At 33.5% G+C, this 57671-nt stretch carries 57 protein-coding genes and 2 tRNA genes (1 of these 59 only partly in view); 34 read left to right on the plus strand and 25 right to left on the minus strand.

All coding sequences use genetic code 11. The features are described 5' to 3' along the window. Positions 1-283 precede the first annotated feature (283 nt). On the plus strand, positions 284-1444 hold the full coding sequence (locus tag CIT01_07135; protein AXV37987.1) for an aspartate aminotransferase: 1161 nt from the start codon (positions 284-286) through the stop codon (positions 1442-1444). Positions 1445-1664: 220 nt separating this feature from the next. Here CIT01_07135 and CIT01_07140 read toward each other — a convergent pair whose 3' ends face one another. Further along, positions 1665-2450 carry a hypothetical protein gene (locus CIT01_07140; protein AXV37988.1) on the minus strand — a complete coding sequence of 262 codons (786 nt, stop codon included), beginning with the start codon at positions 2448-2450 and terminating at the stop codon, positions 1665-1667. A gap of 646 nt (positions 2451-3096) precedes the next feature. Between CIT01_07140 and CIT01_07145 the strand changes: the two genes are divergently transcribed. The 3 genes from CIT01_07145 (at position 3097) to CIT01_07155 (ending at position 8672) form a co-directional block, all read left to right on the plus strand. Continuing rightward, positions 3097-3300 (plus strand): hypothetical protein, encoded by a 204-nt coding sequence (locus tag CIT01_07145; protein ID AXV37989.1) that lies wholly within the window; start codon positions 3097-3099, stop codon positions 3298-3300. Positions 3301-3620: 320 nt separating this feature from the next. Further along, complete coding sequence (locus CIT01_07150; protein ID AXV37990.1) at positions 3621-4622, plus strand: hypothetical protein; 1002 nt, start codon at positions 3621-3623, stop codon at positions 4620-4622. A gap of 270 nt (positions 4623-4892) precedes the next feature. Further along, a complete protein-coding gene (locus tag CIT01_07155; protein AXV37991.1) occupies positions 4893-8672 on the plus strand; it encodes a hypothetical protein in 3780 nt (1259 codons plus the stop codon). A gap of 227 nt (positions 8673-8899) precedes the next feature. Here the strand turns inward: CIT01_07155 and CIT01_07160 are convergent, their stop codons facing one another. Then, entirely contained in the window at positions 8900-10678 is a 1779-nt protein-coding gene (locus CIT01_07160) for a ribosome biogenesis/translation initiation ATPase RLI (protein AXV37992.1), read from the minus strand. Between the two features lie 279 nt (positions 10679-10957). Continuing rightward, on the minus strand, positions 10958-11164 hold the full coding sequence (locus CIT01_07165) for a histone (protein AXV37993.1): 207 nt from the start codon (positions 11162-11164) through the stop codon (positions 10958-10960). Positions 11165-11427: 263 nt separating this feature from the next. On the opposite strand from CIT01_07165, the gene pth2 reads away from it, so the two are divergent. The 7 genes from pth2 to CIT01_07200 all read left to right on the plus strand — a co-directional run bounded on the left by pth2 (position 11428) and on the right by CIT01_07200 (position 16098). After that, positions 11428-11769 carry an aminoacyl-tRNA hydrolase gene (gene pth2 / locus CIT01_07170; protein ID AXV37994.1) on the plus strand — a complete coding sequence of 114 codons (342 nt, stop codon included), beginning with the start codon at positions 11428-11430 and terminating at the stop codon, positions 11767-11769. 95 nt (positions 11770-11864) lie between these two features. Beyond that, positions 11865-12530, plus strand: coding sequence for a delta 1-pyrroline-5-carboxylate synthetase (locus CIT01_07175; GenBank protein AXV37995.1), 666 nt, complete (start codon positions 11865-11867; stop codon positions 12528-12530). Beyond that, positions 12531-12692 carry an RNA-binding protein gene (locus CIT01_07180; protein ID AXV37996.1) on the plus strand — a complete coding sequence of 54 codons (162 nt, stop codon included), beginning with the start codon at positions 12531-12533 and terminating at the stop codon, positions 12690-12692. 130 nt (positions 12693-12822) lie between these two features. Further along, positions 12823-13092 carry an elongation factor 1-beta gene (locus tag CIT01_07185; GenBank protein AXV37997.1) on the plus strand — a complete coding sequence of 90 codons (270 nt, stop codon included), beginning with the start codon at positions 12823-12825 and terminating at the stop codon, positions 13090-13092. A gap of 157 nt (positions 13093-13249) precedes the next feature. Further along, complete coding sequence (locus CIT01_07190) at positions 13250-14101, plus strand: geranylgeranylglycerol-phosphate geranylgeranyltransferase (GenBank protein AXV37998.1); 852 nt, start codon at positions 13250-13252, stop codon at positions 14099-14101. Between the two features lie 212 nt (positions 14102-14313). Continuing rightward, on the plus strand, positions 14314-15033 hold the full coding sequence (locus CIT01_07195) for an iron-binding protein (protein ID AXV37999.1): 720 nt from the start codon (positions 14314-14316) through the stop codon (positions 15031-15033). A 162-nt stretch (positions 15034-15195) separates the two neighbouring features. After that, the gene (locus tag CIT01_07200) at positions 15196-16098 is read left to right on the plus strand and encodes an EamA family transporter (GenBank protein ID AXV38000.1); all 903 of its coding nucleotides are present in this window, start codon (positions 15196-15198) and stop codon (positions 16096-16098) included. A 10-nt stretch (positions 16099-16108) separates the two neighbouring features. On the opposite strand, the gene CIT01_07205 is transcribed toward CIT01_07200, so the two are convergent. The 4 genes from CIT01_07205 to CIT01_07220 form a co-directional block, all read right to left on the minus strand. After that, positions 16109-17401 carry an ATP-dependent RNA helicase gene (locus CIT01_07205; GenBank protein ID AXV38001.1) on the minus strand — a complete coding sequence of 431 codons (1293 nt, stop codon included), beginning with the start codon at positions 17399-17401 and terminating at the stop codon, positions 16109-16111. Between the two features lie 205 nt (positions 17402-17606). Beyond that, the gene (locus tag CIT01_07210; GenBank protein AXV38756.1) at positions 17607-18383 is read right to left on the minus strand and encodes a metallophosphoesterase; all 777 of its coding nucleotides are present in this window, start codon (positions 18381-18383) and stop codon (positions 17607-17609) included. Between the two features lie 46 nt (positions 18384-18429). Then, positions 18430-18984: a thymidylate kinase gene (locus CIT01_07215; protein ID AXV38002.1), complete on the minus strand. Its 555-nt coding sequence runs from the start codon at positions 18982-18984 to the stop codon at positions 18430-18432. A 32-nt stretch (positions 18985-19016) separates the two neighbouring features. Then, complete coding sequence (locus tag CIT01_07220; protein AXV38003.1) at positions 19017-19670, minus strand: phosphatidate cytidylyltransferase; 654 nt, start codon at positions 19668-19670, stop codon at positions 19017-19019. Between the two features lie 139 nt (positions 19671-19809). Between CIT01_07220 and CIT01_07225 the strand changes: the two genes are divergently transcribed. After that, positions 19810-20685 carry a hypothetical protein gene (locus CIT01_07225; GenBank protein AXV38004.1) on the plus strand — a complete coding sequence of 292 codons (876 nt, stop codon included), beginning with the start codon at positions 19810-19812 and terminating at the stop codon, positions 20683-20685. 92 nt (positions 20686-20777) lie between these two features. Next, positions 20778-22022 carry a hypothetical protein gene (locus tag CIT01_07230; protein ID AXV38005.1) on the plus strand — a complete coding sequence of 415 codons (1245 nt, stop codon included), beginning with the start codon at positions 20778-20780 and terminating at the stop codon, positions 22020-22022. A 45-nt stretch (positions 22023-22067) separates the two neighbouring features. Here CIT01_07230 and CIT01_07235 read toward each other — a convergent pair whose 3' ends face one another. Further along, on the minus strand, positions 22068-23075 hold the full coding sequence (locus tag CIT01_07235) for a methyltransferase (GenBank protein AXV38006.1): 1008 nt from the start codon (positions 23073-23075) through the stop codon (positions 22068-22070). A 254-nt stretch (positions 23076-23329) separates the two neighbouring features. Here CIT01_07235 and CIT01_07240 point away from each other — a divergent pair, with 254 nt between their 5' ends. Together CIT01_07240 and CIT01_07245 are read left to right on the plus strand one after the other, a co-directional pair. Next, positions 23330-24742: a secretion protein gene (locus CIT01_07240; protein ID AXV38757.1), complete on the plus strand. Its 1413-nt coding sequence runs from the start codon at positions 23330-23332 to the stop codon at positions 24740-24742. A 15-nt stretch (positions 24743-24757) separates the two neighbouring features. After that, the gene (locus tag CIT01_07245; GenBank protein ID AXV38007.1) at positions 24758-25771 is read left to right on the plus strand and encodes a type II secretion protein F; all 1014 of its coding nucleotides are present in this window, start codon (positions 24758-24760) and stop codon (positions 25769-25771) included. 97 nt (positions 25772-25868) lie between these two features. On the opposite strand, the gene CIT01_07250 is transcribed toward CIT01_07245, so the two are convergent. From CIT01_07250 to CIT01_07265, 4 genes are all read right to left on the minus strand, one after another. After that, positions 25869-26837 (minus strand): ATP-binding protein, encoded by a 969-nt coding sequence (locus CIT01_07250; protein ID AXV38008.1) that lies wholly within the window; start codon positions 26835-26837, stop codon positions 25869-25871. Between the two features lie 27 nt (positions 26838-26864). Next, positions 26865-27653, minus strand: a complete 789-nt coding sequence (gene cbiQ / locus CIT01_07255) for a cobalt ECF transporter T component CbiQ (GenBank protein AXV38009.1) — start codon at positions 27651-27653, stop codon at positions 26865-26867. A gap of 95 nt (positions 27654-27748) precedes the next feature. Then, positions 27749-28051, minus strand: a complete 303-nt coding sequence (locus CIT01_07260; protein ID AXV38010.1) for a cobalamin biosynthesis protein CbiN — start codon at positions 28049-28051, stop codon at positions 27749-27751. Continuing rightward, positions 28048-28695, minus strand: coding sequence for a cobalamin biosynthesis protein CbiM (locus tag CIT01_07265; GenBank protein ID AXV38011.1), 648 nt, complete (start codon positions 28693-28695; stop codon positions 28048-28050). The genes CIT01_07260 and CIT01_07265 overlap by 4 nt, the downstream gene beginning before the upstream one ends. Before the next feature lie 352 nt (positions 28696-29047). Here CIT01_07265 and cdhA point away from each other — a divergent pair, with 352 nt between their 5' ends. The 7 genes from cdhA (at position 29048) to CIT01_07300 (ending at position 37208) form a co-directional block, all read left to right on the plus strand. Beyond that, on the plus strand, positions 29048-31411 hold the full coding sequence (cdhA, locus tag CIT01_07270; GenBank protein AXV38012.1) for a CO dehydrogenase/acetyl-CoA synthase complex subunit epsilon: 2364 nt from the start codon (positions 29048-29050) through the stop codon (positions 31409-31411). After that, complete coding sequence (locus tag CIT01_07275; GenBank protein AXV38013.1) at positions 31412-31927, plus strand: CO dehydrogenase/acetyl-CoA synthase complex subunit epsilon; 516 nt, start codon at positions 31412-31414, stop codon at positions 31925-31927. It begins immediately after the preceding gene. Positions 31928-31942: 15 nt separating this feature from the next. Then, positions 31943-33343, plus strand: coding sequence for a CO dehydrogenase/CO-methylating acetyl-CoA synthase complex subunit beta (cdhC, locus tag CIT01_07280; protein ID AXV38014.1), 1401 nt, complete (start codon positions 31943-31945; stop codon positions 33341-33343). A gap of 64 nt (positions 33344-33407) precedes the next feature. After that, positions 33408-34166: an ATP-binding protein gene (locus CIT01_07285; protein AXV38015.1), complete on the plus strand. Its 759-nt coding sequence runs from the start codon at positions 33408-33410 to the stop codon at positions 34164-34166. 12 nt (positions 34167-34178) lie between these two features. Next, positions 34179-35339, plus strand: a complete 1161-nt coding sequence (gene cdhD, locus CIT01_07290; GenBank protein AXV38016.1) for a CO dehydrogenase/acetyl-CoA synthase subunit delta — start codon at positions 34179-34181, stop codon at positions 35337-35339. 20 nt (positions 35340-35359) lie between these two features. Continuing rightward, on the plus strand, positions 35360-36727 hold the full coding sequence (locus CIT01_07295) for an acetyl-CoA synthase subunit gamma (GenBank protein ID AXV38017.1): 1368 nt from the start codon (positions 35360-35362) through the stop codon (positions 36725-36727). 13 nt (positions 36728-36740) lie between these two features. Beyond that, positions 36741-37208 (plus strand): ferredoxin, encoded by a 468-nt coding sequence (locus CIT01_07300; protein ID AXV38018.1) that lies wholly within the window; start codon positions 36741-36743, stop codon positions 37206-37208. A 192-nt stretch (positions 37209-37400) separates the two neighbouring features. Here the strand turns inward: CIT01_07300 and CIT01_07305 are convergent, their stop codons facing one another. The 5 genes from CIT01_07305 to CIT01_07325 form a co-directional block, all read right to left on the minus strand. Continuing rightward, a complete protein-coding gene (locus tag CIT01_07305; protein ID AXV38019.1) occupies positions 37401-38768 on the minus strand; it encodes a hypothetical protein in 1368 nt (455 codons plus the stop codon). 191 nt (positions 38769-38959) lie between these two features. Then, positions 38960-40234, minus strand: coding sequence for an oligosaccharide repeat unit polymerase (locus tag CIT01_07310; protein ID AXV38020.1), 1275 nt, complete (start codon positions 40232-40234; stop codon positions 38960-38962). A gap of 27 nt (positions 40235-40261) precedes the next feature. Then, positions 40262-41017: a hypothetical protein gene (locus CIT01_07315; GenBank protein AXV38021.1), complete on the minus strand. Its 756-nt coding sequence runs from the start codon at positions 41015-41017 to the stop codon at positions 40262-40264. 199 nt (positions 41018-41216) lie between these two features. After that, the gene (locus CIT01_07320) at positions 41217-42365 is read right to left on the minus strand and encodes a digeranylgeranylglycerophospholipid reductase (GenBank protein ID AXV38022.1); all 1149 of its coding nucleotides are present in this window, start codon (positions 42363-42365) and stop codon (positions 41217-41219) included. 12 nt (positions 42366-42377) lie between these two features. Then, positions 42378-42539, minus strand: a complete 162-nt coding sequence (locus CIT01_07325) for a 4Fe-4S ferredoxin (protein AXV38023.1) — start codon at positions 42537-42539, stop codon at positions 42378-42380. A gap of 252 nt (positions 42540-42791) precedes the next feature. On the opposite strand from CIT01_07325, the gene CIT01_07330 reads away from it, so the two are divergent. From CIT01_07330 to CIT01_07345, 4 genes are all read left to right on the plus strand, one after another. Further along, positions 42792-42875, plus strand: a tRNA-Leu gene (locus CIT01_07330). Positions 42876-42957: 82 nt separating this feature from the next. Continuing rightward, positions 42958-43030, plus strand: a tRNA-Thr gene (locus tag CIT01_07335). A 170-nt stretch (positions 43031-43200) separates the two neighbouring features. After that, positions 43201-43824, plus strand: coding sequence for a hypothetical protein (locus tag CIT01_07340; protein ID AXV38024.1), 624 nt, complete (start codon positions 43201-43203; stop codon positions 43822-43824). Beyond that, a complete protein-coding gene (locus CIT01_07345) occupies positions 43808-44722 on the plus strand; it encodes a PhoU family transcriptional regulator (protein ID AXV38025.1) in 915 nt (304 codons plus the stop codon). Before CIT01_07340 ends, CIT01_07345 begins: the two co-directional genes overlap by 17 nt. A 198-nt stretch (positions 44723-44920) precedes the next feature. Here the strand turns inward: CIT01_07345 and CIT01_07350 are convergent, their stop codons facing one another. The 3 genes from CIT01_07350 to CIT01_07360 all read right to left on the minus strand — a co-directional run bounded on the left by CIT01_07350 (position 44921) and on the right by CIT01_07360 (position 47372). Then, on the minus strand, positions 44921-45196 hold the full coding sequence (locus CIT01_07350) for a histidine kinase (protein ID AXV38026.1): 276 nt from the start codon (positions 45194-45196) through the stop codon (positions 44921-44923). An 87-nt stretch (positions 45197-45283) separates the two neighbouring features. Then, the gene (locus CIT01_07355) at positions 45284-46297 is read right to left on the minus strand and encodes a hypothetical protein (protein AXV38027.1); all 1014 of its coding nucleotides are present in this window, start codon (positions 46295-46297) and stop codon (positions 45284-45286) included. 268 nt (positions 46298-46565) lie between these two features. Then, complete coding sequence (locus tag CIT01_07360) at positions 46566-47372, minus strand: citryl-CoA lyase (GenBank protein AXV38028.1); 807 nt, start codon at positions 47370-47372, stop codon at positions 46566-46568. A 186-nt stretch (positions 47373-47558) separates the two neighbouring features. On the opposite strand from CIT01_07360, the gene CIT01_07365 reads away from it, so the two are divergent. From CIT01_07365 to phoU, 8 genes are all read left to right on the plus strand, one after another. Continuing rightward, positions 47559-48380, plus strand: a complete 822-nt coding sequence (locus CIT01_07365) for a phosphate-binding protein (protein AXV38029.1) — start codon at positions 47559-47561, stop codon at positions 48378-48380. Positions 48381-48587: 207 nt separating this feature from the next. After that, positions 48588-49400 (plus strand): phosphate-binding protein, encoded by an 813-nt coding sequence (locus tag CIT01_07370; protein ID AXV38030.1) that lies wholly within the window; start codon positions 48588-48590, stop codon positions 49398-49400. 131 nt (positions 49401-49531) lie between these two features. After that, complete coding sequence (locus tag CIT01_07375; GenBank protein ID AXV38031.1) at positions 49532-50407, plus strand: phosphate ABC transporter permease subunit PstC; 876 nt, start codon at positions 49532-49534, stop codon at positions 50405-50407. Between the two features lie 87 nt (positions 50408-50494). Then, positions 50495-51304 (plus strand): phosphate ABC transporter, permease protein PstA, encoded by an 810-nt coding sequence (gene pstA / locus CIT01_07380; protein ID AXV38758.1) that lies wholly within the window; start codon positions 50495-50497, stop codon positions 51302-51304. 1 nt (position 51305) lies between these two features. Continuing rightward, a complete protein-coding gene (locus CIT01_07385) occupies positions 51306-52061 on the plus strand; it encodes a phosphate ABC transporter ATP-binding protein (GenBank protein ID AXV38032.1) in 756 nt (251 codons plus the stop codon). Positions 52062-52080: 19 nt separating this feature from the next. After that, on the plus strand, positions 52081-52749 hold the full coding sequence (locus tag CIT01_07390; protein AXV38033.1) for a hypothetical protein: 669 nt from the start codon (positions 52081-52083) through the stop codon (positions 52747-52749). A 9-nt stretch (positions 52750-52758) separates the two neighbouring features. Further along, on the plus strand, positions 52759-53211 hold the full coding sequence (locus CIT01_07395) for a hypothetical protein (protein AXV38034.1): 453 nt from the start codon (positions 52759-52761) through the stop codon (positions 53209-53211). Then, positions 53208-53864, plus strand: coding sequence for a phosphate transport system regulatory protein PhoU (phoU, locus tag CIT01_07400; protein ID AXV38035.1), 657 nt, complete (start codon positions 53208-53210; stop codon positions 53862-53864). Before CIT01_07395 ends, phoU begins: the two co-directional genes overlap by 4 nt. A gap of 169 nt (positions 53865-54033) precedes the next feature. Here the strand turns inward: phoU and CIT01_07405 are convergent, their stop codons facing one another. The 5 genes in view from CIT01_07405 to porA are tightly spaced (at most 43 nt apart) and all read right to left on the minus strand, a layout consistent with a single transcriptional unit that may run on beyond the window. Beyond that, on the minus strand, positions 54034-54873 hold the full coding sequence (locus CIT01_07405) for a fumarate hydratase (GenBank protein ID AXV38036.1): 840 nt from the start codon (positions 54871-54873) through the stop codon (positions 54034-54036). 43 nt (positions 54874-54916) lie between these two features. Beyond that, positions 54917-55348 (minus strand): formate hydrogenlyase, encoded by a 432-nt coding sequence (locus CIT01_07410; GenBank protein AXV38037.1) that lies wholly within the window; start codon positions 55346-55348, stop codon positions 54917-54919. After that, on the minus strand, positions 55345-55857 hold the full coding sequence (locus CIT01_07415; protein ID AXV38038.1) for a ferredoxin: 513 nt from the start codon (positions 55855-55857) through the stop codon (positions 55345-55347). The genes CIT01_07410 and CIT01_07415 overlap by 4 nt, the downstream gene beginning before the upstream one ends. Before the next feature lie 12 nt (positions 55858-55869). Next, positions 55870-56736 (minus strand): 2-ketoisovalerate ferredoxin oxidoreductase, encoded by an 867-nt coding sequence (locus tag CIT01_07420; protein ID AXV38039.1) that lies wholly within the window; start codon positions 56734-56736, stop codon positions 55870-55872. After that, a protein-coding gene (gene porA, locus CIT01_07425) for a pyruvate ferredoxin oxidoreductase (protein AXV38040.1) crosses the window boundary here: on the minus strand, positions 56737-57671 show its 3' portion. Its footprint extends 214 nt past the window's final position; the window shows 935 of its 1149 coding nt (coding positions 215-1149); its start codon lies off the right edge, out of view; its stop codon occupies positions 56737-56739. It lies immediately after the preceding gene.

The following is a 57671-nucleotide window of genomic DNA, read 5'->3' on the forward strand; positions in this document are numbered from 1 at the left end:
AAAAATGATACAAGTATCTCTTGAAGCTTTTAATGGTTCATGAAATGGAACTATTTTAAATTTGATTCTGTTAAATTTATTAATAAGAGTAAATAATACTGTTATAATCATAATTGAATTGTAATTTTTTAACAATTTAATTAACTTTTAAAAAAATAAAATAATATAAAGTGAATTTAGTCACTATAAAAATTCTAAGTAACTTCTAATCGTATAAAAAAAATTAGATTAGGACTTAAAATAATAAACACGCATTAAATAATGATCTAATGGTCGTGATATGATGATTTCGCCAAAAAAATATGCAAGAGCTGCAAAAATATTACCTAAAGGTTTTAAAACAGCAAATGAATTTTTCAATTATATCTACCAAGAAAAAGACATGATCTGGATGGGTCAAAACACCAATCATTTACATAAAAACAAAGATATAATGGACGCCATGATTGGATGCATTGAAAATCGAGATTACTCTAAATATCCTCCACCAGAAGGATTTCCTGAGTTAAAAGATTTAATTAGAAAAGATTTAGGTTTAGGTAATGAATTCGATGTTTTAGTTACAGCGGGCGGTACTGAATCTCTTTATCTAAGTATTAATGATATTATGGATCCTACAGATAATATCTTAACCTGTGATCCTGGTTACCTTATTATAGATAACTTTGCAACTAGATTTGGTGAAAGGGTAATTTCAGTTCCTATATACAATCCAGAATGTAACTACAAATTAACACCTCAACTAGTTAGAGAATACATGAATGAGAAAACCAAGTTAGTCTCACTTGTAGATCCTCTAAATCCCCTGGGGTCCTGTTACAATAAAGAGGAATTAAAAGAATTTGCAGAGATTGCCAGAGAAAATGATTTATATTTACTGCATGATATCACTTACAGGGATTTTGCCCGGAAACATAATTTGATGGCAAAATACGCACCGGAACATACTATAACTGTATTCAGTTTCTCTAAAATATTTGGGATGGCTGGGCTGCGTATAGGTGCTATAGTAGGGATTTGCGATGTAGTTGATTCAGTAAAAAGTATTGTTATAAATGATTTAGGAACAAATGTAGTTTCTCAGCATGGTGCAATGGCAGCATTAAAATCAAAAAGTAGCTGGCTGGATCATATTACTGGCACCACCCGGAAAAATCAGAAAATTATCAAAAACGCGGTTGATGAAGTAGAAGGAGCTTTTATACCAGTTTATCCATCTGATGGTAATATGCTGGCTATAGATATGTATGAAACTGGAATAAAACCAGCCGATGTTTCTGAATTACTCCTCGATAGAAAAATTTTTGTTAGAGAAGGATCCTACACCAGCAGATTATTTGGGCACAGATATTTAAGGGTGAGCTTCTCTATACCTAAAGTACAAGTGGAAACATTCGCCACCAACTTTTTAGAGGTAATGGATTCTTTAAAACCTTCAAAATAAATTCAATTGAAGGATATCCTTAAAACAAATTTATTGGAGTTTTTATGGATTCCTTCTACAATCTTTTTTTAATACAATGATTACAACTTATGTTATTACGTTATAGCCTTAATATTAATATTTACTATTTTAGTGAGCAAAAAAAGTAAAAATATCTAACCCCGTGACGGGGGTATAGTAGGGTTAAAGATATAAAATAATACTAATTGTTTTGTTCTTTTTAATTGGGTATTTGTGGATCTGATTTTTTGGTGTGGTGAAATGTGTAGTACCAAAATATTATTAAAAACAATACATTAATTCCTAGACCCAAAAATCCTCTTTCGGGATCGAAAATTGTGATTGGTGTTATTCCTAATACCCCTACTGCAGTTCCAAATCCAAATAATATATAATTTACACTATTCCATATTGTGTGTGACAGGGAACTTACTATAATAGATCCTGAACGATATCGTATAATAGCCATAATAGCCCCGCCAGTGAATACAGTGCTTAAATATAATGGTATTAAATTATAAGCTCCTCCTAATCCCCCACCTAAAAAAAACAGGGGTATATGCCATATAGTAAATGCTAAAGAGGTTAAAACTATTATCAATTTGGGAGTGTAATCATATTTTTCCATTATCCCAAATAGCCACCCTCTGAAAAATCCTTCCTCGGTAGTAACAGTTAAAATGAGTGTAGAGAAAAAAAGTACTAAAAACGCAGTTAAAGTTGCAAAAGTTATGTTTATTTGGCCTAAATTACCAGTTATAGTAGCTAAACTGATAACTATTAATGCGCTTATTAATGGATACGCCATAGCGATAAAATACTCTTTTCTTTTACTAAATATTAATCCAAGATCTTTAGCATTCATTTTTGTATAATAAGCAAAAATTAAGATTATTGGGAATAATAGTGTTGCCTGAAGGTTTTCTTTTCCCGTTAAAAACGGTGCTAAAGCGGTTATAACCAATGCAATTATAAATCCTAGTAATGGAATATACTTTTTATTCATTTTTTTAACCTCTTTTTATTCTTAACCTCTTTTATTATATGTTTCATTCTAATTTTTTGTAGTATTTATATCGTCAACCCCTGACAAGTGTGTGTAAAGTTCATAATATAGATACTTATCTACTAATTTGTAATTTCAGAACCATAACACAATAAACCACATATTAATTTGAATTATAACTGTGAAAACTTTTTCAGCAAATTATGGGGTAATAATTTTTGATCATACCATTGTGGTTTAATTTCATTAAATAATGATAAATATTAATAAGTGTTTAAAAGAATGAAATGCTGTTGTTGAGTTTTTTTCTCAGGGTAAATAGACAATATTAATTAGGAAATATCAAACCAATTTTAAAGATTTTCTTCTTTATCTTAGTTACATTTATGCTAATAAATAAAAAATAATTAGATAGTTTTCAAAAAAAAATTAATCTTTCGTAGAAAAAAATAAACTGCCAAAGTTAGATGAAGATAAAATAGGGATTAAATATTATGTCAGTGTAGAGAAAAATTATTGAAAAGACCCCAAACAGAATTGATAGTTTAAAAAAACAATTTATTTGGGCTATTGGGCATTTTAGATTTTATTTGAATGGAAAAAATGCTAGTTTGTGGGTTTTAAGAGTATATAAACTAAGAAAACAGTGCTGGTTAAAAAAGTTACTATCCCTATTTTACATGTAAATTTAAAAGAAGATATTTCATGGGATGGAATTGAATTAGTAATTAGTCATTCAAAGTTTTCAAAAATAGTGAATAGAATAAAAATTATCAAAATGATGATAAATAACAGTGCATTGGAATTAATTCTATTATGTGGTTTCTTAATATCGGGTATGATGACTTAATGATTTGATAGTACTTGAATGATAGTTGTGGGTTATTTTCCATGGTCAAGTAGTTTACTGTTTTTTAATTTTATTTTGAATAGTAAGATTGAACATATATCCGGAAATATTAATTTTCATTAATTTTTGTTCAATTACATTAAAATGACATTTTAGCTCATATTGATTTTTGATTCAAAATAAATCCTGAAAACATTTATTGTTTTAAATCCAAGGTATTCATTCAATATTCATCTCACGATGTGCTTAATATTATATCAAATTTAATAACATTTAACAAATAAATTAGATTTATATTTAGGTTTTAATGGTTTGATTTGATGAGTAAAAGTAAAAAGCATCATTATGTCCCTCAATTACATCTGAAACATTTCGCAAATGCTAAAACTTCCCGTGGAAAGAAAAATTATTCTGTTTATTTTTATGATAAAAAAGATGATATCAAGGGTAAAGTTAATATAAAGAAAGCAGCTATGGAGAATTATTTCCATGGTAAAGGGGAATCAGGGCAAATAATTGAAGATACTATGGGAAGATTTGAAACCAAAGTAGCTCCTGTTTATCGAGACTTAATTTCATATAAAGACCATCAAATTCTAGAAAATATTAAATCTAGGGTTATTATATCTGCATTTATTACAATTCAACATATTAGAACTTTAAAAAGTAGGGAAGAGATCAGATCTACATTTAAAATGGCTAAAGAGGAATTATTTGAACAATTTGATGATGATCGATCCAGGGAAGTTATCGAAAAATATTACCCAGAAGAAGAAGTTGAAGAAGTGCATTTAAGTTTAATTAATCAGAAAGTCCTATCTGATCTTACGAAGATACTATATGACAAAAAATGGATTCTCTTAGAAAATAATACGGATTTTCCATTTTGGACGTCTGATAATCCGGTAGCTAGATATAATCCTCTGGATCTCAGTCCTTACGGGAATTTAGGTGTCGCATCTTGGGGAATTCAAATATACTTCCCATTAAACACTAAACTTTGTTTATGCTTATTAGATCCTGAAAGATATAGGACATATAATAACTTAGAGAAAGTCAAATTTAAAGATATAAATCAGAATATTAAAAATGCTGAGAAATCTATAATTGAAGATATAGATGAAATAGAGTTTATTAACGGTTTACAAATTATAGAATCCTATCGACAAATTTTTTCCAAATTTGATAACTTTTCATTAGCCAAAAAGATGATTAAAGAGAATCCAAACATGAAAAATTTGGAAAATGAAATAGAAGTTAATTTTCAAAAAGAATTCCGACCAGGGTCCGGTTTAATACATACTAGAAATATAAGGAAATAAATTTTTCCCAAAGATCATTCCAACTATCCAATTATAAATTTATAAATGTAATCGTTATTCGATCATTTTGTTCGTCATGTTGCAGTAGGACAAGTAATGATTTTAGTGCCAAATGGATAATCAGTTTATGTGTTGGTTTTTCGCATTAAATAATCGTCTTAATTTTAAATTTTTGACTGATTAAGAGATCTTGAGATAAAGTTTACGTAACCGGAAGAAAATAATATTTATTATATTATTATGAAAGTGTAAATTGAATGGGGTGAAACGATGGAACCAATACTGTGGATTGATAGTACAGATTTAAAAAACTGGGCTAAGCGCCGAGAGTGTCATGGATATCTTCCACTTTTAATGCGCCGTCTTATTAGAGCCACTGCTAAAAATATTTCGCACATTTTTTTTCCAGCAGGAGATAGTGTTTCTAGTCCGGGTTGGGATGGCTTTCTTGAAGTTTCTGAAGGTACTGAATTTATTCCTGAAGGAGTTTCTGTATGGGAAATGGGATGCAATCGAGACGTAAAGGTCAAAGCAGATAATGATTATGAAAAACGGAAGGAAAATATTTCAGGAATAAATCCATCTGAAACAACGTATATATTTGTATCTCCTAGAGCTTGGACTAAAAATAAAAAATGGTGTGAAGAAAAGAAAGCAGATGGATTTTGGAAAGATGTGAAGGCATATAATGCTGCAACACTAGAAGAATGGATTGAACAAGCGCCGGCTGTTGGGATATGGTTAGGTCAACTTATAGGAAAGTATCCTGAAGGAGTAAAAGCACTTGTAGATTGGTGGGATGAATGGAATAAGAGTACTAGTCCACCCCTTACAACAGAACTTGTTTTGGCAGGTAGGGATAAACAAGTTAAAAAACTTCACAAAGAGTTGGAATCTTCATCTTCTCAAATCACTGTTCAATCAGCTACTATTGATGAATCAATAGCTTTTTTGGCTGCTGTAATAAATTCATTGCCTGAAGAAGAGCGAGAGTATTATTTGTCAAGGAGTATTGTTATAAACGATTCTGAAGCTTTTGAACATGTTTCCATAACTATACGCAGTGAATTATTGCTTGTACCTGAATTTAAGGAGATTAAGGGATTTGCATTGGCTACACAAAAAGGTCATGGAGTATATATTCCAGTTGGTTCAGATAACACTGTTGCTAACCCAAACATTGTTCTTCCAAGACTAGGCAGAGATGCATTCATTTCAGCACTTGAAGAAATGGGATTATCAAATGAAAATTCCCAAAAATACGCAAGGAATACTGGAAGAAGTCTTACAGTTTTAAGAAGGCAATTAATGGGTTATACCAATCAGCCAGAATGGGCTAAATCAGATTCTGCTAGTGATATTATTCCTGCATTATTAGTTGGGTGTTGGGTGGAATCAAATAATGCAGATAAAGAAATTATAGGAAAGATAGCTGGTGAATCATATAAAACTTATTCTCAGAAATTATATTCCTGGCGAAATCAGCAAGATTCTCCTATATTGAAAATTGGAGAATTTTGGCGATTAGTTTCAGCTATGGATGCCTTTTTTGCACTCGCTCCTTTTATTACTCAAATTAATCTTGAACATTTTAAGGATATAGTTTTAACAGTTTTTAGGAGCTTAGATCCAGCACTTGAACTTGAACCAGAGGAACGTTGGATGGCTACTGTGCATGGTAAAGTCCCATTATATTCAAATCATATAAGGAATGGCATTATTCAAGTGCTTATTCTTATTGGAGTTTTTGGGGATGATGCAAAGGTATCTTTATCAACTTCAGCTCAAACTTGGGTTGATAGTATAATCCGGGAATTATTGCAAGATGCAGAATGTAATCTTTGGATGTCACTTGATGATGTCTTGCCACTAATTGCTGAAGCATCCCCTAAATCATTTATGGATGCTGTAGATTTTTCTTTATATGGGGATGAAAAACCGATTATGTGCTTATTTGAAGAGACACAAGGTATTATGGGGCCATCAGCTAATCATTCTAGTTTGATCTGGGCTTTAGAACATTTATCTTGGAGTCCTGAATTATTACCTAGAGTTGCTCTTATTTTGGGGAAATTAGCAAAGTATGATCCCGATTCTGAAAGTAGAGTGATCAATCGACCAAAGAATAGCTTACGTGATATTTTTCTCTTGTGGAATTTTCAAACTTATGCATCTTTTGAGAAACGTTTAGAGGTTTTAGATTTATTAATAGATAAATATCCTGAAGTTGGGTGGAATCTTTTAGTGGATTTGATGCCTAAAGATCATGATACTGTTTATGTAAAATCTCAAACGATTTGGAGGCAATTCTCGGAAACTCCAAAACCTGAAGTTACTATGGCGGAGTATTATGCGAACACCATAGAAATAATCAATCGATTGTTAAGTTATGTTGGATCCAATGGGCAACGTTGGGTTAACGTCATGGATAATTTCGCTTCACTTCCAGTGGATGAAAGAAATAGAATTATTGAAAAACTTTCTTCTGATGTGGATAGAATTTTAGTTGGTCGTTATGAATTGTGGAATAAACTTCGAGAAATAATTTCCCGTCATCGTTCATATCCTGATTCTGATTGGTCCCTTCCAGAAGAAGAATTACAATATCTTGAAGGAATTTATCTGTCTTTAGAACCAGATGATGCAATTGATCGGGTTTGTTGGCTTTTTGATGGTTTGCCTGATTTATTAGAAGGGGTTAGAATCGAAGATCATCATGAAAATGATGAACATTTTATTCAACTTCGGATAGGGGCTTTAAATGTGATTAAGGATGAACATGGCTTTGAAGGTTTAATAAAATTAGCAAAAAGAATTAAAAATTCCCAGTATATAGGCACAGCATTAGCTGAAGATGATTTAGATTCTATTGAAGAAGAAAAACTTTATTCTTTGCTTGAAGATGAAGATGAAACTAAAATGATTTTTGTTAAAGCATATATTTTCCACAAATCATTTAGTGATGAAGAATGGATTTCAAATCTAGTTCAAAAAGTTAAAACCGAAAATTGGCAAGATAAAAAGATCATAAATTGTTTCACTGCTTTTCCATCGAGAATGTTTGTATGGGACCTATTAAATTCTTTTGATAAAAACATACAAGAATCATATTGGAAGAAATGTGGATTTGGAGGAATAAGGGGAGCAACTGAAGATAAAATTTATTATTTAAAACAAATAGTTCAAGTAAAAAGATATTATACAGCTTTGTATATTGCCTCTTTATATGCTGAAGAGATTCCTCCGGCATTAATTGCAAAGATATTGGAAAAAGCAGCTATAGACAAAAGTGAAGAGGAAGTCCGCATTGATCAATATAGGGTTGAAAGACTTTTTGAAGAATTATATAAATCTGAATATCCCGAAAGCGAAATTGCAAAGTTGGAGTGGTATTATTTATCTTTCTTAGCAGGTGTAGATCGTGAGAGGCAATCCCCTAGACTGTTACATAATGAATTATCCAGCAATCCTGAATTTTTTGTTGAGATTATGAAATATATTTACAAAAGAAAAGATGATAAAAAAGATGATAATAAAGAAAAACTCTCTGAAGAGCTATTAAAACAGCGAGCGACACTTTCATGGAGATTATTTCGTAGTTGGAAAAAAATACCAGGCACGAGCGATAATAATGAGATTGATTATGTGGCATTGAACTCATGGATCGAGAGGTCAAGAGAATTGTGTAAAGAAGCTGATCGAATAAAAGTGTGTGACATTCAAATTGGAAAATTATTAGCAAATGTGGAACCAGAGAATGATGTATGGCCTCCTGAATCCATGAGTAAAATAATTGAAAGTGTAAAAAGTGAAGATCTTCACAGAGGGTTTATAATTGGAACTAAAAATAAAAGAGGAAGTTATACCAAGGCAATAGATGAAGGTGGGAAACAAGAGCTAGCATTAGCTGAAAAATTCCGAAAATATGCTAATAATTTGAATACTCGTTTCCCCAAAACCGCATCATTATTAGGTGAAATTGCAGAAAGTTATGAAAATCAAGCCAAAAAAGAAGATGACGAAGCAGAAATTCGTGATTTAGATGATTAGACAAATAATTTTTAAATTAGGATGGTGATGATTATTAATGTCACATCTCCTTAATTTAAGCAATTACTCTTGCTATTAAAACCTGATTTGAAGATATTTCTTCATTCTTTACCAGTATCTGTTTCAATTCACTATAGAAAATCATTTTCGACTCGATATGCCAGAAAAATTATTTAGGATAACTAAATGAGTTTTTTAATATTATGTGAATAATACTTCATCACCAATTAGTTATCTTTGAGATAATAATATTCGCCCTGCTCTTTTTGGGTTCGATCAAGATAACTCCCAAATTTATTAACCCGTGGTCTCTTTGTTTCTTTGTCTCTTCGGAAAGTTATACCCACATCTGAAAGGAACTTGTTCATGGAAGATCTAAGATCAGTTGGTGCAGTGGCATGACCCTCTAATCCAGGTTTACCATAAAAGACCATGGCCCGATCAGATATGTAATCAATAAATACAATATCGTGATCTATTATTATAGATGCACAGTGGCGGTTTTCAATAATTTTTCTTATGGCCCTGGCTGCTACAAGTCTTTGTTCCACATCCAAAAATGCTGTAGGCTCGTCGAAAAGATAAATATCAGCATCTTTCGATAAGGTAGTGGCAATGGCCAGTCTTTGAAGTTCTCCTCCACTTAAATCTTTTACTTCCTTATCCATAATATCATCTAATGAAAAAGGTTTTACAATCTCACTTTTGAATATATTTGTACCATAACTTGGTGCAGTTGTTATTAAAAGTTCTTGTACAGTTCCTTCAAATTTAGTAGATAAATATTGGGGTTTATAAGCTATAGAAACCTTTTTATTTATTTTTCCTTCATCGGGCTTGATTACATCTGCCAGTATCTTGGCAAAAGTGGTTTTTCCTATTCCATTAGGACCAAATGCTGTTACAATCTCGTTAAAATGCACCTCTCCTTCCTGAGCATCAAATTTGAAACCATCATATGATTTTTTTATGGAAGAATAATCAGCAATAGCTTCTGCTTCTACTCCTTCTGAAGGAGGTTTAACTTCAAATAGTATGGCGTTCTTTCTAAACCTTACATTTTCTTCTCTCAAAAATCCGCTGATATAAGCGTTTATTCCAACCCTAACTCCCCTCATATGGGATACTACGCCGTAAGCTCCGGGATGCCCATACAATACATGGACGTAATCAGATATAGCATCTAATGCGGCCAGGTCGTGTTCAATTACCATTACAGATTTTCCTTCTTCTGCAAGAGATCTTATTACTTTCACTGCATTCAATCTCTGCCTCACATCTAACCAGGATGTGGGTTCGTCAAAATAATAAAAATCAGCATCTTTCAGGACTGCTGCTGCTATAGCAACCCTTTGAAGCTCTCCACCACCTAACTTGGATATGTCCCGGTTTAATATTGGTCCAATCTCCAAAGTTTCCATTACTTCATTTAACTGGCCTCTTTCATCAACTTTCTCTAAAAGTAAGCTTACTTCCCCTTTAACAAATTTAGGCAGCAAATCCACCATCTGGGGTTTATGGGCAGTTTTTAAATTGCCTTTGGAAAGTTTTTGGAAGTATGATTGCAGCTGGGAGCCTTTGAAGTAAGATATTATTTCATCCCAGCCCACTTCTTTTTCATAGAATCCCAAGTTTGGTTTAAGTTCTCCGGATAAAATTCTTATAATTGTTGATTTTCCTATTCCATTAGGTCCTAAAATCCCTACAACTGATCCTTCTTTAATATTGGGCAGGCCAAATAATTCAAACATGTTTTGACCATAACGGTGGATGGGATCTTCTAATGCTTCAGGGAGATTGATAATCGCAATAGCTTCAAATGGGCATCGATTAGTACATATTCCACATCCGGAACATAGTTCTTCGGATATTATTGGTTTTTTGGTTTTTTCGTCTATGGTTATGGTGTCTTCTTCCATCCTAACTCCTGGACAGTATTCTATGCATGTGTAATTACATTTTTTGGGTTGGCACCGATCATGATCCAGTATAGCAATTCTTGTCAATTATATCACCATATTATAAGATTAAAATTAGTAAAATTCAGGATTTATAAAATATTCCTTTTAAATTAGTAGTATGAATTAGTTTATTCTTTATGTGCTATAACCTTTTGATGTTAGTGTAAGATATATGCTGCATATTTTTAAATGTATGGGAAAATAGGAGTTTTAATCTAATGTTTGTAATGTGTAATTAGTTCAAAATCTGATAAAAAAAGATAGAATACGTGTTATTTTTTTAAATATTTAAAAAATAAAAATTAAATAAAAAAAAGAAAGGGTTTATGCTGATTTAACAGCCATTTCTATGTCTGATGCTTTTACTGTTTTTCTTCCAGCGTGTTTAGCAAGTTTTACAGCTTGTAAAGCGATTTCTTCACCTTTTTCTTCTAAAGCTTTTGCTAATTCTTCTCTTGCATCATCACTTATTCTTTGAGCACCGGCGTTTTTTATGATCCTTCCGACTGGTGCTATTGGTAATTCAGCCATAATATCACCTCAATTTTAACTGGGTGTCCATACTATTTAAACTTATCGTTTTTTTGTACATTTTTTTGACCAAATTCTTAATTGTGTCATAGATAAAATAGGTTATAGGACATGTGTCATGACGAAGTTCTAAATCTTGATGATCATTTACATAATATTTTAGTGTCCATGATCTACGCCGGATGTGATTTTAACTTATAAATTAATATGTGATAAACATCAAAAATTACAAACATGAATTTTTAAGTTTTACTGGTGAAAAAATGAAACAAGTTATTGTCATAAGAAGTGATCTCAATATGAGCACAGGTAAGATTGCAGCTCAAGCATGCCATGCCAGTTTAGGTAGTTACAAAAAGGCCAGTGATCAGTCCATAAAAAAATGGGAATTAGAGGGAGAAAAAAAGGTCGTGGTCAAGGTTAAGGATTTAGAAGAACTTTTTAACATAAGGGAGTTACTTAAAAGTACTGATATCCCATTTTACATGGTAAGAGACGCCGGTCGCACAGAACTTCCCAAGTCTACCATAACTTGTCTGGGTATAGGGCCTGATGAGGATGGCAAGATAGATAAAATTACTCAAGATCTTAAGCTCTTAAAATAATGAAATACTTATCATAATAAAGAAAGATTTTAACATATCCCATAATTTAATAAACTCTACTTTTTATAATAACAAAGGAACTGGGCAGTGATTTTATGGAATGGGTAGTAAAAGTTGGTGGAAGTTTATTCCCAGAAAATGCCATCAAACTAGTTGAAAGTTTGGTAGGTAAGAATGTTCTGATTGTTTGTGGTGGTGGTTCTTTTGCAGATCAAGTCAGGGAATATGATGATATTATAGGATTTTCTGAAACTGCAAACCATAAAAGTGCAATTAAATGCATGGATATAATAGGAATTCTTCTTGCAGATAAAATTGACCATGCAAAAGCTGTTTATTCCATGGAAGAAGCTAAAAATGCTATTTCCAACTCAAAACTTCCTATTTTATTACCTTCCCTTCTACTTGATTTTTTTGATCCATTGGAACATTCATGGAAGGTAACCTCTGATTCCCTATCATTTTATATATCACATCTACTAGAAACTAAACTGATAATTGCAACTGATGTAGATGGTATATATACTGACCAACCATCTTCCAGTGATGCAAAACTTATAAGAAATATAAGTGCTAAAAAACTACTATCTTTTGGTGAAACATCAATTGATGAAGCATTACCACAACTTTTGCTAAAATATAAATCAAACTGCCATATTGTTAATGGTAAGTACCCAAAAAGAGCTATTTCTATAATTGATGGTAAAAGTAAAGGTAAAAACAGAAATACATTAAAATACACATTCATTAGAGGTGATTAGATGGATAAAATAGAATGCACATCCTGTAAACAAGAGATACCTATGGTGGAAACCTACGTTAAATTCACATGCCCCATGTGCGAAGAAACCATATACAGATGCCAAAAATGCAGAACCTTCGGACACATATACACATGTAAATGCGGATTCAAAGGCCCTTAAGTATTAATATAAAATTAACCACTAGTTTTAAAATTATATAATGGAATAATTCAAATATTATTCTAAATTTCATTTCAAAATTAATATTTTGATAAATGGAAATCATTGAGAGTTTACTGGAGGTAAAAATATGGGAGAAGTAGTAGCAACAATTAAATTAATGCCGGAAAATCCTGATGTTGATTTAAACAAGATCAAAACAGAAATTGAGAATTCAATTCCAGAATCTACAGAATTACATAAAATAGATGAAGAACCAGTAGCTTTTGGATTAGTTGCTTTGATAGTTACTGTAATAGTTGGAGATGCAGAAGGCGGAACAGAAGAAGTTGAAGCAAATCTGGCTAAACTAGAAGATATTGGTAACATAGAAGTCACTGATATTCGAAGACTTATGTAAATTACCAGATAAAGTAATTAATAATAACTTTTTTTAAGATAAGGTTTCTATCCTTAACAGTGGAAAAATCCACTTAACTTTTCTTTTTTAGAATAATCATACAATTCTTTCAATAAATATAAGTAAAAAGAAATTAATTCTACATTTAGTGTTAAATATGAATGCATATCTAGAAATATTAAGGCCATGGAATGCTTTAATGGCAGTCATTGCAGTCATTTTAGTGGCTATTATCAGCGGAAATTTCACTCTGGACGTATTATTAGCTTGTGTGGTTGTTTTCATTGTAACTGGTGCGGGAAATTCCATTAACGATTATTTTGACCATAAAATAGATGCAATAAACAAACCAGAAAGGCCAATCCCCTCTGGAAGAATTACCTTAAAAACAGCAGGGATTTATTCAATTTCATTATTTATAATTGGGATAATAATTGCATTTACCATTAACTTGTTACTGGGAATGATAGCACTTTTAAGCACTTTGTTGATGGTTTACTATGCATACGATCTTAAAGGAAGATGTATTATCGGTAATTTAAGTATATCATTTTTAACTGGATTGTGTTTTGTATTTGGAGGTGTAGCGGCCGGGGAAATAATTACTTCAATCTATTTAGGATTTTACGCATTTTTGATGACTATGGCCAGGGAAATTGTTAAAGACATGGAAGATGTGGAAGGAGATAAAGAAGAGGGGGCCACCACTTTTCCTATAATATACGGCAACAAAAAAGCATCAATTTTAGCTGCTTTTTTCATGATTATATCAAGTTTAACAAGCCCAATACTTTATTATCTTGGGATTTTCAATATAGTTTATCTTATAATACTTTTAATAGCCATTATAGTATTTTTGATAAGTGTGGTGTCTTTACTAAAAGATTACTCCATACTAAATGCAAAAAAAATATCTAAACAGATTAAAATAGGTATGGGGGTCGTGTTTTTGGCATTTGCCTTAGGGTCTCCCTATATTGCGAATTTTTTTTCAAAATTAATTTTATAAAAGTTAATTTAATTATAAACCATTTTTTAACTTTTCAGGGAAAATATGGATTATAATAGATTAGCGCAGGGAAAAGATTAAACTAAAATAGAAAAAGTTAATATAAATACTATTATTGATTAAATTCATAAAATTGCATTTAAAACATTTAAAGTCATCATGAAGACTTGTGAATATTATAATTATCAGGTTTTTTAATCGAGGGGCAGATTATGTCTAGAAATGATGATATGAAAATAAAAATATTAAAAAACGGTCCTTATATTGTTTTTGGCGCGGTACCTTTAAGTGAAAAGATCATAATAACTGATGATGAGGGCCACACCCGTGAATGGCATGAAGGTAAAGAATACCCTTTAAAAGATACTTATAGTTTATGTAGATGTGGTAAATCTGAAAACAAACCCTTTTGTGACGGTACCCATGTAAAAATTGATTTTGATGGTACTGAAACTGCCAGTCGCAAGCCCTACCAGGACCGGGCTGATGTATTTGAAGGTAAAAATTTAAAATTGACGGACGTGTGGGAATATTGTGATCATTCCCGTTTCTGTTTAAGGGCTGGAGGCATAAGGAACCTTATTCAATCTGATGATCCAGAAGATGAGAAGACGGCCATTGAAGAAGCTACAATCTGTCCATCTGGCAGGCTGGTTTTATGGGATAAAAAAACAGGCAAACTAATGGAACCTAGATTCGAACCTTCAATAGTTTTAATCCACGATCCTCAAAAAAACTGCAAAGGCCCTATATGGGTCAGAGGTTGCATTCCTGTTGAATCATCTGATGGGGATGTTTATGAAGTTCGTAATAGAATGACACTTTGTAGATGTGGTAAATCAGATAATAAACCATTTTGTGATGGTAGTCACTGGATGACCCCTGAGGAAAAGGAAAAATTCAGGAAGAAATGGTATAGAAAAGATAAATGATCAGAACCATTACTTATTAATTTAAAATAATAGAGATTCAAATTTTAAAAATGAACATAACTAAATGATTTCTTATACTATCAACAATCCTTTCAACTTGCATATTATCAAAAATCTTTTCTAAAATAATATTAATCTTTATAATAATGTTAATGGTGGAATATGAATCGTTTTTGGGGATATTTCAGTGCATTGATGGTGGCATTATTATTTGGAGTATGGTTTTCTTTAGATAAAATATTATTAAATTATTTGAATCCCTTTGCTCTAGCGGCATTAACATATGTTATTGCATCTATATTTTTGTTTTTCATTTGTTTTTCTCCTTTAAATCAAAGGATATTAAATGTAATGCATCAGAATGCTGAGGTTGAAAAATATATTAACCGAAAAGACTATTCTATATTATTTTTGACTGCGATTTTTGGCTCGGTATTGGCTCCGGCCATTTATTTAAATGGTCTTAATCAGATAAGTGCAGTAAATGCTGCTCTTCTGGCGAACGTAGAGATTTTGTTTATTATTATTGTGGGAGTTTTCTTTTTAAAAGAAAAAGTAACTTCGAAAGATATTTTAGGTTTTTTATTTATTCTGATTGGGGCTATCTTTTTAAGTACGAATAATTTACAAGAACTAGCACTTGATCCTACGTTATATGGAAGTTTATTTGTTATAGTTGCAGCATTTTTCTGGAGTTTGGATACTAGTTTAAGTAAATTTTTAAGCAAAAAAGAAAATATAATTTTTGTAACAGCCGTAAAATGCGCAATCGGTGGGTTTATTCTACTAATTTCATCGTTAGTGATGGGATTGAATTTGACACTACCTCTGGAAGTAATTCCTCTTTTACTATTTATTAGCATGGTATGTGTTAGCTTTTCACTGGTTTTAATATATTTTGCCATACGAGAAATAGGATCAACACGAACTGGATCAATATTTGCTCTCAGTTCACTATTTGGAGCTATAATCGCATTTTTTGTCCTTGGCGAACCTTTAGCTTTAACCCAATTACTGTTCGGTATTCTGATGTTGGCTGGGGTTTTAATATTATATAAAAAGTAAAAAAATTAATTTATTCTTCCTTCATAACCCTTTTTAAAAGAGCTGCAGATATCTCAACAGAATTATATCCAATTTCAATTAATCCTTCCACCATATGAACATATTTATTAAGATCTTCTTCTTCAATACTGTTTTTAATTTTCTCCAGTAGCAGGTTCTTCTTGATTTTTTCTATATCTTTAATTGAGGGTATCTTTTCCTGTTTAATCTTGGTTTTAGTATATCTCTGGATATCCCTTAATTTATATATCTCTTTACCGGAAACAAATGTGAAGGCATTTCCTTTTTTCCCGGCCCGGCCGGTTCTTCCGATTCTGTGCACGTAATATTCATCATCATTGGGAACATCATAGTTAAAAACAGCTTCCACGTCAGGTACGTCTATTCCACGGGCTGCTACGTCAGTTGCGACCAAAATATCAATTTTTCCATTTCTAAATTTGGACATAACCGAGTCTCTTTGTCGCTGACTTAAATCACCATGAATACCACCCACCAGATAACCACGGGTTTCCAGATCTCTTACCAGTCGGTCGACTCTCCTTTTAGTGTTACAAAATACCAGAGCCAGGTTAATGTCATGGATATCCAGAAGTCGGGACAAAACCTCTAACTTCATTTTATCTTTAACTTCATAGTAGGTCTGATTGATTTTAGGCACGGTGAGTTTGTGATGGGCTACTTTTAATAATTCGGGATTACTTTGATATTTTTTGGTTAACCGTAAAATAACCTTGGACATGGTGGCTGAAAAAAGGAGAGTCTGTCTTCGGTGCGGTATTTCTTTTAATATAAATTCTATATCATCTCTAAAACCCATGTCTAACATTTCATCTGCTTCATCTAAAACTACTCTTTCAACTCCAGTCAAATCCAGGGTACCTCTTTGCATATGATCCATGACTCTGCCAGGGGTTCCTATAATTAGATGGACTCCTTTTTTTAGGGATTTTATTTGACGGTTTATAGGTTGGCCACCATAGATAGGCAGTATTCTGATTTTTTTCATATGTTTTGAAAGTTTTCTAAGCTCTTCTGCTACTTGTATTGCCAGTTCACGAGTAGGACATAAGATTATGGCTTGTGGCGATTTATCTTCCGGGTAAATCTCTTCTAATATAGGTATTCCAAAAGCTGCTGTCTTTCCAGTACCGGTCTGTGCCTGTCCAATAATATCCTTACCTTCCAATGCTTTTGGAATGGCAAGAGATTGTATTGGACTTGGTTCTTCATATCCTAAATCTTCAATTGCTTGTTTAATTTCAAAAGAAATATTCATATCTTTAAATTGTATTTTATCCATTTTATCTTCCTTATCTATAAATTAAGATTCTTATAATCAATTATTTAGCACCGATTTTTTAAAAGAAATTAAAAATTAGCTGAAAATAATTAAAAATAGACTTTTTATGATATTATGGTATTTATTACATTTAAAATCTACTATTAAAATCAAATTTTAGTATAAAAATATTAGAACTTGGATTTTTAAATTTAATTAAAGTGCATTAATTCAAATATTTAACCATCTTCATAATATCCCTGGCATTTGTTATAGTTCTCTCTAAATCAAGTTTAACGTAGGCTTTTTTCCCCCTGCTGAAACTTGAAGATACTATTAATTGATTTTTACCAATTAATTTAGCCCCATCTACTGGAGTATGCCCCACTATCATGGCCCTACACCCAACATTTTTCAAGAAGGTTTCAATCTCTTTTTTATCATAATCACCATATCTATTCCATAAAAGTTCTTCCAACATAGGATTATTAGAATAACCTGCATCAGTTATCCTAATTATATCTTTAACATTATGAACGTAATTTGTAGGTCCTGCATGGCTTATGAAGACTTTGTTTTTAGTTTTAACTGCTAAGGGAAGCTTTTTAAAAAAATTTACATATTCATCTAATTTTTCTCTGCATCTGTTTCCATAGTGCCCTTTTAGTAAGATCTCAAAATTTGAACTTTGATTTTCACAGGCCTTATAAACAGGCACATTTGTTATAGCTGCCCATTCATGATTACCTAAAAGAACATGAAAGTTTTTATAATTCTCAAAATTGAATTTCACAGATTCTAATACTTCAATTGATTTATCATTTTTACGGCCCAAACTGTGGATGAAATCACCAGTTATAACTAAATGGTTTTGATTTTCATTTAAATTATCCCAAATATCCATTAATTGATTAAAATCAGCAAGATTACCATGAATATCAGTTATTATAATGGCTAAACCTTTTTTGGGTAACTCTATTAAGTCTCCATTATTGTTATGCATAACGATTATAGTGTTATATTGTTCATATGTTGTAAATTTTTTGGGGTTATTTATCATCTAAAATTGAATTTATCTTATTTTGAACCTCATCAATACTACCAGACGTATTTATTACATGCCATTTTTTTGTTAATTGAAGAGCTTTTTTTCTCACTTTAATTAGATCTTCCAGATTTTCAAATATTTCTTCGTTTTCACGCTTTTTTAATCGCTGTAGTGCTTCTTTAGGGTTAATTTCTAGGAAAAACATATAATCTGAGCTAGGTAAAAATGTGACGAAAATGTTATAGAATAATTTAGCCAATGGAAGTGGCAGATAGGCTACACCCATAAGATATCTAACAAATATAACTGTGTCAGCTTTACCATAATATAAACGAACTGATCTTATAACGTCTAGAGCGTAATAAAATGATGTTTTTAATTTATTTACTTTTCCTCTTCCTAAAAGAGCATGCTTGGCTTTAACACCATAAGAATTATCATTGGAAGGGTGGCTTCTGAGGATTACACTGCCCTTTTTTTCGTATTTTTCTTTGAGTAGTTGGGCATGAGTGTCTTTACCTGCACCATCAAGTCCATCAATAACTATAAATCGCATAATACTACCTTTAATCCATTATTTCTATATAATCAGATCAGTGTTAATATCAAATAAGTTCCCACTGCAGAAAAACAAGCAGTTAAATTATCCAATCCTTTTGGAGTTATTCCTTCGAAGATAGTTGCAACCAAAGCCACTACCATTAATACGAAAGGATTAATTGGAATAGTATAATAGGTTAATACTATGCCTAATGTTATTAAAAGGACTAAAAACATTGTTAGAGATCCTTCAAAGCTTTTTTCATCTCCAAATATATTATATTTTCTTTTTCCGTAATGTTCGCCTATGAGTGATGCTACTCCATCACCGTAAGACATGGCAGCAATACCAACTGCAATTATCCAGGGCTGGTCAAAAAAGAAAAATGCCAGAATAGTCCATGAAATCGCGTAATATACAAGTCCCAATCCATGCCCAGAACTAGAAATCTTATCTTTTAAATTCAAAGGACTGTGGGGACTCATTAAATAAGTAAGAATGATGAAAGGTGCTGCAGCCAGAAAGGTCATAACCCACCAAGTGTCAAAGAGTGGAAGAATGAATAAAACATTCCCCACCATGATATGTAGAAACTTCCTGCTGAATTTGGGATATTTATTAAGTACCTTTTCAGATATAATGATCAAGATCAATACATATAAGTATACAAATGCAAGTCCCATTACATCATTGATTGTCATAAAATTTTGTAGTTTTCTTATAGTATAAGATAATTATGATTTATTTCTTCTAAGTGAAAATTGATTTATTAAATTCAATTTTATAGTTTAAAGGATAGATTATCACATATATCAATATAATATTAATAGTGTTGATAAAATGAAGGAAGAATCAAAAATTGGCTTATCCAATAAAATCTTGATGTTAACCCTATTTTTATTCATTTTATTCGCTGTGGATTATACTGGATTTTCCTTAAATATTCAAATCATGAACTACCCGGGGATGTTCATGATCATGGCTTTTTTGGATACTTTAATTTTATCTTATGTAATTTTAAATTCAAAAGAGTATGGTTTCGGACTTATTTTACGGATTTTTTTAGTATTTTATACTTTAAAGACACTTTTAGTTGGAATGGAAGCATTATATCTTACCCATATATTGTCTTGGACAGTTACTCAGAAATTATTAATAAACGGAGCAATAACTGCTTTTATTTATAGCGGGGCTGCTGTAGTTGTTCTAAGTAAAACAGAAAAATCAGACAATTCAAAAGCCGAAAAGTCTAAAGATGATATCAAAAAATCTTTAAAAGACTTTATAAATTTTACGGGCATTGTAACTACATTTGGAAAGATTATATTGGCTGGTGGAGTCTGGACTTTATTATATATCATTTTTGGAGCTTTTCTTTTTAAAGATATTGCTCTATTAATAAATGCAACTACGACCCTTCAGTATCTTAACGAATTTGGGCAAATATTACCACTATCTCTGATTTTCCAGTTTTTAAGGGGAATTGTATGGGTTATTTTATCTCTTCCCATAATTTATACTATTAAAGGGGGCTTAGCTAAAAGGGCAGCTATCACTGGATTGGTTTTTTCTATTTTAATGGCAACTACTCTTCTAATACCAACTCAACTACCATTTTTCATACAAACCGCATATTTTATAGAACTATTCTTTGCTGATTTCCTATTTGGAGTTATTGTAGTTATTATTTTCTTTTTTAAACGAAAAAAAAGTTAAAAACGATTTTTTTGTTATTTATAAAACTGGACATCAAATATAAATAATACTTTTTATAGAATAGTTAATATTAAGGAATGGATGGGATTTGATTGTTGGATCTTCTTATAGCGTGTTTATTAGGTGTTTTGTGCGGTACTTTGACTGGTCTAATTCCAGGTATTCATGTAAATACTGCGGGGGCCTTTATATTTGCATCATCACCTTTTTTATTAAATTCATTGTCCCCTGAATTTTTATGCGTTTTACTCTTTTCCATGTCTATAGCCCACGCTCTTTTAGAATTCATACCTTCAACTTTTCTGGGCGTTCCTGAGGAAGGAACAGTTTTATCAATTTTACCCGGCCATGCTCTTTTATTAGAGGGAAGAGGAAAAGAGTTAATACGATTGGTATCCTTGGGTGGATTTGGAGCTATCATTGTTACTATTTTGCTCTCACCCCTTTTTGTAATATTCATTCCACCAATTTACACATTTCTCAAACCCTACATATGGATATTGTTAATAATCGTTGTTAGCTCCATGATGATTCGAATGAATAAGAATTTCAGTTCTTTTTTCTGGTCTACTTTTTTATTTTTAATATCTGGAATTTTAGGATGGGTTATGTTGAATTCACCTGTATCATCCAATGTATCGCTACTGTGTATTTTCACCGGCCTTTTTGGTACAAGCACATTACTTTATAGTCTAAACGAGAGATCAGTTCTTCCATCACAAGATAAATATTATGATCTCATGATAAACAGCTCTATTTTAAGAGGAATCTTCGCTGGAGGAATTGCAGGAACTATAATGGGCTTTTTACCGGGACTTGGGCCGGCTCAAGGTAGTCTAATAGCTCAGGAGTTAAGCGGAGGAGGAGATGTATCAACTAATAAAGAAAGCTTTTTGGTTGCCATGAGTGGTGTTAACACCGCCGATGCACTATTTTCCATGATAGCGATCTATATGATTGGAAATCCAAGAAGTGGGATAGCAGTTTACATCTCTAAGATACTTTTAGACTTTAATTTATCTTATCTAATTCTCTTTATTTTTGTCTCAATCACTGCTGTTTCTATTTCCCTTTTTCTATGTCTAAAATTAGGAGATATTGTAAGTGAATATATCCAAAAATTAAATTATAAAAAATTATGCTGGACTACCATTATCTTCATGAGTTCATTAGTGGTCCTTTTTTCCATTATAGAACAAGTTAACATACTATTTATGGTACTGGTTTATATAACTTCAATTTCAATTGGCATACTTCCAAATGTTCTTGGAGTTAATAAATCCAATCTTATGGGAGTTTTAATTGTCCCTGCAGTAGTAGTGTATTTTTACATGTAAAATACTATTTACAATAAGTTTTCTAATTCTGCACCACCTATTAAATCAAATTATTATGATCTCTTGGCACAAAGTAGACAGAGATTTGACAAACTCCTGATTTTCAACTCCGGGAAAAGTATCTACTATCCCAATGTCAAATTTTTCATTTAAATCATTTACAAGGTCTCGAATATCCATACAATAAACTTCAAATTTATCCCCCGAAGCAATCAGACCATCTAATTGTCCCTTTGGATTAGTATTATTCATATTCACTAATCTTTCAACTGGGAATCCATTGACTTCCAGATTAATTAGTGTCATTTCAACTGCAGGGGGCCATATATCATTAAAAACAACTTTTTGGGCGTCGGATTTTAATGAAGCAATTCCTAGTGTCCCTGGACCGCAGGTACTGTCCAAAATTTTAGGAGAATCATATTTACTTTGAATTCTTAATATTTTTTCAATTTTAGGAGAATTTGAACGTGAAAACTCGATATGGATTTCTTTTTGATTTTTGTAAATACATATATTTCCAGAGGGTGATGGTACGATATCGCATCGCATATCACATCCTGATAGTAACTCATAAACATAAGAATCTGATCTGGAATCTTTTAAACCAACTGTTTTTTTAGGATCTCCTTTAAGAACACCTTTTACTTCTGGTACTTCTCTTAAAATTCTTTCAGCACATCCTTTTCCCATTTCATCGACAACAATTACTAATGATTTTTCTGGAAGATAGGGAATATATGGAGTAGGGTATCCTGGGGTAATAAGTGGTGTGCCTACCATTCTTAAAGTGGATTTGATTGATTTTAATCCTTCATCAATCATTATTTTAAGGATTTGGACCATTACGACGTCCATATGACGTTTTCCACAACCACATCTGCCTAAATTACTGTCAATTTTTTTAAGATCCATCTGGTCTTTCAATGGTTTAAATTTTTTGAGTTTAAAATCCTCACATTCAGCACAAGGTTGATAGAAGGAGGATATATTTTCAAGAACATCAGAGGCAATTTTGATGCAATTATTTCCACATTTACAACTTAATACCATATGCTTAAATATTTGTTATTTTATATAAATATATGAGCAATATGAAAGAAAAGCGAAAAGAAATACTTAAGGACCTTTTAGGGGAGTTCGGGTCTTCAGAAGAATCTGATGAAGATAGGGGAGAAGAATTGAATGATGAATTCGAACCTGAAAGGGAAAAGATGGAAGATATTCTATTCGGCGGTGAAGAAGAAGATACAGATATTGAAAAAGTAGTTAAGAAATCTTCTAGGCCTAAAAAGCGCATCAAGAAAATGACTGAAGATGTGAAAGCCGAAATAATAGAAGAAGGCCTTATTCCTAATTACAATGTAAGTGTTCCTAAATTTAGTGATCGAGAAAAACAGTTATTAACTGAAATCCGTGAAAAATTAGTTGAAGTTGCTGTAGCCAAAGGTGAGGAATTCAGATTAGATGAAAAAACTTTTGTTGGTGAAGTAAAAGAATTTCTAAGAACCAAGGGTGTAAGAAATATAGATAAACTTGCAGCACAAATTTCACAGGAAATGTTAGGATACGGTGAATTGGATCCAATGATCAAAGATGATGATCTAGAAGAAATTATGGTCATAGGAGTTAATAGACCTGTTTTTGTATATCACCGTAAAATAGGAATGATGGTTACTAATGTCTATTTTGAAGAAGATTCAGACATAAAAGCACTTATAGATCTTATTGCCCGACAAGTTAACCGAAGAATTGACCAACAAACTCCAATTTTGGATGCAAGGTTACCTGATGGGTCCCGGGTTAACGCAACTATTCCGCCGGTATCTGCTGATGGTTCAACATTAACTATACGGAAATTTAGATCAGATCCATTAACTGTTATTGATTTAATTAATTTTAAAACAATATCATCTCATTTGGCAGCATTTTTATGGGTATGTGTTGATGGAATGGGTGTAAAACCTTGTAATGCAATCATTGCCGGTGGTACAGGTTCTGGTAAAACCACCACATTAAATACCGTTGCGGCTTTTATACCTCCTCGAGAAAGGATTATAACTATTGAAGATACTTTAGAACTTCAATTACCTCACTTTCATGTACTGCGTATGGAAACTCGCCCACCCAACATAGAGGGGAAGGGTGAATTGGATATGGACACTCTAGTTAAAAATTCTCTAAGGCAAAGACCAGATCGAGTTATTGTAGGAGAAGTAAGAGGTAAAGAAGCAGTCACATTGTTCACAGCTATTAACACTGGACACTCTGGTTTTGGCACCCTTCACTCTAACACAGCAAGAGAAACAATTACACGTCTAACTAACTCTCCAATGAATGTTCCTCATATTATGATTCCTGCATTGGATTTCATAATAATGCAAAATCGAATGTATCGTACCGAAGGTGGATCATTAAGGAGGGTTACTGAAGTGGCCGAAGTTGTTGGAATGGAAGAAGGAAATGTTCAGTTAAACCGAGTATTCGAATGGAATAATGTTGCAGATAAAGTTGAATACATAGGTATTGCAAGTAATACTTTAAGATCAATAGCAGATCTAAGGGGAATAAGTATTACTGAGGTTGAAGAAGAAATCGAAAGAAGAAGATTGGTTTTAGAATTTATGGCTGATAAAAATATTCGATCCATTGAAGAAGTTGGTAAATGTATTCATAATTATTATAAGGATCCGGATGAAGTTTTAGAAAGAGTCCTATGATTTTTTGGTGATATAATGGTTTTAAGTGGTTTAAAAAAATTATTTGATAAAATAGGAGGAGTCACTCTCAATTCAAGTAAAAAAGTTGGAGAAGGTGTACAGGCTCCAGTGACTAGAATAGGGAACATAAAACCACGCCAAGCTTCTTCAAAAGTAATTAAACGAATGCGAATGACTCCGGAGGAGATAGACGTTTTTAAAGGACTAATTGAAGAAGAATATCAGGGTAAAGAAGAAAAAAAAGAAGAAAAAATACAAAAAGAATCCTTTGAAAAAGCTTCTCTCGAGGAAATCCTTAAAGAAGAAGAGAAAGAAGGATTGGATCCTAAATTTATCATGGCTATTGGTTTAACATCTTTTGTAATAATTCTTGTGGCCATGATTGCTTTAGGCTTTGGAATTACCATAGGATTAGTATTTGGTTTGATTATTTTTATGATGTCTATTGTTTTAGTATTTTTACCCAAATTAAAAAAAGGGGGCAGATCTGCTGAAGCTTCTAGAGAACTTCCTTATGCATTGAGGCAGATGGCAACTGAACTCAGAGCAGGGTTAGGGCTTCACGACAGCATGAGATCAGTGGCCATGTCTGGGTATGGTCCGCTTTCTGAAGAATTTGCAAGAACCCTGGAAGAGATAAAATATGGTGAAACTACTGAAAATGCTCTCATAGATATGAGTGAAAGAATAGAGTCAGACGGTCTAAAAAGGGCAGTTTATCAAATTACCCGGACTTTAAATAGTGGTGGGGATTTAGCGAAAACTCTAAATGTTATAGCCGAGGATATTGCTTATGAAATGCGGATGAAACTTAAGGATTATTCACAGAAATTAAACTCATTTACCATGATATACATGTTTGTGGCCATATTAGGTCCGGTTATATTACTCATTATGTTGATTGCTGCAGCAACTGTAATGGGGCCAGTAGTACCACCAATCATGATTTTAATTTTGTACTTATTCTTTTTCCCTTTAATTGTAGGGTTCATGGCTTTTATGATCAAGAGACTTGAGCCCAAGCTGTAGTATTCTAAAATAAATAATTTATAGTCTTATTATAAATAAAATAAAATTTAAAATAAAGTTCTAATTATACGAATTAGGAGGTATACGAATTAGAAAGTTAGTTATGTTCCTCGTCTCTGTGTTCTTCTTCCAGAATGTGTAACATCTCATGGTATTTTTTTTCACCTAGAGCATGCAGTAATTTGTGGTGGTATTTATCATGTACCAAGTGTAAAAGATTGTGGTATGTTTTCACTCCTAGCACATGTAATATTTCATGGTAAGCTTCTTCTACAGTTAACTTAATATTTACATTTGTTCCATTGTCTTTAAGAAGATGTAAGAGTTCAGCAGCCTTAGGTTGTTTTAAATGCGCATTTTTAAGGGTTTCTGGATCGTTGAATATGTCGTGAGGAGTGCCTTGTTTGATTATCTTTCCCTGATGTAGAACGAATATTTTGGTGGCAAATTCAGTAACCATTTCCACATCATGAGATGAGACAATAATACTCATGTTTTTTTGATTGAGATCATATAGGATATCCATTATTTGTTCCACGCCTTGAGGATCCAGTCCCGTGGTAGGTTCGTCCAGTACCATTATTTCTGGCTGCATAGCCAATATCCCTGCAATGGCAACCCTCTTTTTTTGACCTCCACTAAGATGATGTGGGGGTTTTTTTTCATATCCTTCCATCCCCACCACAGATAAAGATTCTGTTACACGTTTTTCCACTTCTTCGTCGGAAATTCCAAGGTTCATAGGTCCAAAAGCCACATCCTCCTCCACAGTAGGCGAAAAAAGCTGATCATCGGGGTTCTGAAATACCATACCAACTTTTTGTCTGATTTTTATAAGTTCCTCTTTCTTGTAACTGGCAGGTTTACCATCTATTTTAATCGTACCAGAGGTTGGTTGTAATATTCCATTAAAATGGGAAAATAAAGTAGACTTACCAGCACCATTAGGTCCAATAATGGCGGCTCGTTCACCCTCAAGTATTTCCAGGTTTATGTCTAGAAGAGCAGAAGTTCCGTCAGGGTAGGTAAAGTTCATGTTTTCTGTTTGTATAATTGGTTTTCTCATTGGAATTCCTCTAAAATAGGTAGATTGTTAAAGTACCAACATGTTTAATAGTTGTAAGGATGCGATTAGTATTAATGTTATCCCCATAAAAGCGAAATCTTTCTTGTCTAAGTTTACTTTGGATCGGTATATGCGAGTGTTATCTGAATAACCTCTAGACATCATACTTAAATAAACAGTTTCCCCTTGTTCAAATGCTCTTAGAAACATCATAGTTATAGTCTCTCCTACTTTTTTAAGTCTCCACTTGTAAGGAGTCTTTTTATTGAATATATCGAAACAACGGGTAGCCTGGGCATTTAAAATATTCATCAGTTGATCGTAGAAGAAAAACAAGTATCTGACAGTTAAATTTAAAAGCATGGCCAGCTGATGAGGAACTCCTAACTTCTGGGCAGATGCTACCAAATCTTGCATAGACGTTGATGAAGATAAAAATACAATGGAGGTAACTGATACAGTTACTCTAAAAAGAAGTAATGCTCCAAAATACACCCCATAATCTGTTATATGTAACCAGCCTAAGGGGCCAGTCCAGATAATATTACCTGGTTGAAAAAATGGTTGTATAAGGGCTATAAACCCTCCAAAAGGTAATATAAGTGCTATACGTTTTAACGCGTATTTGGGGCTTACATTGGATAATGAAATCAGGATTAAAATGTACATTTCCATTATAACCAAAATTATAAGGTTAGTACTGGAAACTGCGTATATTATGATTAGCATGGCAGATATTAGTTTTATCCGTCCGTCTAAATTATTCATGAAGCTTTCTTTACCAGCTTCTCTATCAATTTGGTCAAGTCCTTCCATACGTATATCTCAGTTAGTTTTATTTAAAAAATATATTATTTAATAAGTCTTAAAATAAGAAAAGTGGAGCTTGAAGAAAGCTCCTTTTTTTCAATCTATTTGGATCCGTTACCGTTCTTTTTGCTGAATATGGTTGCAATTCCGAACATCACCAGCAGAACCAATATGACTCCCACTATAAGGGCTGCAACTCCAGCCCAGGGATTATCCTCCATTCCAGGTATGGCGTAATCTGGTAATGGAGAGTTGTATACTGGTTCTGACTCAGGTACATCAAGGCTTCCTGCAGCACTTTCTAAACCATCAGGGTTGCTTGATGCCAAAAATGGCGCTAATATGGCGATTATTAAGGCAATTACAAGCCCTCCAATCACAAGGTTGCGGTTTTTTGTGTTCATTTTAATGCCTCCGGTTTTTTACTGCGAACCCAATCGGCTAACAGGTCAGGTCGTGCACTATCAATACCTAAAATCACCACTACACTGATAACACCTTCAATGACACCTATCACAGCGTGATATAATCCCATGAAGATAATTCCTTCTACTAATGGGAAAGTACCGGCTAGGGACATTTCAATGGCACAAGCTATAGCTGCTATGAATATTGATGCCCAAGCGGCAATGAAAATTGCAGGAACCCTTCCAATCCCTTTAAGAGCTTTATAACCATAGAATCCAATGAAACCACCAATTATTCCCATGTTGACAATGTTGGCTCCAAGAGCAGTCATTCCACCGTCTCCAAATATCAATCCTTGAAGTATCAGTACTATTGATAATACCAGCACTGCTGCCCATGGACTGAAAAATACAATCGCTATTAATGCAGCACCCACCATATGACCGCTGGTTCCCCAAGGTATGGGAACATTCATTGCTTGAATAGCAAATATACCTGCTGCTAAAACAGCGAGAAGAGGTATATTTTTTTCGTCCAAGTTTTCTCTGGCCCATTTAAGTGAATATCCCAGTGCTATTAAGGCGATGATCCAGTAAATTGCGCACTGCCATAATGGGATAAAACCATCTGGTATATGCATATTTAACCTCCTAATATTGTTGTTTTCTTTTCTTTTTTTTTTTTTATTTGAGTAAGGGATGATTAATTGAGTATTACTCAAACTTTAAAAAAAGGAGTTAAAGTAATACTTTAAACTCTTTTTAACCCTTAAAAAATCCTTTTATATAATATAATATAAATCTTTTGTTAGGTATTACTTATCCTTATTTTTAATGGGTGGAAGTAATAAAAATTAATTCTCCATATTTAATATGATTATTATTTTAATTATTACTAATTTGTCTTTTGAATTGCTAAAAGTAATACACAAAGTTTATATACACTTTTGTAGATAAGACAAACATCATTATAAATCATTAATAATTAATCTGGTGATAATTGTGGCACCGAAACCTAAAAAATTTAGCGATGATTTCTGGAAAACTAAGGATTTAAAAATTTCAATAGGCGAAATAATAGACGAAAAAGGGGAAAAAACGGAAGTTGAAGACTCTAATGTAGAAATGGGTCCAACTCCAAAACCAGGTGTAACAGCTTTAAGGGAATGGGATTTTAAACTTTTAGATAAATATGAACCATTCTATGCACCTTTATGTGACATGTGTTGTTTATGCACCTTTGGTAAATGTGATTTACTAGGTAAGAAAGGAGCATGTGGGATAAATGTAGAAGCTCAACAAGCTAGAATCGTATTACTTGCTTGTTGTATTGGAACCGCTGCACACGCAGGACACTCAAGGCATATGGTAGAATATCTCATAGAAAAATTTGGTAAAGATTATCCAATTGATCTGGGTTTGAATATAGACATTGAAGCACCTATAATAAGGACAATTATAGGTAAAAAACCAAAAACATTAGTTGATCTTGAAGAAGCCATGGATTATGTGGAAGAACAGATGTCTCATTTATTATCTGCATGTCACACGGGACAGGAAGGAAGTAGTCTTGATTTTGAGTCAAAAGCACTTCATGCCGGTTTGATGGATGATTTAGCAAGAGAAGTGGGGGACATTGCTCAGATCGTGACTCTTAACATGCCTAAGGGAGATGGTGATGCACCACTCATAGAAATGGGTTTGGGCACTATTAATTCAGATAAACCAGTTATATTGTGTATAGGGCATAATGTCACACCAGGCGCAGGAATTATGGACTATATGGAAGACAATGCGCTTAATGATGAATTAGAAGTTTGTGGTATATGTTGTGCTGCAATAGATATTTCTAGACGTAATGATCGGGCTAAAGTTGTTGGTCCACTTTCTAAACAGCTAAAATTCATAAGAAGTGGGGTGGCTGATGTAATTGTGGTGGATGAGCAGTGTATACGTACTGACGTCTTAGAAGAAGCTAAAAAGAATAATGCCATTGTAATTGCCACCACCGATAAAATGTGTTTAGGTTTACCAAATAAAACAGATGAAGAACCGGAGAAAATTGTTTCACAGCTTTTAAACAGGGAAATAGAAGGGGCCTTAATACAAGACCCAGACAAGGTTGGCGAAGTTTCAGTTAAAGTGGCTCAGAAAAATGCTAAAGAAAGGGAAAAACTCAAGCTATTACCTGACTTAGATGAAATCAAAGAGATGGCAGAAAGTTGTACAGAATGTGGTTGGTGTAACCGTGTATGTCCCAATAGTCATGATATGATGGGTGCTGTGGTGGCAGCTGGAAATGGAGACTTTTCTAAATTTTTAGATTTATATGAATATGACGTTTGTTACACGTGTGGTAGATGTGAACAGGAATGTGAAAGAGACCTTCCACTTATCTCCATGCTAACCAAGATAGGAGAACACACAGTAAAAGATCAGAAGTTCTTTATGAGAGCTGGAAGAGGTCCGGTACAGGACGTTGAAATACGAAAAGTTGGTGCCCCTCTTGTTTTGGGTGAAATACCTGGTGTGATAGCATTTGTAGGATGTTCTAATTATCCTGAAGGTGGAATAGATGTTGCAAAGATGGCCGAAGAATTTCTGGAGAGGAATTACATTGTAGTAGCTACAGGTTGTGGTGCAATGTCCATTGGAGAATATCGTGATGAAGAAGGTAAAACCCTCTATGAGAAATACAGTGGCGATTTTGATGCTAAAGGTCTGGTAAATATAGGATCATGTGTTTCTAATGCCCATATTTCTGGAGCATGTATTAAAATTGCCAATATTTTCGCTAAAAAACCATTAGAAGGTAACTTTGAAGAAATAGCAGATTATATACTTAACAGAGTAGGGGCTTGTGGAGTTGCATGGGGTGCTTATTCACAAAAAGCAGCAGCAATAGCCACAGGAGTAAACCGTTGGGGTATACCAGTTGTAATTGGACCACATGGTTCCAAGTACAGAAGACTCTTCTTAGGACGAACAGATAAAGAAGAAAAATGGAACATCACTGATTTAAGAACTGGTGAAGTAATAAAAGGAGAACCTGCCCCTGAACATTTACTTTATGCTGCCGAAACTAGAGAAGAAGCAACAGTAATGACTTCAAAGTTGTGTATACGGCCTAACGATACTAGCAAAGGAAGACAACTTAAATTAAATCATTACATAGACTTAAATAAAAAATACTTCGGTACATTACCTTCTGATATTCATCTATTCGTTAGAAATGAAAAAGATATTCCAATAACATATAAAAAGGATGTTAAGGAGGTTCTGAAGGCTAAAGGTTGGGAACCACGTAAGATTCCACAGGAACCCTCTTTAATGGATTCTAAAGGTGAAGGTGATTAGATGAGTGGAGAACGAGTAATACCATATCAACCCACGGTAATAGCTGGTACTAAACAGGGTTTATTAGCTACACCAGAAATTGCAAAGATGATGCTTAAAAAAGCTAAAAGACCTTTAATGGTTATAGGACCTCTTGCAGTAGAGGATCCTGTTATGACTTTGTCTGCTGAAATTGCAGAAAAATGGAATTTACCTATTGTTACTACTGCCGATGCTTTTAAGGTATTCCATGAGAAGGGAATTGATACAACTTCGTATGGTGTTGTGGAAATTGTCAATCTCCTGAAAGATCCTGAATGGCAAGGAATTAATGGTGAGGGACAGCATGATCTGGTGATATTTATTGGTGTAATATATTACATAGCTTCACAAGGCCTTTCCAGCCTTAAACACTTCGCACCTCATCTTAAAACTCTTACTATTTGTAAATATTTCCATTCAAATGCTGATGCATCATTTCCAAACATGAAAGATGATGAATGGTTCAAATATCTTGAAAAACTTAAAACAGATTGATTATGGAGGAATTCAATGTTTGAGGATATACCCGTCGATGTTAGTCCTATGTATGAGGGTGAAAGAATAAGATCAGCAAATATGTTTGTTGAACTTGCCGGCCCTAAATCTATAGGCGCAGAATTAGTTCAAGTAGAAGACAATGTTGAAGATGGCAAAATAAAGGTTGTTGGTCCTGAATTATCTGAAATGGGCCAAGGAGAAATTTATTCTTTCGGAATTTTGATAGAAATCCAGGGAGAAAAATTAGAAAAAGAATTAGAAGGCGTAATTGAGCGGAGAACTCACGAATTGTGTAATTATATTAAGGGGTTCATGCATCTAAACCAACGTGACCAAATATGGTGCCGAGTAAGTACAGAAGCTCATGAGGCAGGTTTTAAATTTGAAGATCTGGCTAAAACACTTTCAATTTTGTTTAAAGAAGAATTCCCCATAATTGAATCAATTGCTGTCACTGTTCTAACTGATAAGGAAAAAGTTGAAGAATTTGTTGAAAAAGCCAAAGAACAGTATGATAAAAGAGATGCCCGAGCTCGTGAACTTACTGATGAAGATGTTGATGTATTTTATGGTTGTGTAATGTGCCAATCATTTGCACCTACTCATGTCTGTGTGGTCACGCCAGATAGAACTGCACTTTGTGGCGCTATAAACTGGTTTGATTGCCGAGCAGCTGCTAAAATGGATCCGGAAGGGCCTATATTCGAAATAGGCAAAGGTGAAGTATTAGACGACTTTAAAGGCGAATATGACAATGTAAACACAGTAGTGTCTGAAAAATCACAAGGAACTGTTGAAAGAGTATATTTACATAGTGTATTTGAATTCCCTCATACTTCTTGTGGATGTTTTGAGGCTGTAGCATTTTACATTCCAGAATTGGATGGTATAGGTATAGTTGATCGTGATTTTAAAGGTGAAACTCCCCTTGGAATACCTTTCTCAGCTATGGCTGGGCAGTGTTCTGGTGGAAAACAGGTCGAAGGATTTACAGGCTTAAGTCTAGAGTACATGAGGTCACCTAAATTTTTACAGGCTGATGGTGGTTATTCTAGAATTATATGGTTACCTAAGGAAATTAAGGAATCGGTTATAGATTATATTCCTGAAGAATTAAAAGATAAAATCCCAACTGAAGAAGAAGCAACGAGCATCAAAGAAATAAGAAAATTCTTGAGAGAAGCAGAACATCCAGTTATGGAAAGATTGAAAGAAGCAAAAGCAGAGAAAGAAACTGAAAAAGAAGTTGAAGTTGAAGTTTCTGAGGAAATGGATTCAGAATTTGAAGAAGTTCCTATGGCTCCTGTGGCTTATGCGCCAGAACTTGCTATGCCTGCTTCTGGAGGGGTTAAAATAATCTTTAAAAATGCTAAAATTTATGCTGAAAAAGTTATCATCAAGAGGAAGCAGTAATTAGCATTTAATATGATAAAAATATCAATTTGGCATAAATATTAAAAAACTGACGGTGTTTATAGTGATAATTGCAGTAAGTGGTAAAGGAGGAACTGGAAAAACTTTGGTTGCATCAACCCTAGTTAAAATTCTATCCACAACTGGAAAAGACTTACTGGCTATAGATGCAGATCCAGATTCTAATTTACCTGAGGCTCTTGGTGTTGAAGTTGAAAAAACTGTGGGTGACATCAGAGAAGAACTTAAAGCAGACACTGGTGCAGGCAGAATACCTAAAACCATGAATAAATGGGATATTCTTGACTATAAACTCATGGAATCTGTAGTTGAAACACCTGACTTTGATTTATTGGTGATGGGTCGACCAGAAGGAAGCGGTTGTTATTGTGCTGTCAACAATATGCTCAGGAAAATAATCGAAACCCTATCATCAAACTACGATATAATAATAATTGACACAGAAGCAGGACTCGAACATTTGAGTAGGAGAACAACTCAAAATGTGGATATAATGCTGGTTGTAACAGATAAATCAAAAAGAGGTATGTTAACAGCACAAAGAATCGGGGAATTAGCAGAGGAGTTGGATATAAACTTCCAAAAATTGTTTTTAATTTTAAACAGAGTCAATGCAGAGAATGAAGATGAGTTGAAAGAGAAAGTTAATGAGATTGGTGTGGATCTTATTGGCACCGTATATGAAGATAAAGATGTAGCCAAATATGATATTGAAGGAAAACCGTTAATAGATCTTCCGGACGATTCTACTACAGTTTTAGCCATTTCAGATATTGTTGGGAAGATTTTAAATTTAAAGTAAGGATGTGGGTTTATGGATAAAATGACACAGCTTCTTAAACTACTTGGAAATACAGATTCTATAGAAATAAATGAATTTAGGATGGATTTTGAAGAATTAGAGCTATATTTAATGCCGGCAGTACAACAAGTTGTACAGCAAACAGTAGAAAAACAGAAAGGAATAACTAAAGAAATATCAGGGGTTGAAGAATTTGTACCCCCTATTAAAGAATATCCTGGAAAAGTGGCAGAAGTTCAACTAGGAGCAGGTACACGAAAGCCAGTTTATTTAGGGGGACAAAATGCACTTTATAGGTTTGAAGAACCGCAGCCAAATCCGCCAGTTGTAACTTTTGATGTTTTTGATATTCCAATGCCTGGACTTCCCAGACCAATAAGAGAACATTTTAGTGATGTGATGGATCATCCTGGTGAATGGGCCCGTAAGGCAGTTAAAGACTTTGGAGCGAACATGGTAACTATCCACTTGATTGGTACCGGTCCCAAGGTAATGGACAAATCTCCAAAAGAAGCTGCTGCAGATATTGAAGAGGTACTACAAGCAGTAGATGTTCCTTTAGTCATTGGTGCATCGGGAGACCCAAAAAAGGATCCATTAGTCCTTGAAAAAGCTGCTGAAGCTGCGGATGGTGAAAGATGTCTACTTGCGTCAGCCAACCTGGACTTAGATTATAAAAAAGTAGCAAAAGCTGCAATTGACTACAATCATGCAGTGCTATCATGGGCTATTACTGATATTAACATGCAAAAAACACTGAACCGTTATCTAATGAAAGAAGGCTTAACTCAAAATGATATTGTAATGGATCCGACCACATGTGCATTAGGGTATGGTATTGAATTCTCAATAGATGTTATAACCAGAACCCGGCTTGCTGCATTAAAGGGAGATACTGATCTTCAAATGCCAATGTCTTCTGGTACCACGAATGCATGGGGTTCTCGTGAAGCATGGATGAAAAAGGATGAATGGGGACCAACAGACTATCGGGGGCCAATTTGGGAAATAATAACCGGTTTAACCATGATGCTATGCGGAGTAGATATTTTCATGATGCTTCACCCGTCATCGGTACAGATGCTTAAAGAAATTGGTGAAACATTTACCAAAGAATATATGACTACAGATTTACCTGATACTTCAGACTGGATAACCCAGCTGGAGGGCTAAGGAGTTTAGGAGGTGTTAAATTGCTTGTAACTGCGATGGATATATACAGATTACTTCCAAAAACAAACTGTGCAAAATGTGGAGAAGCTTCCTGCATGGCTTTTGCTACAAAACTTTCTGAAAAAGAAATAGAGTTGAATTTATGTACACAGCTTACTGATAAAGAAATGGAAAAACTTGAAGATTTACTAGCTCCGGCTGTAAGGGAAATAACAATTGGTACGGGAGATAAAACTACAATTATAGGTGGAGATGAGGTTCTCTATCGATACGAGCTAACTTATTATAATCCTACTTCTCTGGTTGTGGATATTAGTGATGACCTAGATGAAGAGGAACTTAAAAACCAGATTAAGGTAATTGAAGATACGGAATTTGAAAGAACTGGAGAATTACTAAAACTTGATGCTATTGCCTTAAGAAATAAATCAGGAAACAGCGATAAATTTGCGGAAGCAGCAAAAATAGTTAAAAGTTCCAGATTACCTCTTTTACTCTGTACCTTTGATCCTGAGGCCATGAAGGCCGCACTAAAAGTTGTCGGCGATGAAAGACCTTTAATTTATGCTGCAACCGAATTTAACATAGAAGAAATGTCTGACCTTGCTATTGAACATAATTGTCCCATAACCCTTTCAGTACCTAATGACTTGGAAAAAATGAAGGAATTAGCCAGAATCATGAGAGCAAAAGGAATAAAAGACATAGTATTAGATCCTGGTACCTTTGTTGGAGAAGGAATTGGGGATACTCTGGACGATTTTGTCATGATCAGAAGACTTGCAGTGGAAGAAAAGGATCCAGATTTCAGATTCCCCATACTGGGAATTCCGGCAGTATGTTGGTTATCTGAAGAAGATGAAGTTCAAAAGGCCATGAAAGAAGCTACAATCTCCGCAACTTTAATAAATAAATATGCAGACATATTAATTCTCCATGGAACGAATATATGGGAACTAATACCTATTTTAACCTTAAAACAAGGGGTGTACACTGATCCTAGAAAACCACAAGCTGTAGACGCAGGTTTATATCAATTTGGCGAGGTTGATGAGAATTCTCCCGTAATTATGACTACTAATTTTGCCCTGACATATTACACTGTAGAGGGAGATTTAAAGTCTGGGAAAGCTAACTGTTACCTTTTAGTTTTGGATACTGAAGGCAGAGCAGTTGATGTATCTTTAGCAGGAAATCAATTGAATGGTGAATCAGTGGCTGATTTAATTAAGGATACTGGAATAGAGGATAAGATTAAAACCAGAAAACTCATCATACCTGGACTTGCAGCTCCAGTCAGTGGAGAAATAGAGGATGAAAGTGGATGGGAAGTTGCTGTAGGTCCAAGAGACTCTTCAGCTGTTGCAGATTTTTTAGCAGATAATTAATAGGTGGTATTTTGTGAAAACTTTAATGGTAATAGATCCAAAAATGTGCAGTGAATGTGAAGACTGCATCAATGCATGTGAAAAGGAGCATGGGCTATCCAGAGCCAAAAAAAGTTCTACTATCCCTATGTTCTGTCTTCAATGTCATCCGGAAAAGGCCCCATGTGCTAGAATATGCCCTACTGGAGCTATACATGAAGAAGATGGCACTTTGATGGTTGATGAAGATTCATGTATTCTTTGTAGGCTTTGTATGATTGCTTGCCCTATTGGAATCTTAGTAATAGACCATGAAAAAAAGGCGGTTCAGAAATGTACCTTATGTATGGATTCAGATAAAATAATTCCTGCTTGTGTTGATGCATGTAAAGACAATGTTCTTAAAATATTTTCAGTTGAAGATTTAGAAGAACTTAAAAAAGATGTTACCTTTACTGATGTATTGAATGAGGCAATGAAGGCATACAAAGATAAAATATAAAATTTTTAAAAAAATTGGAAAGATAAAGATAGGAACTAACTGGTTTTTCCTATTTTTTATATTATTTATTAGACTTATTTTTTAATTTTCAATATAATTTTTTATGAATATTATAATTTATAATATTAAAAAAATTTAAATTAGGATTTACACAATTTTATCGTTTTTAATTTTCATATGTTGAATGAGTTATTATTGATCAATCACATGAAAGCTATCAATAATTGACTCAATGTATTGTATGTTGTCATCAAATTCTTCTATATATCCTGAAAAGAGTAAGTAATATAATGAATCTTCTTTTCTAAAAGCCACAACTTTCACTTTTTTACTGTATTCCACATTCAAATTTTCAATAACCAGTTCAATACCCTTTAGATCATCTAGTAATATTTCAGATTCAGAGATAATCTGGGCATTTTGGCTTAAAAAAACATCTTTAATCAGTTCAGTAAATTCATCTAAACCAATAAACTCTACATCATCCCTTCTATTGACGGAAAATTTTAAATGAGTTCCTTCTAATTTACCTTTTATTATCTTTTCTGATCCGTTTCCTTCATCAATTGTCCAAAAATCAGAATAATTAAATGATATTTCTCCATCATCATAATGATTAAGTTTGGATATTTGTCCCAATCTTTCTAAAGCTTTTCCTGCTTTTCGCCGGACATAAATATATTTTTCGTTCAAAGCTTTATTCAATGGTTTCACTGCCTTTTCATCCCCAATTCTTCCAAGAGCTTCAGCAGCCTTTCCACGCACATATCTATTCCTTTCTACCTTATCTTTATCGGTTAATGCAGCAATAAGTGGTTTTACTGCTCTCTTATCTCCAATTTTTCCTAAAGCTTCTGCCACAAGAGATTGAATTTTCCAATCATCATCATAAAATGCTTTAAGTAATGGATCAAATGCTAAATTTTTCATTTTTTCCAGAGCCAGAATAACTCTCCTTTTAACATCAGAATCTTCGTCATTCAATGCTTTGAGTAAAGGTTTAACTGCTCTTTCATCTCCGATTTTCCCAAGAGCAGTTACCGAACATTTTCTAACCGTCCATTCTTTGTCATTCATACTATGAATAAGATGTTCAACTGCTCTCTTATCCCCAATATTTCCAAGTGCAGCTGCAGCATGTTTTCTAACATCGCCGTTTTTATCTTTTAATGATTCTATTAAAGGTTCAACTGCTTTCTTATCCCCAATTCTACCTAGTGCCCAAGCAGATTTCCATCTTACCTCTTCGTCCCGGTCTTTGAGTGTGCGAATAAGGGGTTCAACTGCTTTCTTATCCCCAATTCTACCTAGTGCTTCAGCAGCGTTTTCTCTTACTGCATCTAAAACAACATAATTCGCATGCCATTCTTCAAATTTTAAGGCATCAATAAGGGCATCAACAGAACTTTCATCACCTACATATTTAAGAGCTCTAGCTGCTTCCTTTCTAATAAGATAATCATCATTTTTTAGGGCACGCACTAAACCTTCAACATCCTTCTTTCTTTGGAGCGTTTTTATGTCCGGTTTAACTTCAGAGTCTAAAATCAATTTTACCATTTCTCATTCATATGCATTTTCAATTTAATATCAATAATTGTTAATCCTTTATATAATATTTTTTTTATTTATATACTAAGTTTAATAAGTTATTTTTATTTGAATATTCATAAAATAATGGATTTAGTTAATTTAGTCATTAAAACATGTTTCATTTCTTCATGATATTTGTAAAATTCTAGTGTAAAATTCTAGCACGGATTTTGTTTCTTGAGAATGTTGGCAAAATATATTATGGCTGCAACTAGGATGTATAAAATGACTAATTGATCTAAAATTCCTGTTTCAACGCCGATTATAATATAACTTAAAATTATTGCATATAATGCAACATAAAATGAATCCTTTGTTTTTTGAAGAATTTTATATCCTGCACCAGTTATTAAGCCTAAAAATCCCATTCCTACAGTTATTCCAACAGTCCCAAAGTCAACCAGCATAGGACCAAAAAGTGTGGGGGTAATGGTAACACTGGACCTCCAAGCAATTAATTTTCCAATAATGACCCGAGGTCCATCACCAGGTCCCGGCAGGATACTTAACGCTAAATTTCCGTGCATAAAACCAAAAAATCCTGAAATATGATTCAGTAAATCTAAAACACCTAATGTGAAAGCTGCTCTGCTTCTTAAAAAATCTAGAGCACTTAGATATCCTAATGCGTATTCTTCCACCGATCTAAAATATCCTAAAACCATTACCACTGAAAGGATAATTAAAAATCCTAATATAATCTCCCAAACTTGGAATAATTTAGTATAATAGCCCATAATAACCACAATCAGTATCAATGCCACCAGCGGTGTTCTGTATCCCAGACAAAACAATAAAAGAATGCTAATGGCAGAAAGAGAAATTAATCTAAATTTAGCTGAAGATTTTGATAATTGGTCATTTTGCATCTCTTTCAGAATGTGGGAGCCCATCAGAGCCACTGCAGGTATGCTTAAAAAAGTTGGCAGAGTTAGTTTAGGATCAAGAACATATCTTAAACTGGGATCCAGAAGAGGGAGACTCCCTAAAGTGATTATATTCAGATAAAAGAATATAAAACTAATTATCAATAATAAAAGTCCAAGAGAGTAAATTTTTTTTGAATCAAAGATTATAAACTTTTTATCATTTAATACTGCTTTAGGAATTATTGTGGAAAAGATAAAAAAGGAAATAAATCCAATTAAAATATTGAACTGTAAACTAGGAGATATGGGGATGCTAGCTAGAATCATGAAAAAAGCAAATGCAACAATAATGATCAGGGGGGAGAAAATATGGTTCTTTAAGATATAACTATCATTTAAAAAGTTTAGAAATTTGTCTGGATATAATTGTCTGAAAAAACTGTTTAACCATAAATCTTCAATATATAAGAATAATTTCTGTAAAATAAGAAAAATAAAGGTATTTTCAATTAGATTTTTTATCTTCAGAGATAATTTAGTGGATAGATTATAAATTGAACTCATTTAATCCTCAAAAAAATTGAATTAAGTTTAGATGGGTAATTTAACGATTTTTTTGATTTTATATTTATTTTCCAGGTTTTCAATAGTATCATTACTAACATTAAATATTCTAATGGTGATGTAACCAGAAACACCATTTACATCCCCTAAAACCTGATCAATTATTCTTAAATCGTCTGGATTAGCCCAGGTAATATTAAGCATCTCATTATTTTCTGAAGTAGTTATAGGTGCATAATTCTCTTTTATATATAATTCATTGGTTAATTCCTGGATTAATGTTTCTTTTTGAGGATTGATAGATAAAGGTGCATATATCTGGTATTCCTCAGGAATATTCAAAATTAAGTCATTGACCGAAGTTACATTGATTGGCTCTAAAATTACATCTACTGTATTATTCTCAAGCCCAACCACTTCTAAGCTAATAGATTCAAAATAAAAATCTGCATATCTATTTTGGTAATTACTAGCAAGTATTCTACTACCATTTACATTTAGAAGCATTTCTTTATCATTTGACCACAATACTTGCCCGTAAACAGTTTCTTTTTTTCCATTAATTGAATTATAACCAGTTAATCTAGAATAAACTATCTTGCCTGCCCCATTTAAATCTTGAAACTTATTATTTGCTTTTTCCATTTCTAGACTGTCAAATGTAAATTTTTGAATGTTAGACTCACTATCAGAGGTTTTATAAAATGCTAAAACAACTGCTGAAATTATGATTATTATTATAATCAAATCTAAATAGGTAAATTTTCCCAGAATTTTTCTCATAGTCTTCATCCTTTGTTATTATACATTTTATCATTGATGCAATAATTTTTCATTTTTTCCTGGACAAGGTGACCAAAGTTAGTTAATATTTTTATTAGTTTTATTTCCTATTCTGTTTATATATAATGGTGTGGATTGCATTAAATTGGAAATATGAATTAAATTTAGTTATAATTTAAGAACCTGGCAGTAGTTGAATTTAGAGTAGATCTTTTAGAATTTTTACCAGTTGGGGATAGTCCTTTGCCAGCTTGATCATTGAAAGTTTAGAAAGGGATCCAACATCTTTTCCTTGTGCAAAACTAATAAGATTATTTAAATCATCATCATCCATATTGTCCAGAGCGTTCCGGTATTTAAGAGATCTTTTTAGGCTTTTACCTACTTTCTCTTTCCATAGTTTTTCATATCTTACCAGGAAATCAGATGATGTATCTTCTTTTTGAATTGCTTCTGCAGCTACTTCGCCAGCAATTTTGCCACACGCTGAGGCTATATGAATTCCTCCGCCGGTTATTGGATCAACCTGGCGTGCAGCGTCTCCAACAACAAGTAAACCATCTGTGAAAGTTTTTTCGATAGGCCCTGATACAGGCACTCCTCCAATGTTAAGTTCAACTGGTTTGGCATTTAAATTAACTATAAATTTATTGAGATAGTAATATGCAGATTGTTTTAGACTCCTAATACCTATTCCCACATTAGCAACCCTATCCCCTTTGGGAAAGATCCATACATATCCTCCAGGGGCTATTTTTTCGCCAAAATAGAATTTTAAATAGTTAGGGTTAATATCCAAACCTACCATTTCATATTGGGCACAAGAACAAATTTCAAAGGGTCTAGCTGTGGTATTAAGTCCAGATTTTTTTGCAATTTGTGATTCCAAACCATCAGCCGCAATAACTAAATCTGCAGTTATTTCCATTGTTTTTCCAAGATGTTTGGCAATAACTCCTTTAACCTTTTTGTCCTTAATAAGTAAATCTTTCACATTAGTTTTTAACATGATGTCGGTGCCGGCTTTTGCAGATTTAATTGCTAATTCTTTATCAAATATTTTTCTCTCTAATATCAATCCTTCAGCAACAGGTCCTCTTAATGTTGCAGAACTACCGTCTGGTGAGTATAGGTCTGCACCGTAAACTTCGCTTCTAACATATTTTTTGGATGGTTTCATCTCCAAAGTTTCGAATGTTTTGTAGCTTGTAGCTCCAGCACATTGAACTGGAGTTCCAATTTCTTGCCTTTTTTCAATCATTAATACATTAATATCATTTTTAGAAGCAAATAGAGATGAAACTGAACCTGCAACACGACCCCCAACAACAATAACGTCATATTTCATATTAATCTCCTTTTAATCACTCAAAGCTCCTAAAGGGCAGACAACAATACAATTATTACATTTTTCACATGTTCCTTTAATTTTTATACAGTTCTCTAGAAGTTCAAAAACATTATTGGGACAAACACCAACACAAGCGCCACAGATTCCACATTTTTCTAAATCAATCTTCATTTAACCACCAATAAGCGGATTATTGTCTTTATTTTCCCGAAATTCTTTTAAATTTTAATCATTATAACTTGGTGTAAATGGATTTTAGTCATTTTTTGTGATAATATTCATTTAGATTTTTAGATAAAATAAGTTTAATAGATAAAATAAATATTTAATTGATTAAGATAATATTATTAATGAAACTTTTTTGTAAAGATAACCGTTAACTTAATATATAACCTCTACCAATTTCTAACAAGTTTGTCATTTGCAGGGGTGCCCGAGCTGGCCAAAGGGGGTGGACTTAAGATCCTCTGGCGTAGGCCTACGTGGGTTCGAATCCCATCCCCTGCACTATTATTAGCACTAATTATTATCAATAATATACTATCATTAGTTTTAAATACTATAATATTAATACTATAAGAAGACTATAGCCTCAGTGGCTCAGGCGGTAGAGCGATGCCTTGGTAAGGCATAGGTCGGGGGTTCGAATCCCCCCTGAGGCTTTTTCTAAAATATTGAATTTAGATATCAAAGTAATAAATGGGAAAATTTTAAATAATTTATTGCTCTAACATTTTGTTTTACCTATAATCAAAATATTTTTTGTTTAAATTATAAATTAGAAGAAAGTGTAAATAAAAGATCAATTGTATTAATTTTCTTAAGTGATAGAATGTCAAAAACATTAGATATAGTAATGGCTGGAGTAATATCTGGAATTGTAGCATTTACTACATCTCAGATTGGAATTGCAGGTACAGTAATAGGTGCTGTCATGGGGGCCATGCTTTACCAGATAATGGCACATTTTATACGAGAACCTTTGGGAAATATAAAAACCCAAAAAATAGAAACTCGTATAGTGTTTATTGTCCCATTGGTTATTATTCTAATAATTGAATTACTTTATCTTTTGTCTCCTATTTATTGGGAGCCGCAAAAAATTATACATTTTTTACAAGGTGCAACTGGATGGAATCTATTTAGATCCATTGGTTTAGGACTTATAATAATGGGATTATATCCTATTATAGTCCCAGAGAATATCAAAAGAGAATATGGATTCATATTAATATTTTTGGGCATAATTAAACTCTTAAACGGTTTTATCGATGTAGATTCGCCTTTAGTGCATATTTATGATAAATTATTCTATGAATTTGGTGCTATAATCTCGGTGATAGTTATATCAGCACTACTCTATGTGATTGTTAAAATTTTCATGGAATCGGTTACCCTTATCCGTGAAGACGATCAAAGTAGTAATGACAGTGAAAATCATGAACAAAAAAGCTAGAAACACAACGTTAAAGGCAATACTGGATGTTATTCTTTATGATAATCCTTCGACCCAGGATGAAATTGCAGAAAAACTGGGAATAACTAGAAGGTATGTTACAAAGCTTCTTCAACCTCTTATTAAAGAAAATGTAGTAAGAAGAGCTTATATTTTGGATTTAAAAAAGTTTGATGAATTTTCAGACATGTTTGAAGAAGAAAAAACTTCAAGAGAACATGCTGGAACTTTCATTATAAAAGACGTATTAAAGGATATGGCTGCTCATGTGTGCCGTGAACTAGATCTTTCATTTGAGGCCCTTAGTAAACATGATAAGGAAATGGCCAATGAAGCTCTGAAAATGGATTACACAACAAATAAAATGCATGAAAAGGTAAGATCTTCCGTGGATACTGCAATATCCATGAACCCTTACTATGAATTTAGTAAAACCACTATTTTTGGAGAGATAGCTTACGATCTGGAACGTATAGCAGATTATTCCGGGCACATCGCTAATTTTACATTGAAAGAAGCATATGAAATAGATGAAGAAATGATGGTTCTTTTAGGGGAGATGTTTAAACGATCCAAGAACATGGTTAAATGTTCCATAGACGCATTTCTTAATGAAAATCTGGAACTGAAGGATTCTATCATGGAATCTGAAGATAAAATACATAAATTACAGAAGAAATCATTGAACTGCATTGCAACTCAAATGGCCGAAGTTCCTTTTGAGGATAAAGACAGGTCTACATACTATATTTCATTGTCACGGGTAGTTAAAGCTTTTGAAAGAATTGCAGATATATCCATTGAAATTATCGACACTGCAGAGGAATTTTATTACAATGTACCTCGTAGTACTACACCGGAACGTTTCAGAAGACGGAAAAAGAAATTTAATTTATAAAAATCTTTTTTTAATTCCTATATCAGGTAAACAGTTAATAATTGTTTTATTTTGAATAAAATTAGTGTAATAAATAATTTAAACTTATAATTTAGACTTTAAACTTCTGATTTTTCAATCAGGTAGTATAAAAAAGAATTAATTAAAAAATTAAAAAAGAGATTTGAGTGATGGATTAAAAGAGTAAATTACTAAAAATTATTTCTTTTTCTCATTTTCCATAATCTCTTTTATCTTTTTATCTTCCCATTCTTTATTGAAAACTCCCTTCTCACCAAATACTGAGAAGGCATGCCAAACAATACCTATTCCCCAAAATATAGTAACCCAATAAAACCACCAGGCACCGGGACTGGTTAACAAGTTTATTATTAGGAGCATGGCATTAACAATAATATAAATTATTAGATGGTTATAAAACTCTCTAATATCATGCGCCTTTTTTTTGGCCCGTTCATAAGCTTCGTCTTTCATCTGGAAAATCTCCTTTTAAATTCACTAATTATTATTATGAATCTAATTACATAAAAAGTTCGTTACAATATGTATCAATTTTCCAATTTATTCTAATATTAATTCTGATATTAGAGGTTTTACCGATATTAATTTGCACTCGACAATCCATGCAGCATCGGTTCTTCCTGGAGGATAACAGGTTACTAAAAATAATCTTGAAGATCCTGTTTGTGTGAATTTTATGGGGTTATATTCGTAATCCCATTTTATGTGGCCGTTGGAAACAACTTGGTAAGTGTAGCTATTTAATGTTAAAAAATCATCAATTATAACTAAGTCACCAGGCACAAGCATATTAATTTTACTGAAAGGCGCGGAAAATAATGACCGATGCCCCAACAATCCACAGGTACCATTATTACCCGGATAAACACTTTCAGGATAGTGATAAACAGCTCCAAGTGCATTAACTGTATCTGATCTAATACTCCATTTGTAATTTTGTGACGGAATACGAACTTGAGCCCAGTTTAACCTGTTTTGTGAGTTATTATCTAATCTTTCAGGATTTTGAATGTTAAAACTATTAGTAATAGTTTCCACGTATTTATTTCTTTTTTGATCCTTTAAATATTCGCCAATATCTAAAAATTTTATATTTGAAGAATTTTCTGTCGAGTTAAGAGGGTAATTAACTGAAATACTATATAAAAATCCATTATCAACCACCCAAAATTCTGTAAGTTTTGAATGAAGACTACCTTCTTTTATTTTATATATTACTTCGTATCCTTCTTTTCCAGATATTTCAACAGTATTATTTGAGATTAAAGAAAAATTTTCAGTATAATTTCTTTCCAATCTAATTAAATGGTCTCTAAATGTATAATTGGAAGGTAAAGCTTGTTTATTAATGCTTATATTAAGTTCTAGTTCAGGATCATAGAATGTGGCCACAGTATTTACAGTTCCCTTACCAATAATTTCCATTTTTTCAGGATAATTGAAGTTTAATTCTCCGTTATTGAATTCATTGATTTTTCCAACAGAACTACTGGCCATTATCATGGTGATTATTGAAATTATTATTAAAATAATTGGAATTAATTTTTTATTCATGGAAACTTTCCTAATGCTTTTTAAAATGTGATACTTAAAAGATATAATTGGCTATTCTTTTTTTATAGCTTTTCAGATATATTGACTATATGTCTATTAATAATATCTTAAATTTTTACCTTTTTAATCATTGATATTAAATTGATAGATATTCTTTATTTAAAAATTAAAATGAATATTAAAACAAATAAATCTATTTTTGAAGAAAAGAGAGTAATTTAAAGATTTTTCGCTGAGATAATTTTTATGATACCTAGTGATAGGTGGTTTAGTAAGAATAATTCTCTTCGCCATCAAAGTATATTTCATCCAGATCAAAAATTTTTCTAAAAGCAGGCTCTCTACTTTTTTCTTCATTTATGTGGGCTAAGATACCAGGTAATCTTCCGATCATAAATATCCCGCACCCTAAATTCCAATTAAAGCCTAAATCAGATAATATGGCTGCGTTAGCTCCATCTATGTTCATTTTGATTCCTTTGGTTTCTAAAAGCAGGTTTTCAATACATAATGCAAGTTCAGCGTGTTTGCCAAGACAATTATATTTCCGAGATATATCCATCAAAGTTAAAGCTCGGGGGTCTGCATCGTGGTATCTGTGACCAAAACCTGGTATTTTCTTGTTATTTTCAAGTTTGTTGTAAACCACTTCTTGAGCAACATCCTCCATATTGTTATGGACTGAATTTTCAAGATTTTCCTGTAGAAGTTGCATTGATTTTTCTATGGCTCCGGCATGATTTTCTCCAAAAGCCAGCATACCCCCGGCCAGGCAGGCCTGAATTGGAGATCCTGAAGAGGCAATTAGTCTGGCGGCTTGTGTACTGGGGGGTGTAACGCCGTGGTCACAAAATGAGACCAGCACAGCTTCGAACATTTTAGCCTCCTTTTTTGATGGTATTTCGCCTTTTATTAGTAAATAAACCATTTCGGAAAAAGAAAGGTTTTCAATCAAATCTTCCTGTGGATAGCCTCTAGTTATTAATCTGTTTGGTTCTACTTTTGTTATTGCGGTTTTCCACTTAGGATTTTTCGGTTTGAAAATATCTTTTAGGACTTCTTCAGTTATCATAATGGAAGCTAATATAATGAAATGATATATTTAAGTTTAACGCTTTTAGTACAGTATTGGACACAAAATGTGATTTAATTAGCTTTTGGATTTAATACCCTCGTTTGATAATTCACTAAATGTGATATTAATTGCACAAATAGTAACATTTAAATACTGCAATGACAAGGTTAAGTTTGAGGTGATTTAATGGACACCAAATGGATAATAGGAATAATAGTAGTAATAGTGATAATAATTGGTGCAGCTCTTGCCCTTGGTGGTGGCGGCCAACAAAGTGGAGGAACTATCCAAATAGCTGGTTCTACTTCAGTACAACCTGTAGCTGAAAAGCTTGCAGAAGTTTACACTAAATCCAACACTAATGTAAAGATAAATGTTCAAGGTGGAGGTTCAAGTGTAGGTGTTAAAAGTGCTGCTGATGGTACCGCAGATATTGGAACATCTTCCAGAGAATTAAAAGATGATGAGAAAAATCAAGATTTAAAAACTTTCCAAATTGGAAAAGACGGTGTTGTTGTTGCAATTAACAAAGATAACACTGTGGAAGATTTGACCTCTGATCAGATAAAAGACATATTCAGTGGTAAAATCACCAACTGGAAAGACGTAGGTGGACCTGATGCAACTATAAATGTAATAGTCAGAGAAGAAGGTTCAGGTACTAGAGACGCATTCGAAGAATTAGTAATGGGCAAAGAAACCAAAGTTAAAAGCGATGCTATTGTCCAAAGTTCAACCGAAGCAGTAAAACAGACAGTTGCACAAGACCCAAATGCTATTGGTTACATATCCTTAGCTCACATGAGCGATGATGTAAAAGCATTAAAAGTTGATGGTGTAGCACCTTCACAAGAAACAGTAAAAGATGGATCTTACAAAATTTCTAGACCATTCTTGTTTGTCACTAAAGGAGAGCCAACCGGCATAGTAAAAGCATTCATTGATTGGGTGCTTGGTCCTGAAGGACAAAAAGTTGTAGCAGATGAAGGAATTGTACCTAATACCTAAAATAAAGTGGTTTAATACCACTATTATTTTTTTAAGGACATATATTCAGGACATATATTCAAATTGAATAATAAATCAAAATTTATATTATTAAAACTAATTCCGTATAATTTTATTAAAAATTTATAATTATTAGATTACTTCAGTTTGCATTATCACTACATGATTTAAATACTGGTAGATAAAAGTATTTCATGGTGGTTAATGATGAACTGGAAATATATAATGGGCTTAGTAATCTTCATATTAATAATCGGTGCCTACATATTTGTCACATCCCAAAATCAATATGAAAGAATCGAAATAGCAGGTTCCACGTCCGTTCAACCGGTAGCAGAGAAATTGGCCCATAAGTATATGGAAATTAATCCGGATGTAAAAATAAATGTTCAGGGTGGAGGTTCAAGCTTAGGTATTAGAAGCGCATCACAAGCAATAGTAGATATTGGGATGAGTTCTAGAAACTTAGAACCGGATGAAAAGGAAAATTTAAACGAATATTTAATTGGAAAGGAAGGTATCGTTATCGCAGTCAATCTGGACAATCCTTTAGAGGATCTGAGCATAGAACAACTAAAAGATATTTTCAGTGGTAAAATCACCAATTGGAAAGAAGTAGGAGGACCCGACGCTGAAATCAATGTGATTTCCAGAGAAGAAGGGTCTGGTACCAGATCAGCTTTTGAAGAGTTAGTAATGGGAGATACAAAAATCAGAAATGATGCTATCATCCAAATTTCTACAGAATCAGTTAAACAAACAGTAAAACAGGATCCTTATGCAATTGGATTTGTTTCCCTATCACACATGAGTGATGATGTGAAAGCTTTAAAAGTTGATGGAGTTGCCCCATCTACAGCCACAATATCCGATGGATCATATAAATTACAAAGGCCGTTCCTGTTCTTAATAAAGGGTGAACCTACTGAAAGTGTTAAAGCATTTATGGATTGGGTTTTAGGGCCTGAAGGACAGGCCATCATCGAGGAAGAAAAGGTAGTACCTGCTAAAACCAGTTAAATGAAAATTCAAATTAGATCCCATTCATTGATCAATTTATATTGAGAAATAATTTAGACCTGAAAATAAATTTTTCTAAAACTTATTCAATAATGTAACTTTAAAAATAGATAATTGACGAGGTACACTCAATGTCAAAGAGAACTGATGAATTCTTAATAGAAAAGGGACTATTTTTAACCGCAGTATCTTCAATAATCATAATAGGATTAATAATAGTATTCATATTTTTAGAAGGATTCCCGGCAATCCAAGATTATGGATTTTTCAATTTTGTATTTGGAATGGATTGGAGTCCTTCCGATAATCAATTTGGAGTATTTCCCATGATCATAGGGTCATTGGGAATAACAGCACTATCTTTATTAATGGCCATACCATTGGGAATCTTCTGCGCCATATTTTTAGCTGAAGTTGCCCCTAATAGTATGAGAAAATTATTAAAACCAACCATTCAAACTTTAGCCGGTATACCATCAGTAGTATACGGATTTTTCGGACTAATAATTTTAGTCCCATTCATGAGGGAACAATTTGGTGGTACTGGTTTTAGTATGTTTACAGCATCAATAATATTAACGGTGATGATTCTTCCAATCATAATAAGTGTATCCGAAGATGCACTGCGATCTGTTCCTTTGGAATATAAAGAAGCATCACTCGCACTGGGTGCAACGCACTGGCAGACTATAAAAAATGTTATATTCCCCGCAGCTATACCTGGGGTGATAACATCTATTATTTTAGGTATGGGAAGAGCCGTTGGAGAAACTCTGGCCATAATTATGGTTGCAGGTAATGTGGTGCAAATACCTAACTCCATATTTGATCCAGTAAGGGCGTTGACATCGAATATAGCAATTGAAATGGGTTATGCAACGGGTATTCATTACAATGCCCTTTTTGCCACAGGTATTGTACTATTCTTCATGATAATTGTTCTTCTTATATTGGCCAATTATGTCCATTATAAAAAGAAGGTTACAATTGGGGGAGGATATTTATGAAATCAATTACCCCCTTAATAAAAGCTGATTTTAGGAGGTTTAATATTGAATTTTAGTTTACTATCTCCTAAAAATGCTCAAAGAATAATGAAAATGGTTTTTTGGGCTTCAGGAATTATAACTATACTGATTTTACTGGTCATAATAGGTTACGTAATAATTAAAGGATTGCCAGTTATCAATCTGGAATTTTTGTTTGCAGAACCTATAGATTCTGGTAAATCCGGCGGGATAATGCCGATGATAATATCCAGTGCCTACGTTACACTGGTTGCTATAGCAGTTGCCACGCCATTAGGTGTGGGTGCAGCTGTATATTTAAGTGAATATGCTGGTGAAAATACATTGGTGAGATTGATAAGGTTTGGAACAGAAACGCTGGCCTCTATTCCATCTATAGTATTCGGTTTGTTTGGATTGGCATTTTTTGTGGTGTACCTTGGCTTAGGATGGAGTGTCCTATCTGGTGGTTTGACTTTAGCCCTAATGGCGCTTCCAACTATTTTAGCAGCTTCAGAAGTATCGATAGAATCTGTTAACAGATCTTACAGTGAGGGAAGTCTGGCTTTAGGTGCAACTAAATGGCAAACTGTTTATAAAGTTGTGATACCTGCTGCACTTCCAGGAATAACTACTGGAGTAATATTGGGTGTGGCCCGAGCAGTTGCTGAAGCAGCAGCTATACTTTATACCGTGGGTGCTGCACTTGCTATTCCAATTTCACTTTTTGATCCAGCTAGGCCACTTCCTTTGCACTTATATATTCTGGCCACCGAGGGTATTTCACTAGATAATGCATACGGCACAGCAGCGGTACTGGTCATTTTAATACTGGTGATAACAGTTGTTACCAATACATTGATTGAAAGATACACTAAGAAGATGTTGGGGAGATAAAATGGATTACCGAATAGAAGTTGAAGATTTAAATGTTTATTTTGATGAATTACATGTTTTAAAAGACTTAAACATCAAAATTCCTAAAAATCAGGTAACCGCACTAATTGGACCATCTGGTTGTGGTAAATCAACATTTATAAGATCATTGAATAGGATGAACGACCTTATACCAACTTTTAGGCATGATGGGACTGTACTTTTAGATGATGAAGAAATTTACGATCCTAGTGTTGATGTGGTTGACCTTAGAAAAAGAGTGGGAATGGTTTTCCAAAAACCGAATCCTTTCCCTAAATCTATCTTTGATAATGTAGCCTATGGTTTACGGGTTCATGGGATGAATGATAAAACAGTATTACATGAGAAAGTTGAGGAAAGTTTAAGGGCTGCTGCTCTATGGGATGAGGTTAAAGATAAGCTGGATAAATCAGCCTTAGGATTGTCTGGTGGACAACAGCAGAGGTTGTGCATTGCACGGACTATTGCAGTTGAACCCGAAGTAATATTGATGGATGAACCTTGTTCAGCTTTAGATCCAATTTCAACCACAAAAATAGAGGATTTAATTCATAAACTGAAGAAAGATTACACTATAATTATTGTAACTCACAATATGCAGCAGGCAACTCGTGTTTCAAGATATACTGCATTTTTCTTGCACGGGGAAATCGTGGAAAGTGGTTTGACCGAGAGATTATTTATAGAACCTGAAGATAAACGTACAGAGGATTATATTACTGGAAGATTTGGATAGAAAATTAATCAGGTGGAAAATGTTTAATGTAATATTACAAAATAAATTATCCTCTTTAAGTGATAAAATTTTGGATTACAGCAATGAAACCAGTGAAAGAATCGATGAATCAGTAAATAGCTTTGTAGACAGTGAAATTACTTTAGCAAGAAAAATAATTGAATCAACAAATGAGATCAATATTAAAAGTTACGAAATTGAACATGAATGTCTTAAAATTTTAGGATTACATCAGCCAGTTGCCAAGGATTTAAGACTGGGAGCAGCACTTTTAAGGACCTCAATAGAATTGGAGAGAATCAACATTCTCGCTGCATACATATCCAGATATGCCATAGATTCTAAAGAAAAAGATTCAAATATACATAAACCTCCACATATTCAGTTAATGTCCCAAACAGTGCAAAGTATGTTAAAAGATGGTGTGGGTGCATTGATTAGTAAAGATTTACATCTTTTGAAGCGTTCAACCAAGAATTATTCATCTTTACAAGATTTTTATAATCAGATGTTCTTGCAATATGATGAAAGCATTTTTGGGAGTTCTCACATGTATCTCATGTTAGTAGGAAGGAATCTTTTAAGCATGGGGCATCATGTGATGGGTATGGCTGATAGAATTGCTTATACCATTGTTGGAAAGCGCGTAATGCATCATAAAGTATTTTATAATGTTTTAATGAGGTGAAATAGGTTAATGTGGCTTCCACATAACGAACCCAATTTAGTAAAGACAGGCAAATTAAAAGCATCTGAAATTTGCTCTTTGGGCTATATCCGGATTTTAAATGATGATAATGAATCTATACTGTTTATAGATGGTGAAATGGTAGTTGCCGGGTGGTATATAGATACTGATTCATTAAAAGAATTTTATGAGGTTAAAGCAGCCGAAGCTATAACAATTAAACCCGAATCTAAGATTGAAATACATGAACTAAATTCAAATTTATTTAACGATCTAATTGAATTAAACGAAGAATGTAAACTATCTTTACCGGTAAAAATAAGCTACATTCTAGATAAAAATGTATTAGATAATGAGGTCTCCAGGGAAGAGTTACTGGCAAAATATAGAATACGTGATCTATCTGAAAATGATGTTGATAATTTGATTGATGATTATAAATCGATGGGGAGGATAAAATGAAAAAATATCCAAGAATACAATTTCGAAAGAAATTAAAGGATCTTAGGAAAGAAATTGATAAAATGGGGCAAGTTACAATTCAATCCCAAAAAAATGCAGCAGATGCCCTTGTAAATTATGATGAAGAACTGGTCAAAGATGTTATCAAATCTGGTAAAGAAATAAATTTGCTGGCTTTTAACTTAGAAAGGCATTGTATAAGTATTATTGCTGCGGAACAGCCTGTTGCAAGTGATTTAAGATTTATTGAAGCGTGTATTAAGGTTTCCAGTCATCTTAAAAGAATAAATCAGAGGACAGTTGATATTGGAAAAACTGCAGAGTTACTAAAAGATGAAGAACTTCCAAAAGATGCTTTGAGAGTAGTTGGACATATGGCAGATATAGTCCAGATGATGTTAAGTAAAAGTATTTACGCATTCCTTGATCAAAACATGGATATGGCAAGGGGCCTGAGATATGATGATGATAAAGTGGATGACCTTTTTGATGAAGCAATGGATCATATCACTAAAACCATGGCTAAAGACAACGAATCTATACCCTACATGGTTTATCTGCTTTTTGTTTCCAGGTATCTCAAAAGAATTGCCGACCGTGCAGTTAGTATAGGGGATCGAACCATATTTATGATGACCTGTGAAAAACCTTAAATTAAAAAATGATTATTCTTTCTTTTTTTATTTTTTTTAAATTTTAATGATTGTCGTTCTATTTAGTTAATATAAATAAATACTACTTTTAAAAGTTTGTGAATTGATTTACGTGAAATTTAAAATTGTATAATAATGATTTACAATATAATTAAACTAAAAATAAAAATTAAGGTTTTAAAGTAGCACTGACATGTCTTCCAGCCCAGCACTGAATACAAACACCAATAGGTAATCCTGCAGTATGTGTATCAGCTAATAAAATTTTAACATCCAATGCCGTGGTATTACCACCAAGACCCATAGGTCCAATACCAGAACCATTGATTTCATCAAGTATACTGGTTTCCAAATCTGCAATTTTTTTATCAGGATGACGCTGCCCAACTTTGTCCAGTAAAGCTTTTTTTGCAAGCTTTAATGCCATATCTGAGGAACCACCAATTCCAACTCCTACAATAGTAGGGGGGCATGGTTTTCCACCAGCAGCAACAACAGTTTCCACCACAAATTTTTTAATACCTTCAACACCCTCACCCGGCAGGGCCATTTTCAGAGCATTATTGTTTTCGGAACCAAAACCTTTAGGAAAAACAGTGAATTCTATTTCTTCTTCTTCAATAAGTTCTATATCAACTTGAGGAATTTTATTACCGGTGTTGTTACCTGTATTTTTACGAGTTAGTGGATTGACTACGTTGGGCCTTAGAGGAACTTCTTTGGTGGCTTTTTTAACTCCTCTTCTAATTCCTTCATATAAATTTTCCACTTGAACATTTCCCATTTTTACAAAAACAATGGGAAGACCGGTATCTTGGCACATGGGTATTTGCATTTTTTCTGCTGCTTTGATATTATCCAGAATAGCCTTGAGATTTAACTTGGCAATATCATCACATTCATTGTTATAAGCTTCTTCAAGAGCAGTAACAACATCTTCAGGCAGTTTTATGACGGCTTCTTTGAATAAATTACAGATAGTATCTTCTATCATTTTTATGCTAATCATTTGAATCAACAGTTGTCTTGGATTAAAAAAAGAAATAGTTTAATTAGTACTTCATGATTGCTTTGACTTTTTCCAATTCTTTAACAACTTTCTCACGTTTTTCAAACGCAGCGTCCTGAGAATCAGTTTTAAGAGCATTTTTAGGGCATGTAAGTACACAAACTGGTTCTTTAAGGTCTATACAGAGGTTGCATTTTTTGGCAATACCATTTTCATCCATGTGGATTGCGCCAATTGGACAGGAGTCTCTACAAAGACCACAACCTATGCATTTATCTTCGTCAATTATTATGGCACCATCAATTTCCTCTATAGCGTTTTCGGGGCATACTGTTAAGCAGGGTGCTCGTTCAGGGGAACAGTGTAAACATGTGATAGGTACTCCATCTATCACTCTGATGGCGTTTTGAGGACATTCTCGCTCACATTTCATACAGGAATCGCAAAGTTCTGGTTGTGAAATTAATTCTTTCATTCTTTGCCTCCCTGTTTAAGGGCATCTTTTGCCCTAGTTTTAGCAGTTAAAAGATCTAAAATATCTGAACCTTCTTTTTTAGTTTTTTTACCCAGTTCAGAGACTTTTTTAATATGTTCCATCTGTTTTTCTAACTTCATCTTTTCAGTGTCAACTATTGAAATTGCTCTTTTAGAACAGGCCTTGATACATGCAGGAACATCCATGTCAGGGCATTGATCACATTTCTGTGCCTTTCTATCATGCATAACTACTGCTCCAAAGGGACATACCAGCATACAGAGACTGCAGCCAATACATTTTTCAGTTTCTACACTCTTATCTTCAATAGCATCAGTGGGGCATATCATCTTACAAGGAGCGTCTTCACACTGTTGGCAAATAATAGGGTAGTAAGATCCATCAATCTCTCTTACGGTAATCCTTGATGCTCCATGAAGTTTTTCGCAGGCTTCTTCGCAATCCAGACAACCATCACAAAGATCTGGTTGAATTAATATTTTATCCAAGATATAGCCCCCTTATATTTTCAATTCCGCGCAGAACTTATCTACATACTTTTGTATTTGTTCTTTTTCTTCGTCCGCAAGATGTTTAAATCTTTTTTGAGCTTCTAAATATTCATTGACTGGTTTTCTCTGGATAGGTCTGTAAGTAACTCTGAAATTTCCTTCTTCAATTTCATATAATATCCATGAACCTGTGTCAACTGCTAATCTTCCCATTTCTATGGTTTTAGAAGGATCGAAACCCCAACCAGTGGTACATGGTTGGTGAAGATGTATGTAGGCGGGCCCTTCAATTTCTTTAGCTTTTTTAACCTTTTTCATGAAATCTTCTGGGTATGCTATGGATGCTGTAGCAACGTAAGGCACTCCATGTGCAGCCATGATCATAGGTATATTCTTTTTTGGTTTATCTTCTCCAAAACTTTCCTTACCATGAGGTGAGGTTGTTGTTGAAGCACCATATGGTGTGGAACCACTTCTTTGAATACCTGTATTCATGTATGCTTCGTTATCGTAACAAATGTAAATTAAGTTATGACCTCTTTCCATTGCTCCAGAAAGAGCCTGAAGACCTATATCTGCAGTCCCACCGTCACCTGCAAATGCTACTACAGTAACATCATCTTTACCTTGTGATTTAAGGGCTCTTTCGACTCCAGATGCTACTGCTGCTGCGTTTTCAAAAGCTACATGCATCCATGGAATTTCCCATGCTGTTTCAGGATAAGGTGTAGTTATGACCTCTAAACATCCAGTTGCAGATACTGCCACGGTGTTTTTACCCAGCATTTTAAGTGCCAGTCTAACACCTATTGTGGCACCGCATCCGGCACATCCTCTGTGCCCTGGTGCTAAAAATTCTTTTTCAGGTATATCCATTTAAACTTCCTCCTTAAGTCCTATCCACTGGACATCTTTTGTGGGATTTTTGGTTTTATTCATTATTTCAACTATGTGATCTGGGGTTATATCTCTTCCACCAAGCCCTACAATAAATCCATAAGCATCTACATCCATTTTGGCTTTTATCTCATTAAATAATACGCCACCTATTCCAAATGAAACATTTTTATCCAAAACTGCTATTTTATCAGCATTTTTCAAAGCTTCATAAATTTCTTTGTCAGGGAAGGGTCGGAATACTCGTACTTTTAAAAGTCCAACTTTTTCGCCCTTTTCTCTTAATTTATCTACAACATATCTTATAGTACTGCAAAGAGATCCCATGGCAACAAATATTATTTCAGCATCTTCACATCTGTAACTTTCAACAAAGTCATATTTTCTTCCAAATGCTTCTTCAAATTCCTTATTAACTTTTTTTATTACGTCTTTGGATTTTTCCATTGCCACTTGCATCTCATAACGGGCTTCCATATAATAATTCGGATCAGTAAATGTACCAATGGACATAGGTTTTTCTGGATCCAGAAATTCATGTTCTGGTTTATAAGGTGGTAAAAATGCATCTACTTCTTCATGAGAAGGTATATCTACTGGTTCAACTGTATGAGTTAATATAAATCCATCTAAACATACCATGCTTGGTAGCAGCACATCATTGTTTTCAGAAACTTTGTATGATATTAAGACAGCATCCAGTGCTTCCTGTCCACTTTCAACATAGGTCTGCATCCATCCACCATCTCTTTCTGATATAGAATCTTGATGATCGTTCCAGATGCTTAATGGTGCTGATAATGCTCTGTTTGCATTGGCCATTACTATTGGGTTTCTCATACCCGCAGCAGCAAACAAAATCTCGTGCATTAAAGCTAAACCCTGAGAAGATGTTGCTGTGAAAACTCTGACTC

Origin of the sequence: Methanobacterium sp. BRmetb2, from assembly GCA_003491285.1 — an archaeon.
Taxonomy (GTDB): domain Archaea; phylum Methanobacteriota; class Methanobacteria; order Methanobacteriales; family Methanobacteriaceae; genus UBA117.

What these genes read in the sequence shown, in the direction of transcription:
- CIT01_07135 (AXV37987.1), top strand. Translation starts at nt 284, where the DNA reads ATGATTTCGCCAAAAAAATATGCAAGAGCTGCAAAAATATTACCTAAA.
- CIT01_07215 (AXV38002.1), bottom strand. Translation starts at nt 18,984, where the DNA reads ATGCGATTTATAGTTATTGATGGACTTGATGGTGCAGGTAAAGACACT.
- CIT01_07320 (AXV38022.1), bottom strand. Translation starts at nt 42,365, where the DNA reads ATGAAATATGACGTTATTGTTGTTGGGGGTCGTGTTGCAGGTTCAGTT.
- CIT01_07190 (AXV37998.1), top strand. Translation starts at nt 13,250, where the DNA reads ATGAATGCATATCTAGAAATATTAAGGCCATGGAATGCTTTAATGGCA.
- CIT01_07405 (AXV38036.1), bottom strand. Translation starts at nt 54,873, where the DNA reads ATGATTAGCATAAAAATGATAGAAGATACTATCTGTAATTTATTCAAA.
- CIT01_07355 (AXV38027.1), bottom strand. Translation starts at nt 46,297, where the DNA reads ATGAATAAAAAATTAATTCCAATTATTTTAATAATAATTTCAATAATC.
- CIT01_07220 (AXV38003.1), bottom strand. Translation starts at nt 19,670, where the DNA reads ATGACAATCAATGATGTAATGGGACTTGCATTTGTATACTTATATGTA.
- CIT01_07240 (AXV38757.1), top strand. Translation starts at nt 23,330, where the DNA reads ATGACTGAAGATGTGAAAGCCGAAATAATAGAAGAAGGCCTTATTCCT.
- CIT01_07200 (AXV38000.1), top strand. Translation starts at nt 15,196, where the DNA reads ATGAATCGTTTTTGGGGATATTTCAGTGCATTGATGGTGGCATTATTA.
- CIT01_07250 (AXV38008.1), bottom strand. Translation starts at nt 26,837, where the DNA reads ATGAGAAAACCAATTATACAAACAGAAAACATGAACTTTACCTACCCT.
- CIT01_07265 (AXV38011.1), bottom strand. Translation starts at nt 28,695, where the DNA reads ATGCATATACCAGATGGTTTTATCCCATTATGGCAGTGCGCAATTTAC.
- CIT01_07395 (AXV38034.1), top strand. Translation starts at nt 52,759, where the DNA reads ATGTGGCTTCCACATAACGAACCCAATTTAGTAAAGACAGGCAAATTA.
- CIT01_07315 (AXV38021.1), bottom strand. Translation starts at nt 41,017, where the DNA reads ATGAGAAAAATTCTGGGAAAATTTACCTATTTAGATTTGATTATAATA.
- CIT01_07175 (AXV37995.1), top strand. Translation starts at nt 11,865, where the DNA reads ATGGAATGGGTAGTAAAAGTTGGTGGAAGTTTATTCCCAGAAAATGCC.
- pth2 (AXV37994.1), top strand. Translation starts at nt 11,428, where the DNA reads ATGAAACAAGTTATTGTCATAAGAAGTGATCTCAATATGAGCACAGGT.
- CIT01_07345 (AXV38025.1), top strand. Translation starts at nt 43,808, where the DNA reads ATGAACAAAAAAGCTAGAAACACAACGTTAAAGGCAATACTGGATGTT.
- CIT01_07375 (AXV38031.1), top strand. Translation starts at nt 49,532, where the DNA reads ATGTCAAAGAGAACTGATGAATTCTTAATAGAAAAGGGACTATTTTTA.
- CIT01_07385 (AXV38032.1), top strand. Translation starts at nt 51,306, where the DNA reads ATGGATTACCGAATAGAAGTTGAAGATTTAAATGTTTATTTTGATGAA.
- CIT01_07420 (AXV38039.1), bottom strand. Translation starts at nt 56,736, where the DNA reads ATGGATATACCTGAAAAAGAATTTTTAGCACCAGGGCACAGAGGATGT.
- CIT01_07390 (AXV38033.1), top strand. Translation starts at nt 52,081, where the DNA reads ATGTTTAATGTAATATTACAAAATAAATTATCCTCTTTAAGTGATAAA.
- CIT01_07310 (AXV38020.1), bottom strand. Translation starts at nt 40,234, where the DNA reads ATGAGTTCAATTTATAATCTATCCACTAAATTATCTCTGAAGATAAAA.
- CIT01_07245 (AXV38007.1), top strand. Translation starts at nt 24,758, where the DNA reads ATGGTTTTAAGTGGTTTAAAAAAATTATTTGATAAAATAGGAGGAGTC.
- cdhC (AXV38014.1), top strand. Translation starts at nt 31,943, where the DNA reads ATGTTTGAGGATATACCCGTCGATGTTAGTCCTATGTATGAGGGTGAA.
- CIT01_07350 (AXV38026.1), bottom strand. Translation starts at nt 45,196, where the DNA reads ATGAAAGACGAAGCTTATGAACGGGCCAAAAAAAAGGCGCATGATATT.
- CIT01_07155 (AXV37991.1), top strand. Translation starts at nt 4,893, where the DNA reads ATGGAACCAATACTGTGGATTGATAGTACAGATTTAAAAAACTGGGCT.
- pstA (AXV38758.1), top strand. Translation starts at nt 50,495, where the DNA reads ATGAAAATGGTTTTTTGGGCTTCAGGAATTATAACTATACTGATTTTA.
- CIT01_07235 (AXV38006.1), bottom strand. Translation starts at nt 23,075, where the DNA reads ATGGTATTAAGTTGTAAATGTGGAAATAATTGCATCAAAATTGCCTCT.
- CIT01_07365 (AXV38029.1), top strand. Translation starts at nt 47,559, where the DNA reads ATGGACACCAAATGGATAATAGGAATAATAGTAGTAATAGTGATAATA.
- CIT01_07305 (AXV38019.1), bottom strand. Translation starts at nt 38,768, where the DNA reads ATGGTAAAATTGATTTTAGACTCTGAAGTTAAACCGGACATAAAAACG.
- CIT01_07140 (AXV37988.1), bottom strand. Translation starts at nt 2,450, where the DNA reads ATGAATAAAAAGTATATTCCATTACTAGGATTTATAATTGCATTGGTT.
- CIT01_07180 (AXV37996.1), top strand. Translation starts at nt 12,531, where the DNA reads ATGGATAAAATAGAATGCACATCCTGTAAACAAGAGATACCTATGGTG.
- CIT01_07210 (AXV38756.1), bottom strand. Translation starts at nt 18,383, where the DNA reads ATGCATAACAATAATGGAGACTTAATAGAGTTACCCAAAAAAGGTTTA.
- CIT01_07205 (AXV38001.1), bottom strand. Translation starts at nt 17,401, where the DNA reads ATGGATAAAATACAATTTAAAGATATGAATATTTCTTTTGAAATTAAA.
- CIT01_07225 (AXV38004.1), top strand. Translation starts at nt 19,810, where the DNA reads ATGAAGGAAGAATCAAAAATTGGCTTATCCAATAAAATCTTGATGTTA.
- CIT01_07370 (AXV38030.1), top strand. Translation starts at nt 48,588, where the DNA reads ATGAACTGGAAATATATAATGGGCTTAGTAATCTTCATATTAATAATC.
- CIT01_07325 (AXV38023.1), bottom strand. Translation starts at nt 42,539, where the DNA reads ATGAAGATTGATTTAGAAAAATGTGGAATCTGTGGCGCTTGTGTTGGT.
- CIT01_07150 (AXV37990.1), top strand. Translation starts at nt 3,621, where the DNA reads ATGAGTAAAAGTAAAAAGCATCATTATGTCCCTCAATTACATCTGAAA.
- CIT01_07410 (AXV38037.1), bottom strand. Translation starts at nt 55,348, where the DNA reads ATGAAAGAATTAATTTCACAACCAGAACTTTGCGATTCCTGTATGAAA.
- CIT01_07165 (AXV37993.1), bottom strand. Translation starts at nt 11,164, where the DNA reads ATGGCTGAATTACCAATAGCACCAGTCGGAAGGATCATAAAAAACGCC.
- CIT01_07340 (AXV38024.1), top strand. Translation starts at nt 43,201, where the DNA reads ATGTCAAAAACATTAGATATAGTAATGGCTGGAGTAATATCTGGAATT.
- CIT01_07185 (AXV37997.1), top strand. Translation starts at nt 12,823, where the DNA reads ATGGGAGAAGTAGTAGCAACAATTAAATTAATGCCGGAAAATCCTGAT.
- CIT01_07195 (AXV37999.1), top strand. Translation starts at nt 14,314, where the DNA reads ATGTCTAGAAATGATGATATGAAAATAAAAATATTAAAAAACGGTCCT.
- cbiQ (AXV38009.1), bottom strand. Translation starts at nt 27,653, where the DNA reads ATGGAAGGACTTGACCAAATTGATAGAGAAGCTGGTAAAGAAAGCTTC.
- phoU (AXV38035.1), top strand. Translation starts at nt 53,208, where the DNA reads ATGAAAAAATATCCAAGAATACAATTTCGAAAGAAATTAAAGGATCTT.
- CIT01_07260 (AXV38010.1), bottom strand. Translation starts at nt 28,051, where the DNA reads ATGAACACAAAAAACCGCAACCTTGTGATTGGAGGGCTTGTAATTGCC.
- cdhD (AXV38016.1), top strand. Translation starts at nt 34,179, where the DNA reads ATGGATAAAATGACACAGCTTCTTAAACTACTTGGAAATACAGATTCT.
- CIT01_07275 (AXV38013.1), top strand. Translation starts at nt 31,412, where the DNA reads ATGAGTGGAGAACGAGTAATACCATATCAACCCACGGTAATAGCTGGT.